The organism is Achromobacter sp. 413638 (assembly GCF_043119405.1).
In the GTDB taxonomy this organism is placed as follows: Bacteria; Pseudomonadota; Gammaproteobacteria; order Burkholderiales; family Burkholderiaceae_B; genus Achromobacter.
This window is the reverse complement of sequence record NZ_JBICCO010000010.1, coordinates 1-56,014: the sequence shown is the minus strand read 5'-3', so window position 1 is coordinate 56,014 and position 56,014 is coordinate 1. Positions and strand designations below refer to the sequence as shown.

Here is a 56,014-nt window from a genome sequence, read left to right as displayed (position 1 = left end):
CCACATCAAGGCCTAGCAGGATCGCGCAGCCATGCCGGCCGACCGGGACTGCCGGCCGGCCATCGAACGCAGGCATGCCTCAGGCAGGCTCGGCCTTCACCCGCCAGCCGGCCCCCAGCGGCGCCGCGCTGAACCTCACCGGCAGGAACTGCCCGATGACGCCGAAGTTGCTGCGGGCATGCGCGGTCAGCTCGGTGCAGGTGTACTGCGCCGGCTGGTCGCGCCGCCATACGGCCAGGGCCAGCGGCAGCGCCCACTGGTCCGCCAGGTACGGTCCCAGCGCCGCGTCGCTGTCCAGGTAGGCGCGCACGTCCCGCGCCAGTTCCTGGGCCACCGTTTCGGCAGTCAGGCCCTTGACGCCGAAGCGCGTGAATACCTCGCAGACCTGCTCGTGCTCCAAGGTCGCCAGCAGCGCGTTGCCCGGTCCTTCGTGCTGGCGCGTGGCGGCCACGCGCAACTGATCCGCGGTCCAGCCCAGCGCTTCGCCCAGATGTTCCAGCTCGCGCCGCGCGACGGCGCGCGGCAGCGCCGGCGCATGGCATTCGGCATAACTGGCGCCGGGCGCGCCGCGCGCGATCAGGTCGAACGGCTCCAGCTGGTCGGCGGCCGGCCAGATCCGCGCCTCGATCTCGCCGCCGCCGGCCGGGTAGAACCCCATCCTGAGCAGGTTCAGTTCCGCCTTGGCGCCCAATCGGGCCAGCAGGGGCGCGTAGCTGCGCGCCAGGAAATGGAACGGCGGCGCGGCGGGGTTGTGCGTGCCGCCGCCCAGCGACAGGCGGCTGGGCCCGTTGGCCATCATCAGCGCCGGCCACAGCGTCTGCAGCAACAGCCCGCAGCTGCCCGCCGTGCCCAGATGGAAACGGTAGTCGCCCGCGCGCGGCTTGCCGGGCGCGAAGCTCAGCGATTGCGAATTCAGTTCCGCGCCCTGCACCTGCGCGCCGCTGATCTCGGCCGCGGCGATGACGCAGCCCAGGTGCTGGCGCATCAGGCCGGGCTTGGCGCGCCCGGCGCGGATGCGGTTCATGGAAAAAGGCTGGCCCGTGCACATGGACAGCGCCAGCGAAGTACGCAGCAGTTGGCCGCCGCCCTCCCCGGCGGCCCCATCGATCTCGATCACTTTTGTATCCTTCAAATCATTATTTCAAGCGGGCGCGGCATCGAAATGCAGCACCGCCTCGCGCAGGTAGCGATCCAGCCGCGCCAGGTCCGGCCGGTCGCCGGCGACGGGGACATGCGCCTGCGCCGACTCCAGCTCGCGCAGGATGAAGTCGTGCAGGCCCGGCCAGCGCGGGCTGGTGGCGGCCTCGCCCGCCCGCATCTTCACCGCCAGCAAGGCGTTGAGCTCTTCCAGCAGCGCCGGGTCGGTCACCATCTCGCTCGCCAGCTCGGCGAAGCGCATGGGCGGCGCGCCGCGCCCTTCCCGGATCCAGCGCGCCGCCAGCAGCGGCCGCAGCACGTACAGGTATTTCTTGTAGCGCACGACCTCGCCCAGCAGGTGCTCGCGCAGGTTCTTGCGGGCCATGGACACGTAATGGTGATAGCCGCGCACCAGCGAGAACTCCTCCTCGGCCAGCGCGCGCAGGCGCGGCGCCCAGGGTTCGACCGCCCGATAGACGATGGGCGAGCGCAGCCATTCCAGCAGCGTGGGATTGGAATCGCGCAGCAGGCCCAGCGTCTTGCGCAGGTCCCAGCCGTTGATGTCCAGATCGCCGCTGATCGGTTGCTCGATGACGTCGCGCCCGGGCAGCACGGTCAGATACCAGGGCAGCCGGTGCACGTAAACGAAGCGCACGTCGTAATCGCTGTCGGGCGAGGCAAAGCCCCAGCCCCGGCTGCCCGACTCGCAGGCGTACAGCACCGTCACCTGGTGCTGGCGCTCGATGTCCGCGAGTTTCTCGGCGATGAGCGCCCGCATGTCGTCCGACACCGGATGCGCGCTCAGGACGCTTTCCTGCTTCATGTTCCTCTCCTTGTGGAACGGGGCGTCCGCCCCACTCCGTCAACCTTTCACGCACACCACCTGTTTCAGGGTGTGCACCACTTCCACCAGATCGCGCTGCGCCGCCATGACGGCGTCGATGTCCTTGTAGGCCATCGGGATCTCGTCGATGACGTTGGCGTCCTTGCGGCATTCCACGCCTTCCGTCGCGCGCACCTGGTCTTCCACCGAAAACAGCTTCTTGGCCTTGGTGCGGCTCATGACGCGGCCGGCGCCGTGGCTGCAGCTTTCGAAGCTTTCCGGGTTGCCCAGGCCGCGCACGATGTAGCTGCGCGCGCCCATGCTGCCCGGGATGATGCCCAGCTCGCCGCGCTTGGCGCTGACCGCGCCCTTGCGGGTCACGAACACGTCCTCGCCGAAGTGGCGCTCGCGCTGCACGTAGTTGTGGTGGCAGTTCACCGCCTCCACGTGCGACTCGAAGGGCTTGGCGATGACCTTGCGCACGGTCGCGATCAGGTTGGCCATCATCACCTCGCGGTTGCGCAGCGCGAACTTCTGCGCCCACGACACCGCGCGCACATAATGGCCGAAATACTGGGCGCCTTCCTCGAAATAGGCCAGGTTCTCGTCCGGCAGGTTGCTCTGGTGGCGCTGCGCGTCCTTCTTGGCCAGCTCGATGAAGTGCGTGCCGATGGCGTTGCCCACGCCGCGCGAGCCCGAGTGCAGCATGAACCAGACGAAACCCGCCTCATCCAGGCAGACCTCGATGAAGTGGTTGCCCGTGCCCAGCGTGCCCAGGTGCTTGCGGTTGTTGGTGTTGCGCAGGCGCGGATGCAGCTCGCACAGCGCGTCGAACTCGTCGGCCAGCGTGGCCCAGACCTGGTCCACGGACACGGGCGGGTTCTCCCAGCTGCCCGTGTCGCGACGGCCGCGCGGCGCCGAGCCGTGCGGCACGGCCTGCTCGATGGCCGAGCGCAGCGGGCCCAGGTTGTCGGGCAGATCCTCGGCGCGCAGCGTGGTCTTGGCCGCCATCATGCCGCAGCCGATGTCCACGCCCACCGCCGCCGGAATGATGGCCTTGAGGGTCGGGATCACCGAACCGACGGTCGCGCCGATGCCCAGGTGCACGTCCGGCATGGCCGCGATGTGCTTGAACACGATGGGCAGGCGGGCGGCATTGGCCAGCTGGAGCTTGGCGTCGTCTTCGACGGGCACGCCCTTGGTCCACATTTTCACCGGCACGCCGCCGGCGACTTCTTCGATGTTGTAGTTCTGGTTCGTCATGTTGATCTTCTTTTTGCTGCTGAACAATTTACCGGCTTTCCAGGGAAAACCGTCTGGATGAGGATGAGGCCTTGCATGCCGCGCCAGGCCCGGGAAAGCCCCGGACCGGCCCGGCTGGAAAAAATGCGCGACCAGAGTGGCAGGACGTAGCCAGCGCCGGTTTCCCGGCTGGGGATTCGAACCCCGCGGCGCACCGATGTAGTCCTGCCGGCATTCGCGCGTAATCGATACTGTCTGTTCCTTCACTTCCGTTGCCTGTGGCGAGCAAGGGACGACTAGTTCATGAACGAGACGGACAGTTGGAAGATGTAGTCCCGTTCGCATTCGTCCAACCCGCCCCGGAGGATCCGCCCCCGGAGCAAGACGGTGCGCGACCAGATTGGCAAGACGTAGCCTGCTCCGGTTTCCCGGCCTGGGGATTTGAACCCCGTGGCATCCGATGTAGTCCTGCCGGCATTCGCGCGTAATCGATACTGCTTGTTCCTTGGGATCCGCCGGGCGCGCTATTGCACGCCCAGCGTCACCGCTTCAATCTCGCCGACCCAGTGGCCGGCGCCCATGCGCCCCTCGGCGAAGTTGGCGATCATCTCGAACACGGCGTCGGAAAAACCGCCCACGTTCAGGATGTCCGCGCGTTCCGCCGCCTGCGTGGTCGCATGCGGCTGGATGTCGATGCACACCAGCCGCGCGCCCGGGTTGCGCTGCTTGAGCGTCTCCCATTCACGCATGGTCGCGGTGGCGCCACTGCGCCGCGCATCCATCCAGGACTCGTTGTCCGAGACCAGGATCACCAGGTCCACCTGCGCCCGCTCGCGGTTCAGGCGAGCCAGCGGCGCGCTGCAGCTGGTGCCGCCGCCGCCGATGCCGGCCAGCTTCTGCGCGTTGGTCATGACCGAATCACGCGGATTCATGCGCAGGTCGACCACGTCGAAGTCGAACGGCAGCACACGCGCCCGGCGATTCTTGCGTAGCACGGCGGCGGCCACCAGGGCGGCCACGTCGACGCAGCGCACGGTCGACGTCGCCGAACCGGCCCAGCCCGTGACCGAGGAACGCATGGACCCCGACACGTCGGGACACACGACCACCCGCCCGTGCAGGCTGGGCACGTTGCCGATCGCCAGTTCCATCGCGTCCTGCAGCGCGTCCTGCACCACCGCCGGCACCGCCTCGCCCGCCGCCTTGAAGGCCGACATCAGCTGGTAAGGCAGCACCCGCGCCCGGGCCACGGCCTGCGGATCGCGCAGCTTGGCGGCGATGGCCTTGGCCATGCCCGGCTGCTCGAACACGCCGTGCCGCGCGAAGGTGTTCAGGTTCTGGCGCACCATCTGCCAGGATCCGGCCCGTGCGACCTGCGCCCACTGCGCCGGCGTCATGCCGAGCGCAGTCAGCATCTGGAACGGCACGTCCGGCGGCTCGCCCGTGGCATCGCGCTTGAAGCGTTCGAACGCCCGCGTCGCGGGCGGCAGCGCGGCCTCGTCATGGGGCTTGCCGATCAGCCAGGCGAACCAGGCCGCGCACCAGGCCTCGGCGGGCTTGGGATGCACCATCTTGACCACGTCCGCCAGCGAAGGCGCATTGCCCACGGCCGCGTTCAGCAGCTGCTTTTCGGTGGCCTCCAGCAGCCAGCGCTGCACCAGCTTCTTGGGCCGCGTGCCCAGCGACTTGCGCCCCACGGCGCCGCTGCGCAGGATCTGCACGAAGTTGCGCAGCATCTTGCCGCTGTCGATCACGCGCGGAAACACCTGCGCCAGCAGCTCCAGGTCGCGCACCGCCAGGATCGCGGCCAGCAAGGCCGGCATGTCCTTCATATGGCCGGACTCGCGGGCGTACACCGCCGTCCTGGCCACGAAGGCCGGATCCACCTCGGCCGCCAGCGTCATCACGCGATCCAGTTGATCTTGCGCCTGGGCGTAGAACGTCTGACGCAGGCAGCCGGTGGCGGCGAGCTGGGCCAGCTGGTGGCGCGGGCTGAACGCATAGGCCGGCGCCAGTTCGTTATTGGTATCCAGGGCCGCCGGCAGCATCGCGCCGCGCTGGGACTGGAAGAGTTGCGTGTTGACCATGGAGCATTCTCCTTCTTGCATACGATTTGTCGTCTACGCCTCTCCTTATGCAAAGGGCGTGCCAGCTTTTAGGCCAGCGCTGGAAAAATCCTCCAAGCCATTGATTTTCAAAAGATTAAATATTTTTCGCAGCGATCAACAAAATCCAGGCTGATGCTTCACTTCTGATTTGTATAGAATATTAGCTAGTCATTTATCTAATCAGCTAGCCCGACCCATGCAAAAGAAGAACGTCGTCATCGGCTTCCTGGGCACCCAGCTGGATGCCGGCCAGGGCGCGGGCCGCTGGTCGAAATGGCGGCCCACGGTATCGCTGGTCCAGCACGAGGACACGCTGATCGACCGGCTGGAGCTGTTCTATCCAACGCGCCACCAGGCCCTGGCGCGGCTGGTGGAGCAGGACATCGCCAATCTGTCGCCCGACACCGTCGTGAATCTGATCCCGATGGACTTCGCCGATCCCTGGGACTTCGGCGAGATGTACGCGGCGCTGTACGACTGGACGCGCGGCTACCGCTTCGATCCCGAGCGCGAGCAGTATTGGGCGCACATCACCACCGGCACCCACGTCGCGCAGATCTGCATGTTCCTGATGGTGGAATCGCGCACCATTCCCGGCGTGCTGTTGCAGACATCCCCTCCCAGGAAGCAGGCGGGCGAGAGTCCCGGCAAGTACACGCTGATCGACCTGGACCTGTCGCGCTACGACGTGCTGGCCCGCCGCTTCAGCCAGGCGCGGGACGACGCGCTGGAATTCCTCAAGAGTGGCATTCCCACGCGCAACAGGGCCTTCAACAGGCTGATCGAAGAGATCGAACGAGTGGCGGTGCGCTCGCAGGCGCCCATCCTGCTGACCGGCCCCACCGGCGCGGGCAAGTCGCATCTGGCTCGGCGCATGTACGAACTGAAGAAATCCCGCCATCAGGTCCAGGGCGAGTTCGTCGAGGTCAATTGCGCCACGCTGCGCGGCGACGGCGCCGCCTCGACGCTGTTCGGCCACAAGAAAGGCGCCTTCACCGGCGCGGCCGCTGACCGGGCCGGCCTGCTGCGCACCGCCCACCAGGGCGTGCTGTTCCTGGACGAGATCGGCGAACTGGGCCTGGACGAACAGGCCATGCTGCTCAAGGCCGTTGAAGAAAAGCGCTTCCTGCCCATGGGCAGCGACCGCGAGACCAGCAGCGATTTCCAGCTGATCGCCGGCACCCACCGCGACCTGCGCGTGGATGTGGCGCAGGGGCGTTTCCGCGAAGACCTGTATGCGCGCATCAACCTCTGGTCCTATGCCCTGCCCGGCCTGGCGCAGCGACCCGAGGACATCGAGCCCAACGTCGATCACCTGCTGATGCGATCCGCCGAGGAAACCGGCGCCGTGGTCCGCTTCAATGCCGAGGCGCGGACGCGCTACCTGAAATTCGCCAAGTCGGCCGAGGCCAAATGGACCGGCAACTTCCGCGACCTGTCGGCCAGCGTGACACGGCTGGCGACGCTGGCCGACGGCGGACGCATTCCGGTTGAGCTGGTCGACGCCGAGATCCAGCGCCTGCACTGGCTGTGGCAGCGCGGCGCGCCCACGGGCAACGACGGCGGCAAGATCCGCCTGGACGCCGTGCTGCCCGACGGCGCGGCCGACGCGCTGGACCTGTTCGACCGCATGCAGCTGGAAGCCGTCATCGGCGTGTGCCGGGAATCGGACTCGCTATCCGAGGCGGGCCGCAAGCTCTATGACCGCTCGCGCACCCAGCGCACGGTGGTCAATGACGCCGACCGGCTGCGCAAGTACCTGCTGAAGTTCGGCTTGAACTGGGAAAGCGTTTCTGGCCGGGAAGGCTGAAGCCGGCCGGGTTCCACCAAATACAAGGCCCCGGGACAGCGCGCCGCCCCGGGGCCGGACCTGAATACGTCCGGACTCAGCCGGCCTGCTCTTCCTGCGGCCAGTCGCGCAGCACCGGCGCGTCCGGCGCGCCCGGGCCGACCTCGCGCAGATGGTCATGCTGCAACAGCGCCATGCGATAGGCATCGCGATAGGCGCCGTTGGAGAAGAACTCCTCCTTCAGCAGGCCCTCGATGCGAAAGCCGCAACGCTCATAGATATGGACGGCGGCGGCATTGTCCTTGTCCACCACCAGGTAGACCTTGTGCAGGTTCAACACGCGAAAGGCATAGCCCACCGCGATGCGCGTGGCCGCCTTGGCGTAGCCGCGCCCCTGGTAGCTGGGTGCGATGATGATCTGGAATTCCGCGCGGCGGTGGATATAGTCGATCTCGACCAGCTCGACCAGCCCGGCCGGCTCGCCGGTGTCGCGCTCGATGATGAAGCGCCGCTCGTTCTGGTCGTGCAGGTGGCGGTCGTACAGCGCGACCAGTTCGTCGTAAGCCTCGTAGGGCTCCTCGAACCAGTACCGCATGATGACGTCGTTGTTGTTGATCTTGTGCACGAAGTGCAGGTCGCCGCGCTCCAGCGGGCGGATCTTGATATCGGACATGACCGACATGATGAGTACCTCCGGGTGTGCCTGGATCTTATCCGAAGCGGGCAATATCTGCCTCGAAACGGCCTGATACCGCCATTTCCGCACCAGCATCAGCCATGGGTGGCGCTTTCCAGCGCATTGTTCCCGGAATGCCGCGTCATTGGCCGGTCTTGGCCTTGCCTCCCTTGCCCGCCCCGCCCTCGCTGAAGGCCGGCAGCCGCAGTTCGATGCGGCGCATCAGCTCGTTCGCCGCCGACGACAGCGGCCGGCCCAGCCGCAGCAGCGCCTGGCATTCCGGCGCGCTCAGGATCGGATGCGCGATGGGCAGGGCCACCAGCTCGCCGCTGGCCACTTCGTGATGCACGCCCAGGTTGGGCATCAGCGTCACGCCGGCGCCGCTCATCGCGTACTGCTTGAGCACGCGCAGCGAGTTGGTGGTCAGGCTGGGCGTCAGGTGGATGCGCTCGGTGAACTCCAACAGATCCACCGCCTGCCTCAAACCGTAGGGCGCGGACATCAGCGCGAAGGGATACGGCAGGATGTCGGCGATGGTCAGCGGCGCGCCATGGCGCGCCAGCGCATGGTCCGGACGGGTCAGCAGGCAGACCGGGTGCTTGCGGCTGGCGCGGCAGCGCAGGCGCGGATCCACCGGCGGGTTGTAGGCCAGGCCGATATGGGCGGCGTCCGAGGCCACGGCCTCCACCACCTCGTTGACCGAGCCGACGTTGACGCTGATATTGATGCGCGGATGCTCGATGCAGAACGGGCCGACCACATGCTCCATCAGGCTGTCGATGAAGCCCTCGCTGATCATCAGTTGCACGCTGCCGCGCTGCATGCCGCGCAGTTCCTGCAGCCGCGCGCCCAGATGCTCCTGCTGCGCGCGGCAGGCGCGGTAGTACTCCAGCAGCATGTCCGCCGCCTCGGTCGGCGTCAATCCGCGCGAGCGGCGCTCGAACAGCGCCACGCCCAGCTCCTTCTCCAGCAGCTGGATCTGGCGGCTGACCACCGAGGCCGCCGTGTCCAGCTTCTCGGCCGCGCCGCGCACCGAGCCGCAGGCGACCACCTCATGGAAGTAGCGCAAGCGGCCCTGGCTGATTTCCTGCATATCGATTCCTTTCCCAATCGTTGCCCTATCAGCAACGATAATTCATATTCCAGGTCATTGCTTCGAACACACTGCCCTTCCGATAATTGCGCCTCCACGGCCCCTCCGGCGCCGAGGCTACCTTTATCGACCGCGGGCGCAGACCCGCGCAGGAGACATGCAATGCCCCATCCCGCCACGCCGGGCGCCGACCCGCGCCTGGGACCGCTGTACCGCAAGATCACATGGCGTCTGCTGCCGTTCTTGTTGCTGTGCTACGTCTTTGCCTACCTGGACCGCATCAACATCGGCTTCGCCAAGCTGCAGATGCAGCAGGACATCGGCATCTCCGACGCCGTCTATGGACTGGGCGCCGGCATCTTCTTCCTGGGCTACGTGATGTTCGAGGTGCCCAGCAACCTGCTGCTGGCCCGCATCGGCGCGCGCCGCACCATCAGCCGCATCATGGTGCTGTGGGGCCTGACCTCGGCGTCCATGCTGTTCGTGCAGGGGGAATGGAGCTTCTACGTGCTGCGCTTCATGCTCGGCGTGTTCGAGGCCGGCTTCGCGCCCGGCATGATCTTCTACCTGACCTACTGGTATTCGCAGTCGCGCATGGCGGGCGTCATGGCGGTGGTGATGCTGGCCGGCCCCATCGGCGGCATCGTCGGCGGCCCGGTGTCGGCCTGGATCATGACGGCCTTCTCCGGCGCGCACGGCCTGGACGGCTGGCAATGGATGTTCCTGCTGGAAGGCCTGCCCTGTGTGCTGATCGGCATCGTCGCCTACCGCTACCTGGACGACAAGCCCGCCCAGGCCAAGTGGCTCAGCGCCGAGGAAAAGGCGCTGCTGGCCGCCGACCTGGACGCGCGCTCGGGCCAGCAGAAGCACGCCTTCCGCCAGGTGCTGCGCGACCCCGCCATCTACGGCATGGCGCTGACCTACTTCTGCCTGATCTGCGGCATCTATGCGGTCAGCTTCTGGTTGCCCACGCTGCTCAAGCTGGCCGGCGTGAAGGACACCATGGAAATCGGCCTGTACTCGGCCGTGCCCTATATCGCCGCGGCCGCCTTCATGCTGCTGTTCGCGCGCAGTTCCGACCGCATGCAGGAACGCCGCTGGCACACGCTGGTGCCCGCCCTGCTGGCCGGCGTCGCCCTGTGCGTGGCCACCACCGCGCCGACCCAGTTCGCGCTGTCGCTGGCCGCCATCACGCTGGCCACCGGCTTCATGTGGGCTTCCTACACGGTATTCTGGGCGATTCCGTCGCAGTACCTGAAGGGCGAGGCCGCCGCCGGCGGCATCGCGCTGATCAACAGCATCGGCCTGTTGGGAGGCTTCCTCAGCCCGTCCATCATCGGCTGGGTCAAGGAATCGACCGGCTCGCTGGCCGGCGGCCTGTACGCGATCTCCGCCCTGCTGGTAGCCGGCGCCCTGCTGCTGCTGGTCAACCGCCCGTCCCAATCCGCGCACGCGACCGCGCGCGCCTGAACGCCACGACAGGAAACCCATCATGCACATCCTGGTTGCCGGATTCCAGCACGAAACCAATACCTTCGCGCCGTCCAAGGCCGGCTACGACAACTTCGTCCGCGGCGAGGGCTTTCCCGCCATGGTGCGCGGCGAGGCCATGCTGGCGCTGCGGCAGGTGAACATCCCCGCCGGCGGCTTCATCAACGCCGTCGTGGCGCAGGGCCACACGGTGCGCACCGTGATCTGGGCCGGCGCCAGCCCGTCCGCCCACGTCACCACCGACGCCTATGAGCGCATCGCCGGCGAGATCGTCGAGGCGGCGCGCGAAGGCGGCTACGACGCCGTCTACCTGGACCTGCACGGCGCCATGGTCGCCGAGCACCTGGACGACGGCGAAGGCGAGCTGCTGGCGCGCGTGCGCCAGGCCGTCGGCCCGGCCGTGCCCGTCATCGCCAGCCTGGACCTGCACGCCAACGTCACCGCCCAGATGCTGGGCGAGGCCGACGGCCTGGCCGCCTTCCGCACCTATCCGCACGTGGACATGGCCGACACCGGCGAGCACGCCGCCCGCCTGCTGCTGGCCCGCCTCGAAGCCGGCGCCAACTGGCACCGCGCCGAGCGCCGCCTGCCCTTCCTGATCCCGATCAACGGCATGTGCACCCTGTTGCAGCCATCGCGCGGCGTCTACGAGGAACTGGCGCAGCTGGAACAGGCGCCGGGCGTGGTGTCGATCTCCTTCGCGCCGGGCTTCCCCGCCGCCGACTTCGACGAATGCGGCCCGGTGGTCTGGGCCTACGGCACCGACGCGGCCGCCGCCGAACAGGCCGCCGAGACGCTGTACCAGCGCGTGCTGGCGCTGGAACCGCAATGGTCGCCCGACTTCCTGGAACCCGCCGAGGCCGTGCGCCGCGCCCAGGCCCTGGCCGCCGGCGCCTCGCGCCCGGTGGTCATCGCCGACACGCAGGACAATCCCGGCGCGGGCGGCGACGCCAACACCACCGGCATGCTGCGCGCGCTGGTCGAGGCCGACGCGCAGAACGCCGCGCTGGGCCTGTTCTACGACCCCGAAGTGGTGGGACAGGCAGTGGCCGCCGGCGTCGGCGCCAGGCTGCGCCTGCGCCTGGGCGGGCAATCCGGCGTGGCCGGCGACGGCCCCTTCGAAGGCGAGTTCACGGTCGAGACGCTTTCGCCGGGCCGGCTGCGCTTTGACGGCCCCATGATGAACGGCATGGACGTGGACCTGGGCGCCGTGGCCACGCTGCGCATCGGCGGCGTGCGCGTGGTGGTCAGCGCCACCAAGACGCAGATGCTGGACCGCAACCTGTTCCGCGTCGGCGGCGTGCAGCCCGAAGAGATGTCCATCCTGGTGGTGAAAAGCTCGGTGCACTTCCGCGCCGACTTCCAGCCCATCGCGCACGAAGTGCTGGTGGCCAAGGCCCCCGGCCCCATGCAGGCCGACCCCGCCGACCTGCCTTGGACGCGTCTGCGTCCCGGCATCCGCGTCAAGCCGCTGGGCCGCGCCTTCGCCGGCTGAACGGCATGCGCCCGCGCCGGCACGAAGCCGGACGCGGGCGCATGATGTCTTGCGCGGACCCTGCCGCCCCCGGCCTCGTGTCGCGGGGCGGTTTGCTTTCAGGATCCGGCTTTAAGGGGCTGGCTTCAAGGTTCCAGCTTCAAGGGCCTGGCTTTAGAAGTCGTGCCTCAAGGGCTTTACTTCAGCTTGACCTGCTGCGGAGTCACGAAGTCCTCCAGCGACAGTCCCTTTTCCTTGAGGATCGCCTCCAGCAGCGGCTGGAGCTTGCCCAGGCTTTCCTGCACCGTCTCGCGCACGGTGTCCACCACCACCTGGGTGCCGCGCTCGATCTCGATGTTGACGGCGTCGCCGACCTGCTTGTCCTCGAACACCGTCATCCGGCGCGTCTCGGGAATCAGCCAGACCTCGAACCAGCCTTCGGCGCGGTTGACCTCGGACACGGTCAGGCTGGCGCCGTTGATGGCGATATAGCCCTTGGCGAATACGTACTTGCGGAAGTCCTCGGGAATGCTGAAGCGCATCAGCCGGTTCGTGTCCGACGACTTGACCATCACCACTTCAGACGTGAAGTCCACGTGCCCCGACAGCGGATGCCCGCCAATCTCGGCGCCGTCCTTGGCCGCGCGCTCGACGTTGGCGCGGTCGCCTTCCTGATAGGCGCCCAGCGTGGTGATGGCCAGGCTTTGCAACATGACATCAAAGGTGGCCTGGTCCGGGCCCGTCAGCTCGGTCACGGTCAGGCAGACCCCGTCGGTGGACACGCTGGCGCCCACCGCCAGATCGGTGCAGAAACCCGGCGGGAAATCGAGCGTGAAAGTGCGCAGGCCCTCGCGGTCGGCGATCTTGGCGATCTTCGCGGTGCCTTGGACTATGCCTGTGAACATACGAATCCTGATGCGGGGCGCGGCGCGCCCGTGAAACAAAACATCAACGTTAACCGATATTTGGCTTCAGGCCGGGTGATGTCCCTGGTGGCGGCGGGGACGGCGGCGAATGGGCATAAGCAGAGCAGCCCATCGGAACACTCATAGTCTTGACTGCCTATGCGGCAGCGAACTCGCGCAGCCATTCGACGCGCGCGGCCGTCTTTTTCTAAGCTGCCTATGCGGCAGCGAATCCCTGCGACAGTCCGCGTATCGCCTGCAGCTTTTTCTAAGCTGCCTATACGGCAGCGAACTTGGTCAGCGCCATGGCTGGGCTTTCGTCCTGTTTCTAAGCTGCCTATACGGCAGCGAACCTGCGCGCCGTCGGACACATCGTCTTTGCGAATTTCTAAGCTGCCTATACGGCAGCGAACCTGTGATCCTGGACCCGAAGGTCGGAGACATTTTTCTAAGCTGCCTATACGGCAGCGAACCTCGGGATCACAGACCCGGTCAAGCTTGATGATTTCTAAGCTGCCTATACGGCAGCGAACGGCTCGGGCTCGACGTGCGTGGCCGCGCGCCATTTCTAAGCTGCCTATACGGCAGCGAACACAAGCCGACCCGATGTGGGGCCTTTCTTGATTTTCTAAGCTGCCTATACGGCAGCGAACATAGCCGCATGCACCGCCGGGCATGTTGGACATTTCTAAGCTGCCTATACGGCAGCGAACCTCCCAATCGTTCCCGTCATTGCACCGGATCATTTCTAAGCTGCCTATACGGCAGCGAACCACGGAGGCGGACAGCTGGCAGCCATTCAACCATTTCTAAGCTGCCTATACGGCAGCGAACATGAGAGAGTTCCCGAATTCACGGGTTTCGCTTTTCTAAGCTGCCTATACGGCAGCGAACTATCGCTATCGCCCGCTCCACCGCTTTTTGTTTTTCTAAGCTGCCTATACGGCAGCGAACCCGTCGGGGACTGCTCCGAGCCTTGTGTCTACTTTCTAAGCTGCCTATACGGCAGCGAACCGTAAAAAAGCCCGCGCTCGGCGGGCTATTCATTTCTAAGCTGCCTATACGGCAGCGAACCCCCGAAACGCTCAATCGGGATCTCGGGCGATTTTCTAAGCTGCCTATACGGCAGCGAACGCGTAAGCGCATGCGCGACACCCTGGACGCCCTTTTCTAAGCTGCCTATACGGCAGCGAACTGTGCATCAAACTCCACAGCCGCTTGATTCTAAAGAAAAAACCACTCCCCGGGTTCCAAACACCCAAATTTTCACCTCTTCCGTAAGTCCTTGATTTTTATGGCGCCGTTAAATCCCACAAAAAAAGGGTTCGGCGCATGCAGTCCTTCCACATCAGGATCCACGCCCCTGCCCGGCAGTCTTCCGCAATACTGTGGAACATTCTCGCCCTCGCCAAAACCGCCTGGGTCGGCCCGCAGCCATGCCCGCATCCCGTCACAACAAATAGCGCACCCCTCTCCCGAAAAGACAGGACGCGTACAGGCCGATGAAGAGTCGGCGCACGTGTCTCCCCAAAACAAAAAAACCGAGGCCGCGCACCCGGCGCGGCCTCGGCCTTGCTACAAAAACCACGCCAACGCGTCAGTGCTTGATCGCGATCGTCTTCAAGGTCGTGAAGCCATACAGCGCCTCGAACCCCTTCTCGCGGCCATAACCCGACTGGCGCGAACCGCCGAACGGCAGTTCCACCCCACCGCCCGCGCCGTAGTTATTGACGAAGACCTGGCCGGCACGCAGCTGGCGGGCCAGGCGCAGCTGGCGGGCGCCGTCGCGCGTCCAGACGCCGGCGACCAGGCCGTAAAGCGTGCCATTGGCCAGCGCGACCGCTTCCTCTTCGGTGTCGAAGGCCATGGCGGCCAGCACCGGGCCGAACACTTCCTCCTGCGCCAGGCGGCTGTTCGGCGGCACGTCGCGGAACAGCACCGGCACCTGGTAGTAGCCGGACGCGGACGCGCCGTCCTTGAGCTTGCCGCGCGCCGCCACCTTCAGGCCCTCGGCCTCGGCTTCGGCGACGAAGCCGCGCACGCGGTCGTGCTGGCGGGCGCTGATCAGCGGGCCCACGTCCAGGTCCTGCGCCGCCGGGCCGGTCACGGTGGCGGCGAAGGCCTCGGACAGGCGCTTGAGCACGGTTTCGTACACGCCGCGCTGGATCAGCACGCGGCTGCCGGCCGAGCAGGTCTGGCCGGCGTTCTGGATGATGGCGGCCAGCAGCACCGGCATGGCGGCGTCCAGGTCGGCGTCGTCGAACACGATCTGCGGCGACTTGCCGCCCAGTTCCAGCGTGACGGGCACGTGGTTGTCGGCGGCGGCGTGCGCCACCATCTTGCCGGTCTGCGGCGAGCCGGTGAAGGAGATGTGATCGATGCCCGGATGGGCCGACAGCGCCGCGCCGGCCTCGTGGCCGTAGCCGGTGACGATGTTCAGCGCGCCGGCCGGCAGGCCGGCCTCGGCCGCGATCTCGGCCAGCTTGAGCAGGGACAGGCAGGCATCCTCGGCCGGCTTGACCACGCAGGCGTTGCCGGCGGCCAGCGCCGCGCCCACGCTGCGGCCGAAGATCTGCAGCGGATAGTTCCAGGGCACGATGTGGCCGGTCACGCCATGCGCCTCGCGCACGGTCAGCACGGTGAAGCCGGGGTTGTAGGGAATGGTCTGGCCGTGCAGCTTGTCGACCGCGCCGGCGTAGAACTCGAAGTAGCGGGCCACGGCGGCGGCGTCGGCGCGCGCCTGCTTGATGGGCTTGCCGGTGTCGGCCGATTCCAGTTGCGCCAGTTCTTCCTGGCGGTCGAGCAGCGCGAAGGCGATGCGCATCAGCAGACGGCTGCGGGCGGCCGGCGCCATCTGCCCCCACTCGCCCTCGAACGCCGCGCGCGCCGCGCCCACGGCGCGGTCCACGTCTTCCTGGCCCGAGCGCGCGATCGTCTCGAACTGCTGACCGTCGGACGGGTTCAGCACGGGAATGGTGTCACCGGTGGCGGCGGCCACCCATTGATTGGCGATGAAGTTCTTTTGGCTCACGATGTGCGCAGTAAAGTGGCGGCCGGACGGCCAGTTGCTGAAATGGCTGGCGGCTGCGCCGCCGAGTCTCCCGGGCGTCTCCGGCGGGAGCCGGAAACGCGGCCCGCGCGTCGATCGCACAGGCCTTGTGATTTGATGGAAAATTACGGGAGCGCCCGACAACTTGTCAATTGCATTGACAGCTTTTGTCCCAAGCTTCAGGAATTTTCTAGCCCGACTCGGGTTATCCCTAGGATTGCGCGCCCCCGCGCCGCGCCGGTCTTGTCAACGCGCATGACAAGCCGCAAGCCCAGACAGAAGGAGCGCAGCGATGAGCAACACGCGTGACCCGCAGCTCGATGCCCTGCTGCAGGCCGCCAGCCGGCCCAGGCCCGAACTGGATGCGCTGGCCGAGGTCGCGTCCGGCCTGGGCTATGTGCGCGCCGAGCGCTTCGCCGAACACGTCTACGAGAGCCTGTTCTACGCCATCGCCACCGGCAAGATCGCGCCGGGCAGCAAGCTGCCCGCCGAGCTGGAACTGGCCGCGCTGTTTGACGTGTCGCGCCCGGTCGTGCGCCAGGCGCTGGACCGGCTGCGCGAGGACCAGCTGGTGGACTCGCGGCGCGGCTCGGGCACCTATGTGCGCGCCAAGCCCGACCTGATGGGCGGCATGCCCGCGGTCGACCCGGCCCGGCGCGTCGGCCACATCCTGGAAGGGCTGGAGCTGCGCATGGTGATCGAGCCCGAGTGCGCCTATTTCGCGGCCCTGCGCCGCAGCGAACGCGATCTGCAGGAAATGGAACGCATGCTGGCCGGCTACGAGGATGCGGACGCGTCCGGCAACATCGCCCACCACCACGACTTCGGCTTTCATCGCGCCATCGCCGCCGCCACCGGCAACCAGCGCTTCGTGCAGGTGCTCAAGTCGCTGGAGTACGACGTCAGCCACGCGGTCAACGTGATGCGGCAGCTGGTCCATATCGAACCCTGGAAGCGCACCCGCGCCGCCATCGACGAACACCGCCAGATCTACCGCTTGATCCGCGAGCAGGACGCAGAGGGCGCGCGCAACATCATGCGCTCGCACATCGAGAAGGCCCGCAGCCGGATGCTCAACAGCGGGCCGGAACAGTAGGCGTCGCCGCGACGCACAGTGTTACGAAAAAACTGTGCGGATTCACATGCCCTGAAACGTCTATAGGTATGGACCGGGAAATCCCCCGGCCTCGCCGGCGGTTCGCGCACGCCGCCGGCCAGCCCAACGGACGGAGTGGCGCCTTGCAATCCTCGGACAAACCCAGCACCGGCACGATGGACGCCAACGGTCGTCGGCCCTGGCTCGGCGCTTCGGCGCCGGACTCGTCGCCCGCCGCCGCCCCGCCCAGCCTGCGCTGGCGCGGCCCGTGGCGGACCTGGCTGTTGCTGTCCTGGGCGATCTGCACGCTGGCCTCGCCCACCTTCGCCTTCGTCGTCGTTTTGCTCTGCATCGATGCCCGCAGCGACAACCCGTATTTCTGGTGGTCGCTGCCCCTCATCGTCGCCGCCGGCAATGCCGTCGCGATCCTGCGCACCCACTATCGTCATGGCCGCCGTGGCTATGCCGACCGCGCCGCGCTGGCGCGCCAGCATGCCGCCACCGCCCAGGCCACGGCCGGCGCCCTGTTCCTGGCGGCGGGCGCCGCCTCGGGGCTGCTGCCGGAACTGGCCGCAATGTTGCTGGGCACACGGGACGCCGGACCGGCCGCCCTGGGCGGGATCGCGCTCGCCATGGGATTCGGCGTGGCCTCGCATGTGCATGCCGGAGCGCTGCATGCCTGGCTGGCCTTTCGCGAACCGGCCGCCGCCATGGCGGCGCCGGCCAGCGCGCGCTGACGGCGGCTCGAAGCCGCCTGGGAACCGTCATCTAGCGCGCCTTGAGCGCGGGTCGACGTCACCATCAGTACAGCATCGCGCATCCGCGCCAGGCGCCGCCACGCCGGCGCACAAGCGCGCGTCAAGCCTGCGCCCGCGCGCCGCACTGTCCGCAGAAACTCGCGCCGGGCGCAAGCGTCGCCCGGCATTGCGCGCACGCGGCCGGCGTCAGCGATGCACCGCATTGCGCGCAGAACCGACCGCCCGCGGCCTGCGCCGCGCCGCAAGCGCCGCAGGCAAGCGCGGCCTGGCGGGGTTGAGGATTCAGGTTCGGATCACCGTAGGATCCGTTCTGGCCGTGCCGGTTGCCGTGTGAACCGTAGCCGTGACGGCTGCCATGGCCGCCTCCCAAGAGATGCTTCAGTATGCCCATGTCGGACTCCAAATCGCCTTGCGGCATTGACCTGGGCTTGATTGAAAAGCCTGAAGTTACTTTAGAGTCAAACATCACCGGCACATTGGGCAGGCGTCCGCAGGCCTCATCCTTACTTCCTGCAGATGAGCAAGGCCAGGCAAATCATGCCGATCAGGGTTCCTCCGATGGCGAAAGCGGCGCGCTCTGCACGCTCGGATTCAATCAGCAGCCCAAGGGCGCAGGCCGCCAACAACAAAGAAATCAAGAGTCCCAGAAGGAATGGACGCCAACTTCGACGCGCCGAATTCGAAGCCGCACGCCAAGCACACTTCAGCTTGTTCATGGAGATTTCGAGAAAATTAGTGCCGGATGATTGATGCTAGCAAATGTTTCACTGACGGAAAACAATTTTCCAGAAAAGCGGACAATCGCCGCGATATACGCATCATGACGAATGGCCGACGGCGACGGACCCGCCGTCGCGCAGACCCGACGCATGGAAACATCAGACGCGCAACTCCATGCACAAACATGCCTCGCGGACAACATCCCAAGACATGGCCACGCAGCCCCCGGCGATCCTTGCGGGCCAAGAAGAATCCGTCCTCGATTACCGGCATTTTGCGAGCGATCCGAATTGTGCTGCGTGCCGCCCGCAATCAAGATCGCAGATCCCCTGGACCACTCGGGCGCAGAGCCAGCAACGTCATCCTTCTCGCAGGCACAAGGACACAGGCTCCCGATAAAACTTATATATACGAATAAAACTTATTATTTACTTATAGTTTTGTACAATGAACGCGATCCTCTGGACTCAGAAAGCGGCGAAGCAATTACGCAAGTTGGACCACCAGCACCAGGTAACCATCCGGGATGGCGTAGAGACGCTGAAGGCCATGCCTGCCTGCCAGAACGTCAAGGCCCTCACAAATCATCGGCACGGCTACCGCCTACGGATTGGCAACTACCGCGTCCTGTTCAATTGGGATGGCGCCATCAAGGTTGTCGAGATTGAGGAAGTGAGAAAACGCGATGAACATGCCTACTAACATCCAGATCATCAACGGCCCCGGCGGCGAACCCGCTTTTGTCGTCATCCCCTATACAGACTATGTCGCGTCCCGCAACACCGAGAAGAGCATGATTCCTCATGATGTGATCAGCCGCAGCGTCGACGGCGCCACACCGGTCCGCGCCTGGCGAGAGCACCTCGGTTTGACCCAGGCCGACGTGGCCGAGCGGCTGGGCATCAGTCAATCCGCCTATGCGCAACAGGAAAGCAGCAGCCGGCTACGCAAGGCAAGCCGCGAGAAAATTGCCGCCGCGCTGGGCATTGAAGCGGCGCAACTGGACTTTTGAGGCGTCAAGAAAAGACGCTCAACCAAACCGATCCTGCGTCCCCCTGATGACCGGGGTAATGAATCTCCGCATACATGGTGTTCGCGTGGAACGAGAACTCCCGCTGATACCATGATGGGTATCCATCACGACAAGCATGCCCCGCTCACAGCGGTCCCACGCAGGTGCTCGCAGGAGCAGATCGAGCGCACAATCAGGCAGCGCATCCGTGTAAACACCTGAAGTCAAAAGAAAATTCGTATCCCATGAAACTAGCCACCTGGAACGTCAACTCCCTTAACGTGCGCCTGCCCCAGGTGCTGGACTGGCTGGCCGCCAATCCGGTCGACGCGCTGTGCCTGCAGGAACTGAAGCTCACCGACGACAAATTCCCGGAAGCCGCCTTCACCGAGGCCGGCTATCACGCCGTCTGGGCCGGCCAGAAGACCTACAACGGCGTCGCCATCCTGTCGCGCGCGCCCGGCGCCGGCATGGTGCGCAACATCCCCGGCTTCGAGGACCCGCAGCAGCGCGTGCTGGCGCTGACGCTGCCCAGCCCGGACGGCGACGTCCGCGTGGTCTGCGCCTATTGCCCCAACGGCCAGAGCGTGGGTTCCGACAAATACGAGTACAAGCTGGCCTGGTTCGAGGGCATGCGCAAGTGGCTGGCCGACGAGATCGGCCAATACCCGCGCCTGGCCGTGCTGGGCGACTACAACGTCGCGCCGGCCGACGAGGACGTGCACAACCCGGAAAAGTGGGAAGGCCAGGTGCTGGTGTCCGAACCCGAGCGCAACGCCTTCCGCGCCCTGCTCGACCTGGGCCTGACCGATTCCTTCCGCCTGTTCCCGCAGCCCGAGAAGTCCTTCAGCTGGTGGGATTACCGCCAGTTCGGCTTCCGCCGCAATGCCGGCCTGCGCATCGACCATGTGCTGCTGTCGGCGCCGCTGGTCAAGCGCTGCGTGGCCTGCGACATCGACAAGGAACCGCGCCGCAACGAACAGCCCTCGGACCACGCGCCGGTGATCGCCACGCTGTCCTTCGAATAAGAATTTCCAGCGTTTTTGCACAGCGCGGGAATTTTCCTGTATAGTTTCGGTCTTGCTTGATTTGGGGCGGTAGCTCAGCTGGGAGAGCGTCGCGTTCGCAATGCGAAGGTCGGGAGTTCGATCCTCCTCCGCTCCACCAAATTCCAGACAAAAAAGCCTTGGATACACACTGTGTTCCGAGGCTTTTTTGTATCTGCAAGCGCGTAATCTGCAAGCTCATCAATTCGCTCGACTGCACAGGCCAGGCGACCAGCATCTGGCGTCGCCCGCCTCTTTCCCCATGCGCCACGCCGACTTCGACCAACGTCTCGCCTCCCTTGATGCCCTGCCCGTGCATCGCGGCCGGCTCATGCGCGTCTGGCTGCAAGGCCAGCCGCTGGACCAGGGCACGCGGCGGCGCGACTCCCAGCACTTCCTGCCGCTGGCGCTGCGCAACGCCGTGCCCGCCCTGACGGCGGAGCTGGACGATCTGGCCCGCGTCCGATCCGAGCATGCCGGCAACGATGGCTCGCGCCTGCTGGTCGAATTGGCCGACGGGCAGATGGTGGAAAGCGTGCTGCTGCCGCGCGATGGGCTTTGCGTCTCGACGCAGGTCGGCTGCGCGGTGGGCTGTCGCTTCTGCATGACCGGCAAGAGCGGCCTGATCCGGCAGGTCAGCAGCATGGAGATCCTGGCCCAGGTGGTGCTGGCGCGGCGCATGCGCGCGGTGAAGAAGGTGGTCTTCATGGGCATGGGCGAGCCGGCGCACAATCTCGAGAACGTGCTCGAAGCCATCGATCTGCTCGGCACCGAGGGCGGCATCGGCCACAAGAACCTGGTGTTCTCGACGGTGGGCGACCCGCGCGTGTTCGAGGCGCTGCCCCGGCAGCGCATCAAGCCCGCGCTGGCGCTGTCGCTACACACGACCAAGGCGGAACTGCGCGCGCACCTGTTGCCGCGCGCGCCGAGAATCGCGCCCGAAGCGCTGGTCGAACTCGGCGAACAGTACGCCCGCGACACGGGCTATCCGATCCAGTATCAATGGACGCTGCTCAAGGGCGTCAACGACGGCGACGACGAGCTCGACGCCATCGTGCGCCTGCTCAAGGGCAAGTACGGCGTGCTCAACGTCATTCCCTTCAACAGCCTGGAAGGCGATGATTACGAGCGCCCCGATCCCGAGCGCATCCGCGAGATCGTCCGCAGCCTGCACAGCCGTGGCGTGCTGACCAAGATCCGCAACAGCGCCGGGCAGGACGTGGACGGCGGCTGCGGCCAGCTGCGCGCCCGCGCCGCCGGCGCGGAGCAGGTGGTGGCGCTGCGCCGCGCGCGCACGGCGAGGCCGGACGCATCGCAAGCCATCACGACCACCGCCGTCGACGCATCGAACTGAAGACTTGCGTCCCGCCCGGTCCTCGGGACGGCCTCACCGAACCAGCACAGCCCCGGCTTGCCACCTGCCCGCCGGCAAACCCAGGCTTGCACAAGACAAGACCAGGGCGGCCATGACGACCGCCCTGCTCCACATCAAGCGCTGAACATCACGCGCCAAGCGTCAGGGCATTGGTCAGATCGCCCATCGGCTGCTGCCCGCGCCCCTTCATCGCCTCGTCGCGCGCCTTCAATCCATCCAGCACCGGCAGGTCGAACAGCCGCGTGGCCAGGCGCAGGATCGAGCCAGTGTCGTAGATGGTGTGATCCACCGCGCCCTTCTTCGAGAACGGCGAGATCACCAGCGTCGGAACGCGCGAGCCCGGGCCCCAGCGGTCGCCCTTGGGCGGCGCGACGTGGTCCCACCAGCCGCCGTTCTCGTCCACGGTGATGACCACCACCATGTTCTTCCATTGCGGGCTGTTGCGCAGGCTGTCGACGATGTGGGCGATGTGGCGGTCGCCCGACTCCACGTCCGCGTAGCCGGCATGCATGTTGAGATTGCCCTGCGGCTTGTAGAAGGTCAGCGGCGGCAGCTTGCCGGCCTCGACGTCGGCCAGGAATTTGTTGGTCGCGGTGATGTCGCCCAGGCCGCCGTCGCGCAGATGCGCCGTGCGCGCCGGTGTGCCAGGCGCGGTGCTCTTGAAGTAGTTGAAGGGCTGGTGATGCGCCTGGAAGTTGGGCGAGGCCGGAAAGCCGGTGTTGGCGGTGGAATCGACGGCGGCCTGCCAGCCGCCGGCGTACCAGGCCCAATCCAGGCCCTTGGCCGTCATCAGGTCGCCGATGTTGGCGTGGCCTTGCGGCACCATGGTCATCGGGTTGGCGGGATCGGCCAGCGTCGGATCGGCGGCGCTGCGCGAGAACGCCGGCCAGTACGGCGGCCCCATGGTGTTCACGCCAAAGCCGTCGGGCGAGAGCGCGCTGGGGCCGAACTGCGGGCTGCCGGTAAGGGCGCTGGCCGGGGACGTGGGCTTGGGCTGCAGGCGCGTGTCGGTCGGATCCGCGCTTTGCAGCTGGGCGATCTGGACCTTGGCCACCGAGTTGGCCGCATCCGGATAGACCGGCGGCTGCGCGGCGACCAGGTATTGGTGGTTCAGGAACGAGCCGCCGAAGGCGCCCTGGAAGAAGTTGTCGCAGAGCGTGAATTCCTGGGCCAGCTTCCACAGCCGCAGGTTGTAGGCCGAGTCGCTGTAGTAGCCCATGACCAGGCCGCCCGAATCCGCCCAGGCGACGAAGCGGTCGTTCTTGCCGCCGTTGATCTGCATCTGGTTCTGATAGAACACGTGCCACAGATCGCGCGTGACCACGCCTTGCGGCAGCGGTTCGCCTTGAGGACCGCGCAGCGCAAACGGCGCGTTGGCCAGGTTGTTCATGTAGGGCGCTGCCTGGTCCACCTGATAAGTGATGTGGTTGGCCTGCTGCGATTGCGGCACCATGCCGCCCCACACCGGCGGCAGCGCGGGCAGCGCCGTGCCGTCGCGGTCGTACTGCGTGTAGTCGGCGGCGGTGAGCGCGGACAGCGGCTTTTCCACGCCGGGGAAATTGGCGAAGAGATTATTGAAGCTGCGGTTCTCGGCGTAGATCACGACCAAGGTCTTGACCTTGTCGCGCAGCAGCCTGGTGGTGTCGGGCGGTGTCGGCGGAGCCGGCGGCGGCGCGGGCTTGTCGTCGTCATTGTCATCGCTGGAGCAACCACCCAGCGCGCCCAGCGCGGTGGCGCTGGCGCCGAGCGCGGCGATGCCGGTCAGGAAGCCGCGGCGCGCGGGGCGGATCTGCTCCGGCGGATCGCCCTGGACGTCTTCGGGCGGCGTGGCGGCGGGGTGTTCTTTTTCAGACATGAGTGACCTTGCGTGGAACGCGGCGCACTGTCATTGCGTCGCAGGGCGCCGGATGACAGCCGGCATCGTTGACGGGCCACAGGCTAGAGACGCAATGTTCTCCGGGTGTGACCGGTTGCTGTCTGGGGGCTGTCAAGCCGCTTGCGCGCCCGGGCCGTGCGTGAGTGGCGCGGCATGGAGAACCCTCCGCAAGGGCAAGGGAAAACGATGAGGAAAAAGAAAAGCGCCGCGAGGCGCATCAAGGCTCTCGCGGCGCTGGAGCAGCGACGCTTCAGGAAGCTGTCAGCAGGCGGCGCGGCGTGATGCCGCCCTACTCGGCGCCCGCCTGCCGCAAGGCATGTCCGCCCGGATTCAAGCGCGCGCCGGCTTCCAATGCCGCGCCGCCAGCGCCAGCAGCGCCGCGTCCGCGCCGGCCGGCCCCACCAGTTGCAGGCCCACGGGCAGTCCGTCCACGAAGCCCGCGGGCAGGCTGATGGCCGGCAGGCCGAGCACGTTCCACGGATTGGTCAGGCCCAGCAGCGTTTCACGCACGCCGGCGCTGCCCGGACCATTGACGCTGCGCTGCTGCAAGACCGGCGCGGTGATCGCGACGGTGGGCAGCGCCAACGCGTCGACATGCTCGAAGATCCGCGCGAACGCGGTCTGCAGCCGCGCCCTTTCCTTCAGGCCGCGCACGTACTCCCAACCCTGCACCGGCCGCGAGGCGCGCAGCCGTTCCAGCACTTCGGGGTCGTACTTGCCGGGCTCGCGCTCGACGCGCTCGGCGTGCACCTCGTAGGCTTCGGAACGCTGGATCGCGCTCAATGCGGCCTGCAGCGCGCGCGCGTGCAAGGCGACCTCGCCGCCGTCCAGCAGCGCCGCGCCGGCCAGCCGCTCGGCCGCCGCGCGCGCGCAGGCGGTGACCGGCTCGTGATCGATGGCGAACGGCGCGTTGGCGAGCCAGGCGATGCGCGGCGCATCGCTCGCATCCCCGGCATCGGCGATGGCGCCTTCGCTCAGGATGCCGATGAACGCCCGCGCGTCCTCCACGCGCTGCGCCAGCACGCCCACGTCCTCGATCGAGGGCGACAGCGGAAACACGCCAGCATCGCTGACGCGACCATGCGAGGGCTTGAAGCCGACCAGGCCGCACAGCGCCGACGGCACGCGCACCGAGCCGCCGGTGTCCGTGCCCAGCGCCACCGGCACCATGCCCGCCGCCACCGCCGCCGCGCTGCCGGCGCTGGAACCGCCGGTGATGCGCGCCGGATCCCAGGGATTGCGCGCGGCGCCCTGGACGCTGCGGTCGCCGGTGGGGCCGTAGGCGAATTCATGCGTCAGCGTCTTGCCGATCACGATGGCGCCGGCTTCGCGCAGCAGCGCCACGCAGCGCGCGTCAGCCGCCGGACGATGGCCCAGGAAATGCGCGGCGCCCATGGTGGTGGGCATGTCGGCGGTGTCGACGTTGTCCTTGATGGCCACGGGAATGCCGTGCAGCGGACCGCGCACTCGCCCCGCCGCGCGCTCGGCGTCGAGCGCGCGCGCCTGCGCCAGCGCGGCGGGAATATCCGTGTGCACGAAGGCGTTGAGCTGCGGGTTGAGCCGTTCGATGGCCGCGCCGGCGTGGCGCACCAGATCCTCGGCGCTGAATGCCCCCTCGGCCATGCCTCGCGCCAGTTCAGCGAGGCCGCGACCCGCGAAGAAGCCCGGTTCGACCGCCAGGCGCGGCGTGTTGCTCGCGGGCCGGCTCATCGCGCGGCTCCGGTCTGCGCGGCGCCGGCGGGCAGGCGCGGCGCGACGCCGGGGCGCACCTGCAGCATGGCGATCATGCCGATGGCGGTGGCGATGGACGCCGCCACGAACATCACCGAATAGCCATGCCGCGCGGCCAGGTAGCCGGTCAGCGTGGGCGCGAGGATCGAGGCGATGTTGGCGAAGAAGTGCATCAGGCCGCTGAAGGTGCCGACGCGGCTGGCCGGCGCGGTGTCGATGACCACGGCCCAGTACACGGAGTTGGGCAGCGCGTTCAGCGCATTGGCCAGCGTCATCAGCGCGATCACGGCGAACACCGACTGCGCCTGCGACACCAGCATGAAGCACAGCGCGGTGGCCAGCAGGCAGCCGGCGGCGAACCAGCTGCGCGCGATCTTCAGGCTGCCGGTGCGCTTGAGCAGCAGGTCGGAGATGCGGCCGCCCAGCAGCACGGTGACGCAGGCGCCGGTCCAGGGAATCATGCCCATGTACCAGAGCGAGGACAGGCTGTAGCCGAAGTTGTCCTGCAGGTACTTGGGGGTCCAGGTCAACAGCAGGAAGTTCACGTACATGAACGAGAAATAGCCCAGCGTGTTGAGCATCAGCGTCTTGCTGCGGAAGAAGCTCCACCACGGCAGCGCGGGGCCGTCCACGGCCTGGCCGGCGGCGGCCTGCTGGCGGGCCGACTGGATCTCGCGCAGCTCGGCGGGCGACACGCGCGGATTGGTTTCCGGGCGGTCGGTGAAGATGCGCATGAAGAACACCAGCACGATCAGGCCGGCGCCGCCCAGGATGTAGAACATGGCGCGCCAGCTGCCGGTCAGGCTCAGCAGCCCCACCGCCACCGGCGCGGTCAGCAGCGCGCCCAGCGGCGTGCTGAGCAGGCCGAAGCCGACCACGAAGCCGCGTTCGCGCGGCGTGGCCCAGTTGGCGATGGTCTTGTTGATGATGGAGTACGCCGGCCCTTCGGCCGCGCCGAACAGGATGCGGATGGTGGCGAAGCCGGCCAGCGCCGAGCCGCCCAGGAAGGCCAGGCCGAAGTCACCGGCCCAGGCCGTGGCGATCTCGAATACCGACCAGGTCACGCCGGCCACGATCCAGACCTTGCGCGGGCCGTAGCGGTCGGCCAGCATGCCGCCGAACAGCGCGCCCACCATGTAGCCGTAGCCGAAATAGCCCAGCACCGAGCCCCAGTCGCCCCGGTCCAGCCCGTACTCGCCGGTGATGTGGGCGGCGGCATAGGACATGGCGCCACGGTCGATGTAATTGATCAGCGCCAGCAGCACCACCATTGTGAAGATCCGGTAGCGGAACCGGGAATTCTGCGTTTCAGTCGTCATTGCGATCGGTCCAGTCGATTTACCCAAACGTTTGGGTTGCGGAATGCTAGTGGTTTTGGGCGGGAAGCGACACCGGGAAAACCCTAGATGAATTTCAGCGGCGGGACGCCGGCAGGGACCACGCGGCGCCGGCGGCGCGCCTCATGGCGCGCGCCAGCGTGTATCCTCCAGCCCCATGAACAAATCCCGTCCCGTCACGCTGCAAAGCCTGGCGCGGCAGCTCGGCCTGAACGTGTCGACGGTGTCCCGGGTCCTGAACGGTTCCGAGGACGATGCGCGCGGCGCGGCCGCGCCCGGCACCGTCGAGCGCATCCGCGCGCTGGCGGCCGAGCTGCGCTACCAGGCCAATCCGCACGCCGCCAGCCTCAAGACCCGCCGCAGCCGCAGCATCGGCGTGCTGGTGCCGCGCCTGTCCGACATGGTGCTGGCCACGATCTACGAAGGCGTGGACGAGGCCGCCGCCGAACACGGCTACCTGACCTTCGTCTCCAACACCCAGGACCAGCCGGACAAGCAGCGCAAGCTGATCGACATGGCGCTGGCGCGGCGCGTGGATGGCCTGATCCTGGGCGATGCGCACAGCGGCCCGGACGCCAGCCCCAATCCGCTGCTGGCCGAACTGGCCGCGCGCGGCGTGCCCTTCGTGCTGGTCAGCCGCCATGCCGACGCGCATTGCGCGGTGACCTGCGACGACATCGAGGGCGGCCGCCTGGCTGCGCGCCATCTGCTGGACATGGGCCATCGCCGCATCGCGGTGATGACCGGCGAACCGTATGCCAGCACCGGTCGCGACCGCACGGCCGGCTTCCTGGAAATCTGCGCCGCGCGCGGCGTGGACGTGCCCGCGCGCTGGCGCATTCCCAGTCCCTTCGATACCGATGCCGGCCGCGGCGTCGGCGCCGGCCTGCTGGCCGGCCCGGATCGCCCCACCGCCATCTTCGCGGTCAACGACTTCCTGGCGGTGGGCGTGATGGGCGCGGCGCGCGAGCGCGGGCTGGAAGCCGGCCGCGACGTCGCCATCGTGGGCTATAACGACACGCCGCTGGCCGGCGCGCTGCCCATCGGCCTGAGCACCATCCATTCGCCGATGCACCAGATGGGCCGGCTGGGCCTGGAACTGCTATTGCAGAAACTGGCCGGCGGCGATCCGGGCAGCCTGCGCCTGGCGCCCTCGCTGGTGGTGCGCGGCAGCAGCGACCGGCCCGTGCCGGGCTGATCGCCGCGCGCGCGCTCAGACGGGCTTGACGGCCCGGGTGGCCAGGAAGGTCGGCAGGTAGCCGTCGATCACGAAACGCGGCCGGGGCTGGCGCGCTTCGTGAAAGCCCGCCAGCAGGAAGCCGGCATCGAGCTGGCCGCCGATCTGGTCCTGCAGCGTGTGGCCGAACACCAGCGCCTCGCCGCGCGCGCGCTTGGCCTCCAGCGTCGCGGGATCCAGATGCCGCGTGTCCGCGTAGGGCAGCGGGTGCGCCGGCCGGATCAGGCCCTGCTCCGCGTATCGCGGATCGCGGTCGCCCACGAACACCACCGGGTTGTAGAAGCTGGACAGCAGCCGGCCACCCGGCCGCAGCACGCGGAAGCACTCGCGCCACACGGGCCGCACGTCCGGCACGTACAGGTTGGAGATGGGGTGGAACACCACGTCGAAGGTCTGATCGTCGAAGGCCGACAGGTCGCGCATATCGCCTTGCACGGCGCTCAGCGCCAGCCCTTCGCGGCGCGCCACGGCGCGGTCCTGGTCCAGCTGCCCTTCGGACAGGTCGAACACCGTGACCTCGGCGCCGGCCGCGGCCAGCACCGGGGCCTGCTGGCCGCCGGCGCAAGCCAGGCACAGGATGCGCAGGCCACGGACCGCGTCCAGCCAGCCGCGCGGCAGCGGCTCCGGCGTCAGGCGCGCGGCGGACAGATCACCGCCGCGAGCAGCCGCGATGATCCCGGGGGTCACGGGCCGCGACCATTCGCAGTCCTGCGCGGCCTGCTGGTCCCAGGCTGCCTGATTGTGGGCCAGCAGATCCAGGCTGTCGTCCTGAGGGTTGGAGGATGCCGTCATGAAGAGAACTCCTTGATGCGCATCGCGCGCGCGCCACGGGCCCGGCCGGCGAACGCGCGTGGCTCCGCCCTGCCTGTGGCTTGCGACACACTTGAGATGCGTGAAACGGGTGCCCGGCGGGCGCGGACGCGCGGTCGCCGGAGGGACGCGCCATTCCGGCAAGGCCGCGATGGCTTGCCGGAAGTGGCGGAAGGTGCAGGTCAGGCCTGGATGATCATTTTGATGCGCTCCTTTGAGCAGCGGGTATTCTATTCCACCTTGCACGCAGGCAAGAACCGCCAGGCAGCCGGCCGCAACGCCGCAGCCGCGCCCTTGCCGGCAAGACGCTCCGGCGCCATCGCCGACCCACACGATCAGGATCCGAACCTCATGGACACCCCGCAGCACACTTTCCTCGACGTTGCCGGCCAGCGCCTCATGCGCCTGGCGGACAACGGCCCCCTGCTCGCCGGCGAGCAGGACGTCACCGACCTTCTGGGCCTGACCTGGGGCGAGGACGTGGACTGGATCGTGCTGCCCGTCCGCCGCCTGCCGGCGGACTTCTTCCGGCTGGAAACGCGCATCGCCGGCAACATGCTGCAGAAGCTCACCAACTACCGGATGAAGTGCGCCATCGTCGGCGACCTCTCTGCGCCGCTGGCCGCCAGCGGCGCGCTGCGCGACTTCGTGCGCGAGTCCAACCAGGGCCGCACCGTCTGGTTCGCCGACGACATGGACGCGCTGAGCCAGCGACTCGCGCAGGCCGACGCATCCGCCACCGCCGCCACGAGCGACATCTATGATTTCCAGCGCGGCAACGCGCCGCTGCTGATCTCCATCCCCCACCTGGGCAGCCAGCTGCCCGCCGCGCAGCGCGCGCGCATGACCGAGGCCGGCCTGCGCTCGGGCGACACCGACTGGCACTTGGACACGCTGTACGGCTGGGCCAGGGCGCTGGGCGCGTCGGTGCTGGGCGCGCGCTATTCGCGCTACGTGGTGGACCTGAACCGTCCGTCCGACGACGCCAGCCTGTATCCCGGCCAGACCAAGACCGGCCTGTGCCCGACGCACACATTCCGGGGCGAACCGATATACCAGGACGGCGCCGAGCCCGACGAGGCCGAGCGCGCGCGCAGGCTGGACGCGTACTGGCGGCCCTACCACGACAAGCTGCGCCTGGAGATCGAACGCATCCGCGCCGAGCATGGCGCCGTGCTGCTGTGGGAAGCGCACTCCATCGCCAGCGTGCTGCCGCGCCTGTTCGAGGGCAAGCTGCCCGACCTGAACATCGGCACGGCCGACGGCGCCAGCTGCGCGCCCGACGTGCTGGACGCGATCCGCCAGCGCCTGGAGGGCGCGGCGCCCTACACCTGGGCCGTCAACGGCCGCTTCAAGGGCGGCCACATCACGCGCCACTATGGCAGGCCCGGGGACGAGGTGCACGCGGTGCAGCTGGAGATGTGCCAGTCGACCTACATGGACGAGACCTATCCCTACGCCTACCGGCCGGAATTGGCGGCGCGGGTGACGCCCGTGGTCGAAGGCATGGTCGGCGCGGCGCTGGAACGGATCAGCGCTCGCGGACGTTGAAGGCAAACGTCCGCGACCCGGCGCAAGCCGGGCCGCGGACGCTGCGCAGGCGGGAAGTGAAGCAGACGCCGGCCGCCTGAATCAGGCCGCCAGCCGCCCCTCGATCTTGACCTTGGTGGCCGGCAGGTCTTCGGGCAGGCGCTGCGCCAGCTGGCCGAACAGCTCGCCGTGCAGGGCCAGCTCGGCGCGCCAGGCGCCCTCGTCCACCGACATGATCTGCTCGAACTTGTCCGGCGTGAACTCCAGCCCGGTCCAGTCGATGTCCTGGTAGCTGGGCGACACGCCGAACACCTGGTCCACGCCCTGGGCCTGGCCGTCGATGCGGCCCAGCATCCAGCGCAGCACGCGCATGTTCTCGCCAAAGCCCGGCCAGACGAACTTGCCATCCGGTCCTTTGCGGAACCAGTTCACGCAATAGATGCGCGGCAGCGTGGCCCCCGCCGCTTCCAGGCGCTTGCCCAGTTGCAGCCAGTGGTTGAAGTAGTCGCTCATGTTGTAGCCGCAGAACGGCAGCATGGCGAAGGGATCGCGCCGCACCACGCCCTGCTGGCCCACGGCGGCGGCGGTGGTTTCCGAGCCCATGGTGGCGGCCATGTACACGCCCTCGACCCAGTTGCGGGCCTCGGTCACCAGCGGCACGGTGGTGGACCGGCGGCCGCCGAAGATGAAGGCGTCGATCACCACGCCTTCGGGGTTTTCCCATTCCGGATCGATCGACGGGCATTGCGCGGCCGGCGCCGTGAAGCGCGCGTTCGGATGCGCGGCCTTGCGGCCGGTCTGCTGCGCGATGGCGGGCGTCCAGTCCTGGCCCTGCCAGTCGATCAGATGCTCGGGCGGCGTCTGGGTCATGCCTTCCCACCAGACGTCGCCGTCGTCGGTCAGCGCCACATTGGTGAAGATGACGTTGGCCTTGAGCGTGGCCATGGCGTTGTAGTTGGTCAGCTCGCTGGTGCCCGGCGCCACGCCAAAGTAGCCGGCCTCGGGGTTGATGGCGTGCAGGCGGCCGTCGGCGCCCGGCTTGATCCAGGCGATGTCGTCGCCGATGGTGCTGACCTTCCAGCCATCCATGCCCTGCGGCGGGATCAGCATGGCGAAGTTGGTCTTGCCGCAGGCCGACGGGAAGGCCGCCGCGACGTGATACTTGCGGCCCTTGGGCGAGGTCACGCCCAGGATCAGCATGTGCTCGGCCAGCCAGCCCTGGTCGCGGCCCATGGTGGACGCGATGCGCAGCGCGAAGCATTTCTTGCCCAGCAGCGCGTTGCCGCCGTAGCCCGAGCCGAAGCTCCAGATCTCGCGCGTCTTGGGGTAGTGGACGATGTACTTGGTGGGATTGCAGGGCCAGGCCACGTCGGCCTCGCCGTCCGCCAGCGGCTTGCCCACCGAATGGACGCAGGGCACGAAGTCGCCGTCGGCGCCCAGCACGTCATAGACCTGCTTGCCCATGCGCGTCATGATGCGCATGTTGACGACCACATAGGGGCTGTCGGACAGTTCGACGCCAATGTGCGCGATGTCCGAGCCCAGCGGGCCCATCGAGAACGGCACCACGTACAGCGTGCGGCCGCGCATGGCGCCGTCGAACAGGCCGTCGAGCGTGGCGCGCATCTCGGCGGGATCGGCCCAGTTGTTGGTGGGGCCGGCGTCCTCGGCGCGGTCGGAACAGATGAAGGTGCGGTCCTCGACGCGGGCCACGTCGGACGGGTCGGAACAGGCCAGGAACGAATTAGGCCGTTTGGCGGGGTTCAGGCGGCGCATGGTGCCGGACTGCACCATCTGCTCGCAGAGACGGTCGTATTCCTGTTGCGAGCCATCGCACCAGACCACCCGGTCGGGCTTGGCCAGCGCGACGACGCGGGCGACCCAGTCGATCAGTCCGCGGTGCTTCACATAGGCGGGCACGTTCAAGGCCGCCAGGCCCCCTTCCAAAGGCGTATTCATCGGGGTCTACTCCCTACTTGTATTGGTGATGCTGCCAAGTGATACGGCCCCGTTCGGATAGGGGCCGTATGCGTTTGCGCCATCATACTTGCAGCGCCGGGCAGCCCGTCAACCCGCCCACATGGAGGAGTTTGTCACCGATTGAGACGCCTCAAACACCAAGTCTGCGCGGCGCCTCGGGCAATGCGGCGGCGCCGCAAACCCGGACGGCGATTAAGATTCGGGGTCGCAATCAGGAAGAACCCGTATGGCCCCGCCCCAGCCCGCGCCGAACCGCCGCGCGTGGAAACCTGAAATCGTCGCCACGCTGATGCTCGCCCTGCCGCTGGTGCTGAGCAACCTGGCCCAGATCGCCATGACCGTCACCGACGTGATGTTCATCGGCCGCCTGGGCTCGCAGCAGCTGGCCGCCAGCGCGCTGGGCGCCAATCTGTATTCGGCCATCGCCTTCTTCGCGCTGGGCCTGGTCAGCGCCACCGCGCCCATGGCCGCGCGCGCGGAAGGCGCGCGGCGCAACGCCGTGCGCGACGTGCGGCTGACGGTGCGCCAGGGGTTGTGGACCGCCGTGCTGATTTCGCTGCCCGGCTGCCTGGCGCTTTGGCACGGCGAACAGATCCTGCTGCTGCTGCGCCAGCCGCCCGAGCTGGCGGCGCTGGCCGGCGAATACCTGCGCGCCCTGCTCTGGGCCATGCCGCCGTTCCTGGGATTCCTGGTGCTGCGCTCGTTCCTGGCGGCGCTGCAAAAACCGCGCTGGGCGTTCATCGTGGCGGTGGCCGGCATCGCGTTCAACGTGCTCGGCAACTGGGTGCTGGTGTTCGGCAACCTGGGCGCGCCCGCCCTGGGCCTGGTCGGCGCGGGCGTGGCCAGCGCGCTGGCCAGCCTGTGCCTGTTCCTGGGCCTGGCGCTGGTGGTGCTGCGCGACCGGCGCTTCCGCCGCTACCGGCTGTTCGGCAACCTGCTGCAACCGGACTGGCAACGGCTGGCCGCGTTCTGGAAGCTGGGTCTGCCCATCGGCGTGGCCACCGCTTTCGAGGTCACCATCTTCAACGCCGCCGCCTTCCTGATCGGCTGGCTGGGCGAGGCGGAGCTGGCCGCGCACGCCATCGCCATCCAGATCGCCAGCGTGACCTTCATGATTCCCTACGGCGTGGCGCAAGCCGCGACGGTGCGCGTGAGCCATGCGCAGGGCGCCGGCGACGCGGCCGGCGTGGCGCGCGCGGGCTGGACCGCCTTCGGACTGGGCATCGGCTCCATGGCGATCGCCGCGCTTTTCATGGTCACGGTGCCCTATCTGCTGGTGTCGGCGTTCATGGACGTGCGCGACCCGGCCAACGCCCGCGTGCTAGGCTTCGCGGTCGGCTATCTGGCCGTGGCCGCGATATTCCAGATCGTCGACGGCGCGCAGGTGCTGGGCGCGGGCATGCTGCGCGGCCTGCACGACACGCGCGTGCCCATGGTCTACGCCGCGATCGGCTACTGGGGCGTGGGCCTGCCCAGCGGCGCCTGGCTGGCCTTCGAGGCCGGCTGGCGCGGCGTGGGCATCTGGAGCGGGCTGGCGATCGGCCTGACCGTGGTGGCGGTGCTGATGGTGCAGCGCTGGACGCGGCGCGAGCGCCTGGGGCTGGTGGCGCGCGCGGCCTGACGTCCACGCATCGGCCCATGCGCGAAAGCGCGCGCGGCCGCCGCAGACCTGCGTGCCATAATCGGCCGAGCGTCATCTGGAAGCCTCATGCCCGCCACCCCTACCCCCGCCTTTCCGCCGCTGAACGCCGAGCGTCTGTGGTCCCGCGTCGAAACCCTGTCCCGCTACACCCTGCCCGGCCAGCCCTGGACGCGGCGCGCCTTCTCGCCGCTGTTCGATGAAGCGCGCGCCTGGCTGCGCCAGGAGTTCCAGGCCGCCGGCCTTGCCACGCGGCTGGATGCCGGCGGCAACCTGGTCGGCGCGCGCGCCGGCAGCGACCCCGCGCGCAAGCCCATCGTCACCGGCTCGCACTGCGACACCGTGCTGAGCGGCGGCCGCTACGACGGCATCATCGGCGTGCTGGCGGGCATCGAGGTCGCGCACACGCTGCACGAGCACGGCGTCGCGCTCAAGCATCCCTTCGAGGTCATCGACTTCCTGTCCGAGGAGCCGAGCGACTACGGCATTTCCTGCGTCGGCAGCCGCGCGCTCAGCGGCAAGCTCGACGCCGCCATGCTGGCCGCCCGCAATCCCGAAGGCGAAACCCTGGCGCAGGCCATTGCGCGCATCGGCGGCGACCCGGCCGCGCTGACGGCGCCGCTGCGCCCGGCCGGCGGCACCGCCGCCTTCGTCGAACTGCACATCGAACAGGGCCCGGTGCTGGAAGCGCGCGGCCTGCCCATCGGCGTGGTCACCAACATCGTCGGCATCCGCCGCGTGCAGATCACGGTCGAAGGCCAGCCCGACCACGCCGGCACCACCCCCATGGACATCCGCCGCGACGCGCTGGTCGGCGCGGCCCGCATCATCGACGGCGCGCACCGCCAGGCCAGCGCGGCCAGCGGCAGGCCCCATTACGTGGTCGCCACGGTGGGTCGGCTGTCCCTGACGCCGAACGCCGCCAACGCCGTGCCCGGCCGCGTCGAGCTGACGCTGGAGATGCGCAGCGACAGCGACGCGGTGCTGGACGCGTTCCCCGAGACCTTGATGGCCGGCGTGGCCGAGGATCTCAAGGCGCTGCGCCTGAGCGCGAGCGTCATCGAACTCAGCCGCGCCCGGCCCACCGACTGCGCGCCGCTGGTGATGGACGCGGTGCAGGCCGCCGCCGGCCGGCTCGGCTACGACACGATGCGCCTGCCCAGCGGCGCGGGCCACGACGCCATGTACATGGCGCCCACCGGCCCGGCGGGCATGATCTTCATCCCCTGCCTGAACGGCCGCAGCCATTGTCCGGACGAGCGGATCGAGCCGTCGCAACTGCTGGACGGCACGCGCGTGCTGTATGAAACGGTGCTGGAGCTGGACCGGGTGCTGTCCTCGCGCTGAACACGCTGGCGCTCAGGCGCGCCGGACCGTTGGAACGCCGGAGTGCAATGTAGCGCCACGCGCGGCGCCAATGCGGCCGCGACGCGCGCGGGCCTGAGCCCCCGGCCGCGTCCGGGTTATGCGCAAGGCCGCGCCGCCGCGCTGCCATAATGTGCGGCATCGCGCCCTCGCCGCGCCTGCCTCTTGCGACCATGGACCAGATCGAACTGAACGACGGCAACGCCGACCGCTATCTGCTGGACACGCCCGGCCTGTCCCTGCTGGTGTTCCACAGCCGCACCTGTGGCACCTGCCGCATCGCGCGCCAGGAACTGCCCTGGCTGGAACTGCCGCCGGTGCAGCGCGTGTGCTGGATCGACGCCGGCGAGAACGGCGGCCTGGTCGAGCGCTATGAAGTCTTCCACCTGCCGTCCATGTTCCTGGTGCGTGACGGCGCTTTCTACGGTCCGGTGCAGGCCAGCCTGGCCGAATGGGACCTGCGCCAGCAGATCAGCCTGGCCCTGGACAGCTATCCGGCGGAACTGCCGTGACCGCCCCCGCCCCGCGCCGTCCGCTGGACGCGCTGGCCACGGGATCCATGCTGCTGCTGTGCCTGTGCTGGGGCTTCCAGCAGATCGCCATCAAGCTGGTGGCGGCCGATGTGGCGCCCATCATGCAGATCGGCCTGCGCTCGGCCTTCGCGGCGCTGGTGCTGGGCGTCGTGATGTGGCGACAGGCGGGATGGCGCACGCTGACCGATGGCGCCGCGCCGGCGGGGCTGATGGCTGGCCTGCTGTTCGGCGTGGAGTTCCTGCTGGTGGCGCAGGGCCTGGTGTACTCCACGGCCTCCCACATCTCGGTCTTTCTCTACACCGCGCCGGTGTTCGCCGCGCTGGGCCTGCACTGGCTGCTGCCGGAAGAGCGGCTGACGCCGCTGCAATGGCTCGGAGTGGCCATCGCGTTCGCCGGCATCGCCGTGGCCTTCCTTGGCAAGGGCGACCCGCAGGCCGCCAGCAACATGCTGCTCGGCGACGCGATGGGACTGACGGCGGGGCTGCTGTGGGGCGCGACCACCGTGCTGATCCGCAAGACCCGGTTGTCGGAAGCGCCCGCGTCCCAGACCCTGTTCTATCAGATGGTGGTGGCCGCCGTGCTGCTGCTGGCCTATGCGATCGCCACCGGCCAGGCCGGTTTCCGCTACAGCGCCGCCGCGGTGCTGAGCGTGTCGTTCCAGGCCGTGGCCGTGGCGCTGACCAGCTACCTGGCCTGGTTCTGGCTGCTGCGCCGCTATCTGGCCTCGCGCCTGTCCATTCTGTCGTTCATGACGCCGCTGTTCGGTGTGTCGTTCGGCGTGCTGTTCCTGGATGAACCGCTGGACGCCGCCTTCGTGCTGGGCGCGCTGCTGGTGCTGGGCGGCATCCTGCTGGTCAGCGGCTCGGCGCTGCTGCGCGAGAAACTGCGCGGCCGGGCGCGCTGACGCCGGCCCGCGCGGACGGCATCAGCGCCCGCGCGCCCGGCCGGCTCAGGCGCGGCGCGCCGCCGCGCCGACCGATCCCAGCACCGTCAGCGCCGCGCCCGCCAGCACCAGCGCGAAACCCCACCAGTCCTGGGCGGCCGGCCGGTCGCCCACCAACGCCATCGCGCCCAGCACGCCCACCACCGGCACCGCCAGCGTGGTCAGCGAAGCCGTGGTCGCGCTGATGCGCTCGCTCAGCACGAACCACAGCCAGTACGCCGCCGCCGTGCCCAGCACGATATGAAAAGTCAGCGCCCCCGCGACCCGGACGCTCCAGCCTTGCAGCGGAAATGACTCGCCCGCCAGCAGCATGCCGGCCAGCGCGCACAGCGCCCCAATCGACAATTGCCAGGCCGTGACCACGACGCGGTCGCCCGGCGCGGGCCAGCGCTTCAGGCAGACCGTGCCGGCGGCCCAGCCGAAGGCGGCGGTCAAGGGGAGCACCAGTCCGCGCAGCGCGGACGGATCCGCGCCGGACGCCGCCGCCCGCAACGCCGGCCAGGCCAGCACCGCCACGCCCAGCCCACCCAGGAGCAGCGCCAGCGCGCGGCGGCCATCCAGCCGCTCGCCCAGCACGAAGCGGGCCAGCAACGCCGACATCATCGGCATGGTGAAAGTCAGCACCGCCGCGCGGGCGGTGCTGGTGCTGAGCTGGGCCCAGGCCACGGCCAGGTTGAAGACCGCGATCGACAACAGGCCGCCGGCCACGATGCCGGGCCAGGCGGCGCGCGCGGGCAGGATGTCGGCGCGCCGCAGCCGCGCCAGCAGGAACAGCAGCAGCGCGCCGCTGCCCAGGCCCAGCAGCCGCAGCGTGAACGGCGGCAGCAGCGACAGGCTTATCTTCACCGCCGGCCAGTTCAACCCCCAGAACAGGGCCAGCGCAACAGGGATCAGGCGCAAGCGGCGCGCTCCCGCGCGATCAGCTCGGCCAGGCCGACGCGCTGCCCGCCCTCAGCGTCGAAGTTATCCGGGCTCAGCCAGCGCTCGTAGGCTGCGCGCAGCGCCGGCCATTCGCTGTCGATGATGGAGAACCAGGCCGTGTCGCGGCTGCGGCCCTTGTAGACCACGGCCTGGCGGAACACGCCCTCGAACTCGAAGCCCAGCCGCGCGGCGGCGCTGCGCGACGGCGCGTTCAGGCTGTCGCACTTCCATTCATAGCGCCTGTAGCCCAACTCGTCGAACACGCGCCGCATCAAGAGGAACTGCGCCTCGGTGGCGATGCGCGTGCGCTTGAGCAGCGGCGAGAAGCTGACGAAGCCCACCTCGATCACGCCATTGGCCGGATCGATGCGCATCAGCGACAGCGTGCCCACGGCCTTGCCGCTGGCCAGGTCGATGACGGCGTGGTGCAAGGGGTCCTGCCCCGCCTCGGCGCGCTCGGCGAAGGCGCGGTACTCGGCCTCGCTGGCAAAGGGGCCGACCGACATGTAGGTCCAGTCGCGGCCGTCCGGCGCTTGGCTGAAGGCCTGGTACAGCTCGGCGGCGTGGCGCGCCGCCGACAGCGGCTCCAGCCGGCAGTAGCGGCCCTCGGCCGGCGCCAGCGGCGGGCGCGGACGCGCCGTCCAGCCGGCCACGTCGGGGCCGATGGGTTGTTGGAAAGCATTGACTCGGGCTTGCATCGCGTGGCGCCTCTTCCGGTTTGGCCCGCGCCGCCGCCGGTGGCGGACGCGTTCGGCATATGCGCAAGATAAAGGAATCGTGGCATCATAAAAAGCGCCACGATCATTGAATTCGATAGAGCCATGAATCTACCCCACGCCCTGCTTTCCAGCCCGCTGGCGCGCGGCCATGGCGCCGCGCCGCGCCAGCGCCAGCTGATCCAGCGGCTCAAGCAGGCCATCCTGGCGGGCCAGCTGCCGGCCGGCGGCAAGCTGCCGTCCTCGCGCACGCTGGCCGACGAGCTGGATATCTCACGCAACACGGTGCTGATCGCCTACGAGCAGCTCACGGCCGAAGGCTATGTGGTGGCCGACCGCCAGGGCACGCGCGTGGCGCCCCTGTCGGCCGCCGCGACCAGCGCCGCCCGCCAGGCCGAACCGCCGCAACCGGCGCCCTTCACCGCCGCGCGGCTGGGCCGCATCGCCTCCACCCGCGTGCCCAACGACGGCGCCCTGCCGCTGACGCCGGGCACGCCGGCGCTGAACCAATTCCCCGTCAACGCCTGGCGTCGCGCGCAGGACCGCGCGCTGCAGGCCGCGCCGTCCGCCACGCTGGGCTACGGCCATCCGATGGGCGAGCCGGCGCTGCGCGCCGCCATCGCCCAATACCTGCGCGTCTCGCGCGGGGTGCGCTGCGACGCCTCGCATGTGGTCATCACCGAGGGCGCCCAGGGCGCGCTGGCGCTGTGCGTGCAGCTGCTGACCAATCCCGGCGACACCGCCTGGCTGGAGGAACCCGGCTACCGAGGCGCCAAGTCCGCCTTCCATGCCGGCGACCTGGACGTGGTGCCGATGCGCGTGGACGCCGACGGCCTGGTCATCCCCGAGGATGCCTGGCGCAAGCCGCCGCGCCTGATCCAGGCCACGCCCACGCACCAGTATCCGACCGGCGCGGTGCTGTCGGTGGCGCGCCGGTTGGACCTGCTGGAACGGGCGCGCCGCGTCGGCGCCTGGATCATCGAGGACGACTACGACAGCGAATTCCGCCACCAGGGCGAGCCCATCGCCGCCATGCAGGGGCTGCTGCCGGACGCCCCCGTGCTGTACGTAGGCACCTTCAGCAAGACCATGTTCCCGGCCCTGCGGCTGGGCTTCCTGGTGCTGCCGCCGGCGCTGGCGGCCAGCGCCACGCCGTCCATCATCGAAATGCTGCGCGGCGGCCACCGGCTGGAGCAGCTGACCATGGCGGCCTTCATCGAGAACGGCCAGTTCTCGCGCCACCTGGGACGCATGCGGCGCCTGTACCGCGAACGGCAGGCGGCGCTGCGCGACGCGCTCGCGGCGCACATGGACGTGGAACATGACGTGCTGGGCGGCCACAGCGGCCTGCACCTGACGGTGCGCCTGCCGCCCTGCTTTCCGGATACGCGGATCGCGGAACAGGCGCGCGCCGCGGGCATGAGCCCCAACGCGCTGTCGTCCTTCGCCGTCTCGCCGCTGCCCGAGGACAACGGACTGGTGATCGGTTACGGCAACACCGGCGCCGAGCGCTTTCCGGCGCTGGTCAAGCGCCTGGCCAGGCTGGCGCGGGAAACACGGCTGGAGCGGGACGCGCCGCGCCAGCGGCCGGGCGGCAAGGACGCCAGGGCGTAGCGAGGCGCCAAGATGGCGAAAGAGCAGGCGCGCGCCCTCAGCCGGCGCGCGCCGTCATGCGCGGAAAGCGCGCCAGCACGGCGTCCAGCGTCAGGCCGGCCAGGCTGTCGACGTGCGCCAGCGCGCCGCCGCGCTCATGACCCTGCGCCAGTTCGCGCAGATCCGGCCCGACCGCCAGAACATGGCAGCCCGCCGCCAACGCAGAAGCCACGCCGGCGGGCGAATCCTCGATGGCAAGCGCCGCGTCGGCGGCGATATCCAGCCGCTCCAGCGCCAGCCGGTAGGGCTGCGGATCTGGCTTGGGCCGCTCCACGTCTTCGCGCGTGACCCAGGACTGGAACGGCGCATACGCCAGCTGCTCCAGCGCCGTGCGCACGATGGCCGCGTAGGACGATGTCACCAGGGCCGACCGCAAGCCGCGCTGATGCTGCTCGCGCAACAGGCCGCGCACGCCGGGCATCCACGGCACATGCCGCGACAGCGCATCGCGCACGGCGTCGCCCAGGCCGCGCCGCAACTCATCGACCGAGAACCGGACGCCAGTCACCTCGGCCATCACATGGGCCGCCAGCTCCAGGTTGCCGCCCAACAGCCGCCTGCTGGCCGCATCGTTCCAGGGCAGCTTGCGGGCATTGAGGAAGGTGTACTCGCTGCGCCGCCACAACTCGCCGGAATCAACCAGCGTGCCGTCGAAGTCCCACAGCAGCGCGTAGCCGACGGCGCTCATGTGTTCCAGCTCAGCATGACGGGACGCTCGCGTTCCCAACCCAGATGCGCGATGCCCAGCGTGCCCAGCCGGAACAGGGCCGCCTGCGCCGGCTCCAGTCCCAGCCAGCGCGCGGCCACCAACCGGATCAGATGGGCGTGCGCCACGGCCAGCACCCGGCGGTCCGCCGACTGGCGCACGTCGCGGATGAAGCTGTCGACCCGGTGGGTCATGGCGGCCAGCGTCTCGCCATTGGGCACGGGATCGGTCCAGACATGCCAGTGCGGCGCGTCGGCGCGGATCTCGGCGGTGGTCTTGCCTTCGTAGTCGCCGTAGTCGCGCTCGACCAGCCGCAGGTCCAGCGTCACCTCGCCCAGGGCCAGCAGCTCGGCCGTGCTGCGGGCGCGCTGCAAGGGGCTGGACACGATGCGGTCGTAGTTGCCCTGTGCCAGCCGGGGTCCCAACGCGCGGGCGGATGCCTGGCCGTCGGCGGTCAGGGCCAGGTCGGTCAGACCGGCATAGCGGCCAAGGCGGCTCCATTCGGTTTCACCGTGACGCAGCAGCACCAGCTCAACCTGGCGCGGACCGGGTGATGTTGAATTAGGGCCTGAGGGATGCCTCATGGGGAATGCCGCCTCGATCTGACGTGGTCGCAGGCGCGGGACGCGCCTGCAATGGGACGATCGTAGCAACGGCCGCCCACGTCCGGGTCGACATTTTTTGCGAATCATTGGTGAGCTTTCATCACCACTGACACACGCACCGCGAGCGCGCCGGGCGCGCGCCGCGACATGGATCAGCGCCGCGACTCCAGCGCCATCCGCACGGCCAGGCCGGCCAGCACGGTGCCCATCAGCCAGCGCTGCGCCACCATCCACAGCGGCCGGCCGGCGAGAAAGCCGGCGATGGAGCCCGCCATCAGCGCGATCAGCGCGTTCACCGACAGGCTGACCGCGACCTGGGTCATGCCCAACGCCAGCGACTGCGTCAGCACGCTGCCGTGATCGGGCTGGATGAACTGCGGCAGCAGCGACACGTACATGACGGCGATCTTGGGGTTGAGCAGATTGGTCACCAGCCCCATGGTGAACAACGTGCGCGGCGAGCTGCGCGGCAGCTCGCGCACCTGGAACGGCGAACGGCCGCCAGGCCTGACGGCCTGCCAGGCCATGTAGAGCAGGTACAGCGCGCCGGCGTAGCGCAGCGCGTCGTAGGCATAAGGCACCGCCATCAGCAACGCCGTGATGCCGAAGGCCGCGCAGCCCACGTAAAAGATGAAGCCCACGGCCACGCCCGCCAGGGAGATCAACCCGGCCTTGGGGCCCTGGGAGATCGAACGCGACACCAGATAGATCATGTTGGGGCCGGGCGTGAGCACCATGCCCAGCGCCACCAGGGCGAAGGTCAGGAGGTTGGAGGAATCGGGCATGGCGGATGGCGGCGGGCGCGTGAGATCAGGAAGCGCCGACGATATCGGAAATCTGTATCGGAACAGGCGTTTTTTCTGGCCTGCCCGGGCTCGCCTGGCGGCCAGCCCGTCGGCCTTGTCACCCGCCGTTGGCTGGCCCGATTCCGCTACGCCACCGCCGTGCGCATCGTCACGAATTCCTCGGCAGCGGTCGGATGGATGCCGATGGTGTCGTCGAACACCTGCTTGGTCGCCCCGGCCTTGAGCGCCACGGCCATGCCCTGCACGATCTCGCCGGCATCGGGCCCGACCATGTGCACGCCCAGCACGCGATCCGTCTTCGCGTCCACCACCAGCTTCATCAGCGTCTTTTCCTGCGACTCGGTCAACGTCAGCTTCATCGGCCGGAAGCGGCTTTCATACAGCTTGACCTCGTGGCCGGCCTCGCCGGCCTGCTCGGTGGTCAGGCCGACCGTGCCGATGTTGGGCAGGCTGAACACCGCCGTCGGGATCAGCGCATAGTCGACCTTGCGGTACTCGGCGGGACGGAACAGGCGGCGCGCCACGGCCATGCCCTCGGCCAGCGCCACCGGCGTGAGCGGCACGCGGCCGATCACGTCGCCGATGGCCAGGATGGACGGCTCGGCCGTGCGGAATTCGTCGTCCACTTCGATGAAGCCGTTCTTGCCGATCTTGACCGCCGTGTTCTCCAGGCCCAGCTTGTCCAGCATGGCGCGCCGGCCGGTGGCGAAGAACACGCAGTCGGTCTCGACCACCGAGCCGTCTTCCAGCGTGGCGGCCAGCGTGCCGTCGGCGCGCTTGTCGATGCGGGCGACATTGGCGTTGAAGCGCAGGTCGATGCCCTTCTTGGTCAGCTCGTCGCGCAGGTGCTCGCGCACGCCCTGATCGAAGCCGCGCAGGAACATGGGGCCGCGATAGATCTGCGTGGTCCGCGCGCCCATGCCGTTGAAGATGGAGGCGAATTCCACGGCGATGTAGCCGCCGCCCACCACCAGCACGCGGCGCGGCAGCGCTTCCAGGAAAAAAGCCTCGTTGGACGTGATGGCGTGTTCCTTGCCGGGGATGTCCGGCACCTGCGGCCAGCCGCCGGTCGCCACCAGGATGTGCTCGGCCGTGTGCGTCTGGCCGTTGATCTCGACGGTGTGCGGATCCGTGATGCGCGCATGGCCCTCCAGCAACGTCACGCCGCTGTTGACCAGCAGGTTGCGATAGATGCCGTTCAGGCGCTCGATCTCGCGGTTCTTGTTGGCGATCAGCGCGGGCCAGTCGAAGGACGGCTCGCCCGTGGTCCAGCCAAAGCCGCCGGCCTGCTCGAAGTCTTCGCTGTAGTGGGCGCCGTAGACCAGCAGCTTCTTGGGCACGCAGCCCACGTTGACGCAGGTGCCGCCCAGGTAGCGGCTTTCCGCCACCGCCACGCGCGCGCCGAAGCCGGCCGCGAAACGGGCCGCGCGCACGCCGCCGGAACCGGCGCCAATCACAAACAGGTCGAAATCGAATGCCATGGTGTCCTCTGCGCGGCCCCCGCGAGGGCCGCTGTCACTGTCAGGGAAAAGCCGTATTTTGCACCAGTCGCCATCCGGCCCCTCCGAAACGGCGCGAACGTCCTCCTGGTGGTGAAAAACACCGTTCCAGGGTAATCCGAACCCATGTCGGCCAGGGTAAGAATCACCCTTCCCTCCACAAGCCCCTGATTTTCCGCGTTCTTTTTTCTGGCACGGAATTCGCGTCTGTCCCTGCACCCATCAACTGCAACATCTGGAGGGTGTACCCGAAATGGGCCCATACCGAAAACTATGGTTCACGCTGATCGCCGTGCTGGCGGTCACTTTCTCGCTGCTCGGCTTCTACGGCGGCGAGGTCTACCGACAGGCGCCGCCCATCCCGCAGGCCGTGGTCGCGGCCGACGGGCAACGCCTGTTCGGCCGCGACGACATCCTGGACGGGCAGACCGCCTGGCAGTCGGTGGGCGGCATGCAGCTGGGCTCGGTCTGGGGCCACGGCGCCTACCAGGCGCCGGACTGGACGGCCGACTGGCTGCACCGCGAGCTGGGCGCCTGGCTGGACCTGGCGGCGCGCGAGGCGCACGGCCAGCCCTACGCCGAACTGCCCGCGCCGGCCCAGGCGGCGCTGCGCGAAACCCTCAAGGCCGAGTACCGTGGCAACCGCGTCAACGCGGACGAGGTGCTGACGGTCAGCGCGCGCCGCGCGCGGGCCATCGCCCAGACCGCCGCTTACTATGACCAGCTGTTTTCCGATGCGCCGGCGCTGCACACAAGCCGCGAGCATTTCGCGATGAAGGAAAACACCCTGCCCGACGCCGGCCGCCGCGAGCAGCTGACGCGCTTCTTCTTCTGGACCGCCTGGGCCGCCGCCACCGAGCGCGAGGGCGCCAAGGTCACCTACACCAACAATTGGCCGCACGAGCCGCTGATCGGCAACGTGCCCAGCAGCGAGAACGTGATGTGGTCCATCATCAGCGTGGTGGTGCTACTGGCCGGCATCGGCCTGCTCATCTGGGCCTGGGCCTTCCTGCGCGGCAAGGAGGAAGACGAGCCCGAGGCGCCCAGGCAGGATCCGCTGAGCACCTTCGCGCTGACCCCGTCGCAGCGCGCGCTGGGCAAGTACCTGTTCCTGGTGGTGGCGCTGTTCGGCCTGCAAGTGCTGCTGGGCGCCTTCACCGCGCACTACACGGTGGAGGGCCAGAAGTTCTACGGCCTGGACCTGTCGCAGTGGTTCCCGTATTCGCTGGTGCGCACCTGGCACATCCAGAGCGCGCTGTTCTGGATCGCCACGGGCTTCCTGGCCGCCGGCCTGTTCCTGGCGCCGCTGATCAACGGCGGGCGCGATCCCAAGTTCCAGAAGATCGGGGTGGACATCCTGTTCTGGGCGCTGGTGGTCGTGGTGGTCGGCTCGTTCACCGGCAACTATCTGGCGATCGCGCAGATCATGCCGCCCGAGCTGAATTTCTGGCTGGGCCACCAGGGCTATGAATACGTGGACCTGGGCCGGCTGTGGCAGATCGGCAAGTTCACCGGCATCTGCTTCTGGCTGGTGCTGATGCTGCGCGGCATCGTGCCCGCGCTGCGCCAGCCCGGCGGCGACAAGAACCTGCTGGCGCTCCTGACCGCCTCGGTCGGCGCCATCGGCCTGTTCTACGGCGCCGGCTTCTTCTACGGCGAACGCACCCACCTGACCGTGATGGAGTACTGGCGCTGGTGGATCGTGCACCTGTGGGTGGAAGGCTTCTTCGAGGTCTTCGCCACCACCGCGCTGGCCTTCATCTTCTCGACGCTGGGACTGGTGTCGCGGCGCATGGCCACCACGGCCAGCCTGGCCTCGGCCTCGCTATTCATGCTGGGCGGCATCCCCGGCACCTTCCACCACCAGTACTTCGCCGGCACCACCACGCCGGTCATGGCCATCGGCGCCAGCTTCTCGGCGCTGGAAGTGGTGCCGCTGATCGTGCTGGGCCACGAGGCCTGGGAGAACTGGCGCCTGAAGACCCGCGCGCCCTGGATGGCCGACCTGAAGTGGCCGCTGATGTGCTTCGTGGCGGTGGCCTTCTGGAACATGCTGGGCGCGGGCGTGTTCGGCTTCATGATCAACCCGCCGATCTCGCTGTACTACATCCAGGGCCTGAACACCACGCCGGTCCACGCGCACGCGGCCCTGTTCGGCGTGTACGGTTTCCTGGCGCTGGGCTTCACGCTGCTGGTGCTGCGCTACATCCGACCGCAATACGCGCTGAATCCCGGCCTGATGAAACTGGGCTTCTGGGGCCTGAACATCGGCCTGGCGCTGATGATCTTCACCAGCCTGCTGCCGGCCGGACTGATCCAGTTCCACGCCAGCGTCAGCGAAGGCATGTGGTACGCGCGCAGCGAAGCCTTCATGCAGCAGGACATCCTGAAAGCCCTGCGCTGGGGCCGCACCTTCGGCGACGTGGTGTTCCTGCTGGGCGCGCTGGCGCTGGTGGCGCAGGTGATCCTGGGCCTGGCCAGCGGCAAGCCGGCCGCGCCCAAGCCCGGCCTGCAGACCCGTCCGGCGCGCGGCTGACGCCGGAACCGGCGGCGACACGCAAGCCGCCGACCCCGCCGAGGACATGGTCCCCGGCGGGGCCTTTGCGTTTCCGGCGCGGGCGTTGCCCTGCCTGCGCCAACTTGCGCCAGCGCAAAGAGGCCGGACCCGCCACCGGGTCCAATATCCGCATGCGCCGGAGCCTGCCGGCTCCGGGCGTCGAGGAGCTTACGCATGCACGCCCGCCCGCTGGTCCTGGCCTTGCTGTTGTCGCTGTCCGCCTGCGGCGGCGACCGGTCCCGCGCCCCCCTGCCCCCGATGAGCCGGCTGCCGCCGGGCGAGGTCTCGTACACGCCGCCCGGCGAGGCGCTGCGCAAGGGCTATCCGGTGGCGCCCGCGCCGCTGACGGCGCGCTTTCCGAACGGCCTTGCCATCATGACGCGCCAGGTCAGCCAGGCCGAGTACGCGGCCTGCGTGCGCGCCGGCGGCTGCAGGACGCCCGACCCCGCGCAGCGCGGCGCCACGGCGCCGGACATGCCGGCCGCCGGGATCAGCTGGAGCGACGCCTCCGCCTATGCCGCCTGGCTCTCGGCCGCCACCGGCCGCCAGCTGCGGTTGCCGACCTATGCGGAATGGGTCTACGCGGCCGGCCCGGCGTTCATCGATGATGCGCTCGCCCCGTCAGCCGACGACGGCGATCCGGCGCAGCGCTGGCTGGCCGAATACGACCAGCAGGCGCGGCGCGCGCAGGCGGGTGAGTCCGTCGAGCTGCGACCCTTCGGCGGCCACGGCGCCAATCCGGCCGGATTGCAGGACATGGCCGGCAGCGTGTGGGACTGGACCAGCGACTGCCACACGCGCCGCGTGCTGGACGCGGCGCCCGGCGAGGCCGGACAGGAGGCGGGCAACTGCGGCATCCGCGTGGCCGCCGGCCGGCATATCGCCTATCTGCCGGACTTCATCCGCGACCCCAAGAGCGGAGCCTGCTCGGTGGGCCTGCCGCCCGCCAACCTGGGCCTGCGGCTGGTGCTGGCGGACTAGGGCTGGCGCATGCCGGACAGCAACTGCCGGTACAACCTCGCATCCTCGTCGTCGTAGCAACAGAACACCACGCGGCGCAGCGACGATCCCTCGCTTTCCTGCATGGCCTGCCGGACCGCGGCCACCGCGATGGCCGCGGCCTCTTTCCTGGGGTAGCCATATACGCCCGTGCTGATGGCGGGAAACGCGATCGAGCCCAGGCCCTTTTTCACGGCCAGGCGTATGGACTCGCGGTAGCAGGAAGCCAGCTTCGCCGCCTCGTTGTTCCCGCCGCCCTGCCACACCGGCCCCACCGTATGGATCACGTGACGAGCCGGCAGCCGGTGGCCGGCGGTGATCTTGGCCCGGCCGACCTCGCAGCCGCCCAGCTTGGCGCACTCGGCCAGCAAACCCGGCCCCGCCGCCTGGTGTATCGCGCCGTCCACGCCGCCCCCGCCCAGCAACGAAGGCTTGGCGGCATTGACGATCGCATCGACGTTCATCCTGGTGATGTCGCCGGTGACATGCTCCATCACCGGCGCGGGCAGGCCCGGACGGGAAGCGGCGTCCAGCGGGACGCCGGACGGCGGCATGACGGACCCGCCATCCTGCGGCGACGCGGATCGCGCGCCGCCGGCGGGCCTGCCGCCAGCGGCCGCGCCGGCTGGAACCGGCCGCGACACCTGATCGTTCAACAAGCCCAGCCAACTCTGTTGCTGCCGAGGCAGCGGCTCCCTGAGCACGCGCGCGATTCCCGCGGCCACGGCGCTGCGGTCCCAGGACTGGAACTCCGAAATCAACCGGACCATGGCTGCTTCCTTCATCGCCGGCGTTGCGCCCGTGCGTTCCAGCCTGGCCCAGGCGTTGCGCAGCTGCCGGCGATAGTCCTCGCCCCGCTTGTCCTTCAGCGCGCAGCCGGTCAGGCATCCCAGCAGGTTCGCCATGTGGCGGTCGACAGCGCAGCGCTGCCCCTGGTCGCGCAACGCCACCCGACGCGCGGGGCTCATCGACAGCCGGCACGTCAACGCCGTCAACGCCGCCCTGACGGAACACAGGAACTTGCGCATGCCGCTCAACCTGGGGCCCGCGGCGGTCGCATCGGGTGGGGCGTACTGCACATTGCCGAACTTGCCGAGCGGCGCGGCTCGCGGGCTCAGGACGCGCTCGGCCTTCCACTTCTGCTTTTGCAGCGCTGAGTCATATAGGGAAATCATGCCGTCTCCACGGGGTGGTTTTCATCCACGCCATGAGTAACCGGCCGGCCGGCGCGGGTTCCTGGCCCGCGCGCCCTCACTCCCCGCCGCCGCCCGGTCCCGCGAGGCGGAAGCAACGGCGAATCAGCCCGACAGCGCGTGCGCCCCGACCCTCTGCGCACCGTCCGCCGGCGGTCCATCGATACAGGACAGGCAGCCCGCGCAGTCGCGCAGCCCGGCCGGCGCCGCCGACGACAGCCGCGCCAGCGCCGCCGGCGAGCGCAGCACCACGCGCTTGCGGCCGCAGTCGACGATGCCGCGCTGCTTCCAGTCGTTGAGCAGCCGGCTGACCGTGTGCAGCGTGGTGCCGGTCAGCTCGGCGATGTCCTGCCGCGTGATCGGAAAGCCGATGCCGATGCCGTCGGCCACCGGCTGGCCCGACTGCTCGAACAGGCGCAGCATGGCGCGCGCCACGCGCTGCTCGACTTCGTCGGTCGACAGTTCCTGGATGCGCAGATGCGCGTCCTGCAGCCGCCGGCCCATGGTCTGCAGCGCGGCGGCGTTGAGCCGGGGATGGCTGGCGGCGAATTCATCCCAGGCCGCCGCCGGCCAGGCCAGGCAGACGCTTTCCTGCACCGCCACCACCGACGCCGGATAACAGGCCTGGCGCATGGCCCGCGCCAGCCCGAACAGATCGCCCGGATTGACGTAGCGCACCAGCACCTGTTCGCCGTCCGGCGTGACCTGCGTCACCTTCAGGCAGCCGTGCAGCAGCACGAAGAAATGCGCGGCCGGCTCGCCCTGATGGAACGCCGCCGTCCCCGCGTCCAGCCGGCAAGGCTGGGCGCCGAGCAAGGCGGCCTGCAATTCCGCATCGGACAAGGGCCGGAACAGGTCCAGGTTGCGCAGGAGGGCATGGCACAAGGGCGTGGGCATCGCGGTCCGTCCGGGTCGAGGTGGGCACGGTTCCATGGTGGCATCGCCCCCCTGCGCTGGCAATGCGCGCCCGGGCGCGTCCTGCCCCGCAGTTTGCGCTACAGCAAAGAAGGGGCGGCCCGCGTGGCCTTCAATGAAAGCGCCGGCTCGAACGGCTGTTGAGGAAACCGAAAACAGGAGTTGCACATGAAAGTCTTCCGCCCCACTTTGCTTGCCGCGGCCCTGATCGTCACGCTGCCCGCCAGCCTGGCGCATGCCCAGAACGCCGACCAGCTGCCCCGCGCCAAGGTCGCCCTGGTCGCCCCGCCGCAAGTCCACCCGCATGAGCAGGTGGCCAAAGGCGGCCCCAAGGTGGTCGAGTTCACCATGACCATCGAGGAAAAGAAGATGGTGATCGACGACAAGGGCACCACGCTGCAGGCCATGACCTTCGACGGCTCCATGCCCGGCCCCACGCTGGTGGTGCACGAGGGCGACTATGTGGAACTGACCCTGGTCAACCCCGCCACCAACGCCATGCCGCACAACGTCGACTTCCACGCCGCCACCGGCGCGCTGGGCGGCGCCAAGCTGACCAACGTCAACCCCGGCGAACAGGCCACGCTGCGCTTCAAGGCCGATCGCAGCGGCACCTTCGTCTACCACTGCGCGCCCGAGGGCATGGTGCCCTGGCACGTCGTGTCCGGCATGAGCGGCACGCTGATGGTGCTGCCCCGCGACGGCCTGAAGGATCCCGACGGCAAGCCGCTGCGCTACGACCGCGTCTACACCATCGGCGAGTTCGACCTCTACATCCCCAAGGACGAAAAGGGCAAATACAAGGACTACAAGACCCTGGCCGAAAGCTATGGCGACACGGTGGAAGTCATGCGCAAGCTGACACCGTCCCACATCGTCTTCAACGGCAAGGTCGGCGCGCTGACCGGCGCCAACGCGCTCACGGCCAAGGTCGGCGAGACCGTGCTGCTGATCCATTCGCAGGCCAACCGCGACACGCGCCCGCATCTGATCGGCGGCCACGGCGACTGGGTCTGGGAAACCGGCAAGTTCGGCAACCCGCCGCAAAAGAACCTGGAAACCTGGTTCATCCGCGGCGGCTCGGCGGGCGCGGCGCTCTATACCTTCAAGCAGCCGGGCGTGTACGCCTACCTGAACCACAACCTGATCGAGGCCTTCGAGCTGGGCGCGGCCGGGCACATCAAGGTCGAGGGCAAGTGGAACGACGATCTGATGAAGCAGATCAAGGCGCCCGGCCCGATCCCGCGCTGAGCCGCGCCCGCCCCGCAACCGCCCTTCGAGGACCGATGCCATGACCCAAGCAGCAAGACTCGTCCTGTTGGCCGTGCTGGCCGCCCTGCCCGTGGCGTCGGCCCGGGCGGACGCCACTGCACAGACCGTCAACCCCGCCGGTGAAAAACTCTACAAGTCCGCTTGTGTGGTGTGCCACGCGTCCGGCGTGGCCAATGCGCCCAAGCTGGGAGACCGCCAGGTCTGGGCGCCCTACGCCGCCCGGGGCGCCGACGCGCTGCTGGCCACGGTGCTCACGGGCAAGGGCGCCATGCCGCCGCGCGGCGGCTCCTCGGCGGACGAGGCGACCCTGCGCGCGGCCGTGGAGTACATGCTAAGCTCGGCGCGCTGATCCCGCACAGGCGCGGACGCCCAGGCGGCGGCCTTTCCCGGCGGGGCCTGAACCGCGTTGCGGGCCTGCGCCCGCCGCCCTGACCACGAACCCTCGCGGTCGCCTTCCCGGAGTCCCCGTCATGCCTCTCGAAACCTGGCTGGCCTTCCTGGGCGCCTCGGCCCTGCTGCTGGTGCTGCCCGGCCCCACCATTCTCACCGTCATCAGCTATTCCATCACGCACGGCCGGCGCGCCCGCCTGCCGCTGGTGCTGGCCGTGGCGCTGGGCGATTCCACCGCGCTGCTTTTGTCTCTGGTCGGCCTGGGCGCGCTGCTGTCGGCCTCGGCGTTCTGGTTCACCGTGGTCAAGACCGTGGGCGGTCTGTACCTGCTGTACCTGGGCTTCAAGCTGCTGCGCGCCGGCGTGGCGCCGGCCACGCTGCCCCAGGCGGGCGAGGCGGGATCGCGCTGGAAGCTCTTTGCCAACACCTATCTGGTGACGGCGCTGAATCCCAAGGGCATCATCTTCTTCGTCGCCTTCCTGCCGCAGTTCATCGACCCGGCCGGCGACACGGTGCGCCAGATGTGGATCCTGTCGGCCACCTTCGTGACCTGCGCCGGCCTGAACGCCGCCGCCTACGCGCTGTTCGCCGGCCAGGCGCGCCGCCTGCTGGCCTCGCCGCGCGCGCAGCGCGGCTTCAACCTGGGCGGCGGCGCGCTGCTATCGGCCGCCGGCGTCTGGGCGCTGCTGGCGCGGCGGGCCTGAGGCCCGCCGTACCCGTCAGGGCAAGGCCGCCGACACGGCCTCGGGATCGATGCCGTAGCGCTGGATGGCGTCCGCCGCCAGCTCCCTCGGCACCACGCCGTCGTCGGCCAGCGCCTTCAGGGCCGCCAACGCGATGTGGTGGCGGTCCACCTCGAAGAACGCACGCAGCGCCTGGCGCGTGTCCGAGCGGCCGAAGCCGTCGGTGCCCAGCGTGACGTAGCGCCGCCCCGCCGTGAAGGGGCGGATCTGCTCGGCCACCGTCTTCATATAGTCGGTCGCCGCCACCACCGGTCCCTGGGTCGCGGCCAGGCAGGTTTCGGCATGGCCGCGCCGCGCGTCCTGCAACGGATGCAGGCGGCTCCAGCGTTCGCATTCCTGGCCCTCGCGCCGCAGCTCGGTGTAGCTGGTGACGCTCCAGACATCGGCCTGCACGCCGAAGTCCTGCGCCAGCAGGTCGGCCGCCGCCATCGCCTCGCGCAGGATCGCGCCGCTGCCCAGCAGCTGCACCCGCGTCTCGCCCGACCCGCCCTCGCGCACACGATGCATGCCCTTCAGGATGCCTTCCTCGGCGCCTTCTGGCATGGCCGGGTGCTCGGTCTTTTCGTTGATCAGGGTCAGGTAGTAGAAGACGTCTTCCTGTTCCTGGTACATGCGCCGCATGCCGTCCTGCACGATCACCGCGATCTCGTAGGCATAGGCCGGATCGTAGGCGCGACACGACGGGATCACCGAGGCCAGCACGTGGCTGTGGCCGTCGTCGTGCTGCAGGCCCTCGCCTTCCAGCGTGGTGCGGCCCGAGGTCGCGCCCAGGAGGAAACCGCGCGCGCGGATGTCGCCGGCGGCCCAGGCCAGATCGCCCACGCGCTGGAAGCCGAACATCGAATAGAAGATATAGAACGGGATCGTCGCCAGCCCATGCGTGCTGTGCGCCGTGGCGGCCGCGATCCAGGATGCCATGGCGCCGGACTCGTTGATGCCTTCCTGCAGGATCTGCCCCTGGCGGTCCTCGCGGTAGACATTGAGCTGGTCGGCGTCCTGCGGCGTGTACAGCTGGCCCACGTGCGAATAGATGCCGACCTGGCGGAACATGGCGTCCATGCCGAAGGTGCGCGATTCGTCGGGCACGATGGGCACCACGCGCTTGCCGATGCCGGGATCCTTCAGCAGCTGGCCCAGCAGCCGCACGAAGGCCAGCGTGGTCGAGAACTCGCGGCCCTCGCTGCTCTTGAGCAACGAGGCGAAGGCCTCCAGCGGCGGCGTGGCCAGCGGGCCGGGGCCGGCCGGACGGCGCGGCAGATGGCCGCCCGCGCGCTGGATGGCCGCGTCGAAATAGGCCTGCTCGGCGCTGCCCGGCGCCGGCTTGATGTACGGAATCTGCTCCAGCTGATCGTCGGGCACCGGGATGGAGAAGCGGTCGCGGAACGCGCGCACGGCCGGATCCGCCATCTTCTTCTGCTGGTGGTTGGTGTTGGCCGCCTCGCCGGCCGCGCCCATGCCGTAGCCCTTGACCGTCTTGGCCAGGATGACGGTGGGCCTGCCGGTATGGCGCAGCGCGGCTGCATAGGCCGCGTATACCTTGGCCGGATCGTGGCCGCCGCGATGCAGCGCGCCGATCTGCTCGTCGCTCAGGTGCGCCACGCGCTCCAGCAGCACCGGATCCGCGCCGAAGAAATGCTCGCGCACATAGGCGCCGCCGCGCGCCTTGAACACCTGGTACTCGCCGTCCACGCACTCCATCATGCGGCGGCGCAGACGGCCGTCATGGTCCTGGGCCAGCAGCGCGTCCCAGTCGCCGCCCCAGACCACCTTGATCACGTTCCAGCCGGCGCCGCGATACACGCTTTCCAGCTCCTGCATGATCTTGGCGTTGCCGCGCACCGGACCGTCCAGGCGCTGCAGGTTGCAATTGACCACGAAGATCAGGTTGTCGAGCTTCTCGCGGCCGGCCATGGCCACGGCGGCCAGCGTCTCGGGCTGGTCCTGCTCGCCGTCGCCCAGGAATCCCCAGACCTTGCGGCCCTGCGCGGGAATCAGCTCGCGGTCTTCCAGGTAGCGCATGTAGCGCGCCTGGTAGGCGGCCATCAACGGGCCCAGGCCCATCGACACGGTCGGGAACTGCCAGAAGCCCGGCATGGTGCGCGGGTGCGGATACGAGGCCAGCCCGCCGCCGCCGATCTCGCGGCGGAAGCGGTCCAGCTCGTCTTCCGACAAGCGGCCTTCCAGGTAGGCGCGCGCGTAGATGCCGGGCGCCGAATGGCCCTGGATGTACAGCATGTCGCCCAGGAACTCGGGCGTGGCGGCGCGGAAGAAATGGCGGTAGCCGGTTTCATACAGCGTGGTCGCCGACGCATAGGTGGCGATGTGCCCGCCCACGCCCGAGGTCTTGCCGGCGCGCAGCACCATGGCCATGGCGTTCCAGCGCAGATAGGCGTCCAGCCGCAGCTCCAGGCTGGTGTCGCCGGGGAAGGCATCCTGGGCCGAGACCGGAATCGTGTTGATGTAGGGCGTGGTGTTGGGCGCGGCGTAGCGGCCCGCGCCAGCGCGGTCCTGGTCGATCAGCTGATCCAGCAGGTAGTGCGCGCGCGGCCGGCCTTCGTGCGCGACCACGGCCTGCATCGCGTCCAGCCATTCGCGGGTTTCCTGGGGATCGAGGTCCGTGGGTTCCAGCGGCATGTCCATGTGTGTCCTCCATGTCGGGCGCGAGCAAGGCGCCGGACCGGGGTCCGTCATCGCCATTTCGCATTGTGAATTGCAATTGCATTATGTGCAATTGCAATCGTAGGAGGACTTCTAAACAATTGCAAGTGCAATTATTTGACGATTCGAATCCGACGCGCGGGCGCGCGCTGCCCTATACGCGCGATGCGCGCATGCGAATGCGGCGCCAATGCATCGCCGCCTTTACAATCCGGGCTGCACATTCCCACCGATGAATCAAGGAGCCGACCGCATGGCCACAGGCAAGCCCGATGCCTGGAGCCTCTTCCTGACTGCGCATGCGCTGGTGGTGGAAGAGATAGAAAAGCGACTGTCCGCCGCGGACCTGCCGCCGCTGGCCTGGTACGACGCGCTGTGGGCGCTGGAACGCGCGCCGGAAGGCACGGCGCGCATGTACGAAATGGCCGAGCGCATGGTGATCGCGCGCTACAACCTGACGCGCCTGATGGACCGCATCGAAGCCGCCGGCCTGGTCGAGCGCTTCCGCTCGGAAGAAGACCGCCGCGCCACCTACGCGCGGCTCACGCCCAAGGGCCGCGCGCTGCGCCGCGAGATGTGGAAGGTATACGGACCGGCCATCGACGAGCTGTTCCTGTCGCAGTTGCCCGAAGCGCAGCAGGACGCCATGGCCGAGCAATTCCGCCATATCGCGCGCCATGTGCGCGCGCTGTCACGTTCAAAGGCCGGCTGAGCGCCGGCGCCCTGCTCCGGCCTCCTCCTACAACTGATCCAGCCCGTAGCGCCGCAGCCGGTCCAGGTCCAGCACCTTGATCTGGTTGTAGGCCAGCGCCAGCACGCCCTGGTCGGTCAGCGCCTGCAATGCCTGGTTCACGCGCTGGCGCGACAGGCCGGTCAGATAGCCCAGCTCTTCCTGCGAGATCGTCAGCGTCAGATCGGTGGACGGATACAGCTGCGGATTGAACAGCTGCGCCAGCGACTGCGCCACGCGCGCGTCGGCGTCCAGCAGCCGGTGGTTCTGGATCGACGCGATGAATTCGCCCATGCGGTCGTTCAGCTGGCTGATGACGAAGTGCGAGAACGGCAGGCTGGCCGCCAGCAGCGCGTGAAACGTGGCGGCCGGCACCAGCATGACCAGCGAAGGCTGGATCGCCACCACGTCGTACTTGCGCAGCTCGCGCTTGATCACGCTGCCCTCCCCGAACCAGCCGCCGCGCGGCACGCCGGAGAACGTGCAGCTGCGGCCCGACTCGTTATAGATGGCGAGCTTCAACAGCCCGCTGTGCACGCCCAGCCAGTGATCCGACGGCGCGTTGCGCCGCGCGATCCAGGCGCCGCCCTGCACATGCTCGGCGCGCGACGTGGCCAGCACCAGCTGCTGGTGCGCGGGGTCGAGCGCGCCGAACCAGGCGCAATTCCCGAAGAGCCTTGCAAGTTCTTCAGGGGAAACAATGTTTGAAACATCGGACATGGGAAGAACCGTGTAAAACTGGAGGTTTCCGCGCCGGCGGGCAGTCTGTCATGCAGGCGACAGACGCCATTTTCCGGCGGCCGATAAGCTAGGGCCTGTTGACACTGAAAATGGCCTCGCACAGGCGGGAAATCGGGAGTCAGGCTAGGCGCGGC

Annotated in this window: 48 protein-coding genes, 1 tRNA gene, 1 pseudogene and 1 CRISPR repeat array (1 of these 51 cut by a window edge); of the genes and pseudogenes, 26 read left to right on the top strand and 24 right to left on the bottom strand. The window is 68.6% G+C overall.

The window, feature by feature from the left end:
* Window positions 1-16, top strand: the 3' end of a protein-coding gene (locus tag ACEU5R_RS06455) for an MFS transporter (RefSeq protein ID WP_392409545.1). The gene continues 1,364 nt to the left of window position 1, outside the view; the window shows 16 of its 1,380 coding nt (coding positions 1,365-1,380); its start codon lies off the left edge, out of view; it ends in the stop codon at window positions 14-16.
* A 63-nt stretch (window positions 17-79) separates the two neighbouring features.
* Here ACEU5R_RS06455 and rtcA read toward each other — a convergent pair whose 3' ends face one another.
* From rtcA to ACEU5R_RS06435, 4 genes are all read right to left on the bottom strand, one after another.
* Window positions 80-1,117 (bottom strand): RNA 3'-terminal phosphate cyclase, encoded by a 1,038-nt coding sequence (gene rtcA / locus ACEU5R_RS06450; RefSeq protein WP_392409544.1) that lies wholly within the window; start codon window positions 1,115-1,117, stop codon window positions 80-82.
* A 24-nt stretch (window positions 1,118-1,141) separates the two neighbouring features.
* Window positions 1,142-1,960 (bottom strand): nucleotidyltransferase domain-containing protein, encoded by an 819-nt coding sequence (locus ACEU5R_RS06445; RefSeq protein WP_103273917.1) that lies wholly within the window; start codon window positions 1,958-1,960, stop codon window positions 1,142-1,144.
* 39 nt (window positions 1,961-1,999) lie between these two features.
* The gene (locus ACEU5R_RS06440; RefSeq protein WP_212317735.1) at window positions 2,000-3,223 is read right to left on the bottom strand and encodes an RtcB family protein; all 1,224 of its coding nucleotides are present in this window, start codon (window positions 3,221-3,223) and stop codon (window positions 2,000-2,002) included.
* Window positions 3,224-3,726: 503 nt separating this feature from the next.
* On the bottom strand, window positions 3,727-5,289 hold the full coding sequence (locus ACEU5R_RS06435; RefSeq protein WP_392409543.1) for an RNA-binding protein: 1,563 nt from the start codon (window positions 5,287-5,289) through the stop codon (window positions 3,727-3,729).
* A gap of 217 nt (window positions 5,290-5,506) precedes the next feature.
* Between ACEU5R_RS06435 and rtcR the strand changes: the two genes are divergently transcribed.
* Window positions 5,507-7,120, top strand: a complete 1,614-nt coding sequence (gene rtcR, locus ACEU5R_RS06430; RefSeq protein WP_392409542.1) for an RNA repair transcriptional activator RtcR — start codon at window positions 5,507-5,509, stop codon at window positions 7,118-7,120.
* 76 nt (window positions 7,121-7,196) lie between these two features.
* Here the strand turns inward: rtcR and speG are convergent, their stop codons facing one another.
* Complete coding sequence (gene speG, locus ACEU5R_RS06425) at window positions 7,197-7,781, bottom strand: spermidine N1-acetyltransferase (protein ID WP_103273914.1); 585 nt, start codon at window positions 7,779-7,781, stop codon at window positions 7,197-7,199.
* A 136-nt stretch (window positions 7,782-7,917) separates the two neighbouring features.
* Window positions 7,918-8,868, bottom strand: a complete 951-nt coding sequence (locus ACEU5R_RS06420) for a LysR family transcriptional regulator (RefSeq protein ID WP_392409541.1) — start codon at window positions 8,866-8,868, stop codon at window positions 7,918-7,920.
* Between the two features lie 162 nt (window positions 8,869-9,030).
* Between ACEU5R_RS06420 and ACEU5R_RS06415 the strand changes: the two genes are divergently transcribed.
* On the top strand, window positions 9,031-10,338 hold the full coding sequence (locus ACEU5R_RS06415) for an MFS transporter (RefSeq protein ID WP_392409540.1): 1,308 nt from the start codon (window positions 9,031-9,033) through the stop codon (window positions 10,336-10,338).
* A 22-nt stretch (window positions 10,339-10,360) separates the two neighbouring features.
* Window positions 10,361-11,854 carry a M81 family metallopeptidase gene (locus tag ACEU5R_RS06410; protein WP_103273911.1) on the top strand — a complete coding sequence of 498 codons (1,494 nt, stop codon included), beginning with the start codon at window positions 10,361-10,363 and terminating at the stop codon, window positions 11,852-11,854.
* A gap of 176 nt (window positions 11,855-12,030) precedes the next feature.
* On the opposite strand, the gene ACEU5R_RS06405 is transcribed toward ACEU5R_RS06410, so the two are convergent.
* On the bottom strand, window positions 12,031-12,738 hold the full coding sequence (locus ACEU5R_RS06405) for a riboflavin synthase subunit alpha (RefSeq protein ID WP_103273910.1): 708 nt from the start codon (window positions 12,736-12,738) through the stop codon (window positions 12,031-12,033).
* A gap of 145 nt (window positions 12,739-12,883) precedes the next feature.
* Window positions 12,884-13,933: direct repeats of the CRISPR family, unit length 28 nt; unit sequence TTTCTAAGCTGCCTATACGGCAGCGAAC.
* Window positions 13,934-14,335: 402 nt separating this feature from the next.
* The gene (locus ACEU5R_RS06400) at window positions 14,336-15,769 is read right to left on the bottom strand and encodes an aldehyde dehydrogenase family protein (RefSeq protein WP_103273909.1); all 1,434 of its coding nucleotides are present in this window, start codon (window positions 15,767-15,769) and stop codon (window positions 14,336-14,338) included.
* A gap of 310 nt (window positions 15,770-16,079) precedes the next feature.
* Here ACEU5R_RS06400 and ACEU5R_RS06395 point away from each other — a divergent pair, with 310 nt between their 5' ends.
* Entirely contained in the window at window positions 16,080-16,883 is an 804-nt protein-coding gene (locus ACEU5R_RS06395) for a FadR/GntR family transcriptional regulator (RefSeq protein WP_392409539.1), read from the top strand.
* A 143-nt stretch (window positions 16,884-17,026) separates the two neighbouring features.
* On the top strand, window positions 17,027-17,620 hold the full coding sequence (locus ACEU5R_RS06390; protein ID WP_392409538.1) for a hypothetical protein: 594 nt from the start codon (window positions 17,027-17,029) through the stop codon (window positions 17,618-17,620).
* Window positions 17,621-17,741: 121 nt separating this feature from the next.
* Here the strand turns inward: ACEU5R_RS06390 and ACEU5R_RS06385 are convergent, their stop codons facing one another.
* Window positions 17,742-18,032, bottom strand: a complete 291-nt coding sequence (locus ACEU5R_RS06385; RefSeq protein WP_103273906.1) for a zinc ribbon domain-containing protein — start codon at window positions 18,030-18,032, stop codon at window positions 17,742-17,744.
* Here ACEU5R_RS06385 and ACEU5R_RS06380 point away from each other — a divergent pair.
* The 6 genes from ACEU5R_RS06380 to ACEU5R_RS06355 all read left to right on the top strand — a co-directional run bounded on the left by ACEU5R_RS06380 (window position 18,031) and on the right by ACEU5R_RS06355 (window position 21,773).
* Window positions 18,031-18,387: a hypothetical protein gene (locus ACEU5R_RS06380; protein WP_392409537.1), complete on the top strand. Its 357-nt coding sequence runs from the start codon at window positions 18,031-18,033 to the stop codon at window positions 18,385-18,387. The genes ACEU5R_RS06385 and ACEU5R_RS06380 overlap by 2 nt on opposite strands.
* A gap of 421 nt (window positions 18,388-18,808) precedes the next feature.
* Window positions 18,809-19,063, top strand: a complete 255-nt coding sequence (locus ACEU5R_RS06375) for a type II toxin-antitoxin system RelE/ParE family toxin (protein ID WP_103273905.1) — start codon at window positions 18,809-18,811, stop codon at window positions 19,061-19,063.
* Complete coding sequence (locus tag ACEU5R_RS06370; protein ID WP_392409535.1) at window positions 19,047-19,373, top strand: helix-turn-helix domain-containing protein; 327 nt, start codon at window positions 19,047-19,049, stop codon at window positions 19,371-19,373. Before ACEU5R_RS06375 ends, ACEU5R_RS06370 begins: the two co-directional genes overlap by 17 nt.
* 245 nt (window positions 19,374-19,618) lie before the next feature.
* Window positions 19,619-20,401: an exodeoxyribonuclease III gene (gene xth, locus ACEU5R_RS06365; protein WP_392409533.1), complete on the top strand. Its 783-nt coding sequence runs from the start codon at window positions 19,619-19,621 to the stop codon at window positions 20,399-20,401.
* Window positions 20,402-20,464: 63 nt separating this feature from the next.
* Window positions 20,465-20,540 (top strand) — tRNA-Ala (locus tag ACEU5R_RS06360).
* A 141-nt stretch (window positions 20,541-20,681) separates the two neighbouring features.
* A complete protein-coding gene (locus tag ACEU5R_RS06355; protein ID WP_392409532.1) occupies window positions 20,682-21,773 on the top strand; it encodes an RNA methyltransferase in 1,092 nt (363 codons plus the stop codon).
* A 148-nt stretch (window positions 21,774-21,921) separates the two neighbouring features.
* On the opposite strand, the gene acpA is transcribed toward ACEU5R_RS06355, so the two are convergent.
* From acpA to ACEU5R_RS06340, 3 genes are all read right to left on the bottom strand, one after another.
* A complete protein-coding gene (acpA, locus tag ACEU5R_RS06350; protein ID WP_392409531.1) occupies window positions 21,922-23,649 on the bottom strand; it encodes an acid phosphatase in 1,728 nt (575 codons plus the stop codon).
* Window positions 23,650-24,000: 351 nt separating this feature from the next.
* On the bottom strand, window positions 24,001-25,380 hold the full coding sequence (locus tag ACEU5R_RS06345; protein ID WP_392409530.1) for an amidase: 1,380 nt from the start codon (window positions 25,378-25,380) through the stop codon (window positions 24,001-24,003).
* The gene (locus ACEU5R_RS06340; RefSeq protein ID WP_103273899.1) at window positions 25,377-26,720 is read right to left on the bottom strand and encodes an MFS transporter; all 1,344 of its coding nucleotides are present in this window, start codon (window positions 26,718-26,720) and stop codon (window positions 25,377-25,379) included. The genes ACEU5R_RS06345 and ACEU5R_RS06340 overlap by 4 nt, the downstream gene beginning before the upstream one ends.
* Window positions 26,721-26,895: 175 nt before the next feature.
* Here ACEU5R_RS06340 and ACEU5R_RS06335 point away from each other — a divergent pair, with 175 nt between their 5' ends.
* Window positions 26,896-27,936 carry a LacI family DNA-binding transcriptional regulator gene (locus ACEU5R_RS06335; RefSeq protein ID WP_392409529.1) on the top strand — a complete coding sequence of 347 codons (1,041 nt, stop codon included), beginning with the start codon at window positions 26,896-26,898 and terminating at the stop codon, window positions 27,934-27,936.
* 15 nt (window positions 27,937-27,951) lie between these two features.
* Here the strand turns inward: ACEU5R_RS06335 and ACEU5R_RS06330 are convergent, their stop codons facing one another.
* The gene (locus tag ACEU5R_RS06330) at window positions 27,952-28,767 is read right to left on the bottom strand and encodes a class I SAM-dependent methyltransferase (protein WP_392409528.1); all 816 of its coding nucleotides are present in this window, start codon (window positions 28,765-28,767) and stop codon (window positions 27,952-27,954) included.
* Between the two features lie 15 nt (window positions 28,768-28,782).
* Here ACEU5R_RS06330 and ACEU5R_RS06325 point away from each other — a divergent pair.
* Together ACEU5R_RS06325 and hutG are read left to right on the top strand one after the other, a co-directional pair.
* A pseudogene (locus tag ACEU5R_RS06325) lies at window positions 28,783-29,490 on the top strand (DUF4180 domain-containing protein); the annotation flags it as partial.
* Entirely contained in the window at window positions 29,479-30,336 is an 858-nt protein-coding gene (gene hutG, locus ACEU5R_RS06320; RefSeq protein WP_392409576.1) for an N-formylglutamate deformylase, read from the top strand. The pseudogene ACEU5R_RS06325 and the gene hutG, both read left to right, overlap by 12 nt.
* Before the next feature lie 81 nt (window positions 30,337-30,417).
* Here hutG and ACEU5R_RS06315 read toward each other — a convergent pair whose 3' ends face one another.
* Window positions 30,418-32,274, bottom strand: coding sequence for a phosphoenolpyruvate carboxykinase (GTP) (locus ACEU5R_RS06315; protein ID WP_392409527.1), 1,857 nt, complete (start codon window positions 32,272-32,274; stop codon window positions 30,418-30,420).
* 247 nt (window positions 32,275-32,521) lie between these two features.
* On the opposite strand from ACEU5R_RS06315, the gene ACEU5R_RS06310 reads away from it, so the two are divergent.
* The 4 genes from ACEU5R_RS06310 to ACEU5R_RS06295 all read left to right on the top strand — a co-directional run bounded on the left by ACEU5R_RS06310 (window position 32,522) and on the right by ACEU5R_RS06295 (window position 36,737).
* Entirely contained in the window at window positions 32,522-33,916 is a 1,395-nt protein-coding gene (locus tag ACEU5R_RS06310) for an MATE family efflux transporter (RefSeq protein ID WP_392409526.1), read from the top strand.
* Between the two features lie 87 nt (window positions 33,917-34,003).
* Window positions 34,004-35,281, top strand: a complete 1,278-nt coding sequence (locus ACEU5R_RS06305) for a Zn-dependent hydrolase (RefSeq protein ID WP_392409525.1) — start codon at window positions 34,004-34,006, stop codon at window positions 35,279-35,281.
* Between the two features lie 191 nt (window positions 35,282-35,472).
* A complete protein-coding gene (locus ACEU5R_RS06300) occupies window positions 35,473-35,811 on the top strand; it encodes a co-chaperone YbbN (RefSeq protein ID WP_103276425.1) in 339 nt (112 codons plus the stop codon).
* A complete protein-coding gene (locus ACEU5R_RS06295; protein ID WP_392409524.1) occupies window positions 35,808-36,737 on the top strand; it encodes a DMT family transporter in 930 nt (309 codons plus the stop codon). Before ACEU5R_RS06300 ends, ACEU5R_RS06295 begins: the two co-directional genes overlap by 4 nt.
* A 45-nt stretch (window positions 36,738-36,782) precedes the next feature.
* On the opposite strand, the gene ACEU5R_RS06290 is transcribed toward ACEU5R_RS06295, so the two are convergent.
* Window positions 36,783-37,676: a DMT family transporter gene (locus ACEU5R_RS06290; RefSeq protein ID WP_392409523.1), complete on the bottom strand. Its 894-nt coding sequence runs from the start codon at window positions 37,674-37,676 to the stop codon at window positions 36,783-36,785.
* Window positions 37,667-38,395, bottom strand: a complete 729-nt coding sequence (locus ACEU5R_RS06285; RefSeq protein ID WP_392409522.1) for a GNAT family N-acetyltransferase — start codon at window positions 38,393-38,395, stop codon at window positions 37,667-37,669. Before ACEU5R_RS06285 ends, ACEU5R_RS06290 begins: the two co-directional genes overlap by 10 nt.
* A gap of 123 nt (window positions 38,396-38,518) precedes the next feature.
* Here ACEU5R_RS06285 and ACEU5R_RS06280 point away from each other — a divergent pair, with 123 nt between their 5' ends.
* Window positions 38,519-40,027, top strand: coding sequence for a PLP-dependent aminotransferase family protein (locus ACEU5R_RS06280; protein ID WP_392409521.1), 1,509 nt, complete (start codon window positions 38,519-38,521; stop codon window positions 40,025-40,027).
* Window positions 40,028-40,064: 37 nt separating this feature from the next.
* Here the strand turns inward: ACEU5R_RS06280 and ACEU5R_RS06275 are convergent, their stop codons facing one another.
* The 4 genes from ACEU5R_RS06275 to gorA form a co-directional block, all read right to left on the bottom strand.
* Window positions 40,065-40,754 carry an HAD family hydrolase gene (locus ACEU5R_RS06275; RefSeq protein ID WP_392409520.1) on the bottom strand — a complete coding sequence of 230 codons (690 nt, stop codon included), beginning with the start codon at window positions 40,752-40,754 and terminating at the stop codon, window positions 40,065-40,067.
* Window positions 40,751-41,356, bottom strand: coding sequence for a histidine phosphatase family protein (locus ACEU5R_RS06270; RefSeq protein WP_103273888.1), 606 nt, complete (start codon window positions 41,354-41,356; stop codon window positions 40,751-40,753). Before ACEU5R_RS06270 ends, ACEU5R_RS06275 begins: the two co-directional genes overlap by 4 nt.
* 173 nt (window positions 41,357-41,529) lie before the next feature.
* Window positions 41,530-42,162 carry a LysE family translocator gene (locus ACEU5R_RS06265; RefSeq protein ID WP_103273887.1) on the bottom strand — a complete coding sequence of 211 codons (633 nt, stop codon included), beginning with the start codon at window positions 42,160-42,162 and terminating at the stop codon, window positions 41,530-41,532.
* Window positions 42,163-42,308: 146 nt separating this feature from the next.
* Window positions 42,309-43,664 (bottom strand): glutathione-disulfide reductase, encoded by a 1,356-nt coding sequence (gene gorA / locus ACEU5R_RS06260; protein WP_392409519.1) that lies wholly within the window; start codon window positions 43,662-43,664, stop codon window positions 42,309-42,311.
* Between the two features lie 271 nt (window positions 43,665-43,935).
* Here gorA and ACEU5R_RS06255 point away from each other — a divergent pair, with 271 nt between their 5' ends.
* Complete coding sequence (locus ACEU5R_RS06255; RefSeq protein WP_392409517.1) at window positions 43,936-46,218, top strand: nitric-oxide reductase large subunit; 2,283 nt, start codon at window positions 43,936-43,938, stop codon at window positions 46,216-46,218.
* A gap of 195 nt (window positions 46,219-46,413) precedes the next feature.
* A complete protein-coding gene (locus tag ACEU5R_RS06250) occupies window positions 46,414-47,220 on the top strand; it encodes an SUMF1/EgtB/PvdO family nonheme iron enzyme (RefSeq protein ID WP_392409516.1) in 807 nt (268 codons plus the stop codon).
* Here the strand turns inward: ACEU5R_RS06250 and ACEU5R_RS06245 are convergent.
* Both ACEU5R_RS06245 and ACEU5R_RS06240 read right to left on the bottom strand, forming a co-directional pair.
* The gene (locus ACEU5R_RS06245) at window positions 47,217-47,732 is read right to left on the bottom strand and encodes an O-acetyl-ADP-ribose deacetylase (protein ID WP_392409575.1); all 516 of its coding nucleotides are present in this window, start codon (window positions 47,730-47,732) and stop codon (window positions 47,217-47,219) included. The two genes, ACEU5R_RS06250 and ACEU5R_RS06245, sit on opposite strands and share 4 nt — an antisense overlap.
* Before the next feature lie 804 nt (window positions 47,733-48,536).
* A complete protein-coding gene (locus tag ACEU5R_RS06240; protein ID WP_392409515.1) occupies window positions 48,537-49,328 on the bottom strand; it encodes a Crp/Fnr family transcriptional regulator in 792 nt (263 codons plus the stop codon).
* 186 nt (window positions 49,329-49,514) lie between these two features.
* On the opposite strand from ACEU5R_RS06240, the gene nirK reads away from it, so the two are divergent.
* The 3 genes from nirK to ACEU5R_RS06225 all read left to right on the top strand — a co-directional run bounded on the left by nirK (window position 49,515) and on the right by ACEU5R_RS06225 (window position 51,712).
* Entirely contained in the window at window positions 49,515-50,597 is a 1,083-nt protein-coding gene (gene nirK / locus ACEU5R_RS06235) for a copper-containing nitrite reductase (protein WP_103273882.1), read from the top strand.
* Between the two features lie 40 nt (window positions 50,598-50,637).
* Entirely contained in the window at window positions 50,638-50,967 is a 330-nt protein-coding gene (locus tag ACEU5R_RS06230) for a cytochrome c5 family protein (RefSeq protein ID WP_103273881.1), read from the top strand.
* A 121-nt stretch (window positions 50,968-51,088) separates the two neighbouring features.
* Window positions 51,089-51,712, top strand: coding sequence for a LysE family translocator (locus tag ACEU5R_RS06225; RefSeq protein WP_103273880.1), 624 nt, complete (start codon window positions 51,089-51,091; stop codon window positions 51,710-51,712).
* A gap of 15 nt (window positions 51,713-51,727) precedes the next feature.
* Here ACEU5R_RS06225 and aceE read toward each other — a convergent pair whose 3' ends face one another.
* Entirely contained in the window at window positions 51,728-54,391 is a 2,664-nt protein-coding gene (gene aceE / locus ACEU5R_RS06220) for a pyruvate dehydrogenase (acetyl-transferring), homodimeric type (RefSeq protein WP_103273879.1), read from the bottom strand.
* Window positions 54,392-54,662: 271 nt separating this feature from the next.
* On the opposite strand from aceE, the gene ACEU5R_RS06215 reads away from it, so the two are divergent.
* A complete protein-coding gene (locus ACEU5R_RS06215) occupies window positions 54,663-55,121 on the top strand; it encodes a MarR family winged helix-turn-helix transcriptional regulator (RefSeq protein ID WP_103273878.1) in 459 nt (152 codons plus the stop codon).
* Window positions 55,122-55,148: 27 nt separating this feature from the next.
* Here the strand turns inward: ACEU5R_RS06215 and ACEU5R_RS06210 are convergent, their stop codons facing one another.
* On the bottom strand, window positions 55,149-55,859 hold the full coding sequence (locus tag ACEU5R_RS06210) for a Crp/Fnr family transcriptional regulator (protein ID WP_392409514.1): 711 nt from the start codon (window positions 55,857-55,859) through the stop codon (window positions 55,149-55,151).
* Between the last annotated feature and the right edge of the window lie 155 nt (window positions 55,860-56,014).

Excerpts from the sequence above, each read along its gene's own strand:
- ACEU5R_RS06445 (WP_103273917.1), bottom strand. The coding sequence starts at position 1,960 with ATGAAGCAGGAAAGCGTCCTGAGCGCGCATCCGGTGTCGGACGACATG.
- ACEU5R_RS06440 (WP_212317735.1), bottom strand. The coding sequence starts at position 3,223 with ATGACGAACCAGAACTACAACATCGAAGAAGTCGCCGGCGGCGTGCCG.
- ACEU5R_RS06435 (WP_392409543.1), bottom strand. The coding sequence starts at position 5,289 with ATGGTCAACACGCAACTCTTCCAGTCCCAGCGCGGCGCGATGCTGCCG.
- rtcR (WP_392409542.1), top strand. The coding sequence starts at position 5,507 with ATGCAAAAGAAGAACGTCGTCATCGGCTTCCTGGGCACCCAGCTGGAT.
- speG (WP_103273914.1), bottom strand. The coding sequence starts at position 7,781 with ATGTCGGTCATGTCCGATATCAAGATCCGCCCGCTGGAGCGCGGCGAC.
- ACEU5R_RS06420 (WP_392409541.1), bottom strand. The coding sequence starts at position 8,868 with ATGCAGGAAATCAGCCAGGGCCGCTTGCGCTACTTCCATGAGGTGGTC.
- ACEU5R_RS06415 (WP_392409540.1), top strand. The coding sequence starts at position 9,031 with ATGCCCCATCCCGCCACGCCGGGCGCCGACCCGCGCCTGGGACCGCTG.
- ACEU5R_RS06410 (WP_103273911.1), top strand. The coding sequence starts at position 10,361 with ATGCACATCCTGGTTGCCGGATTCCAGCACGAAACCAATACCTTCGCG.
- ACEU5R_RS06405 (WP_103273910.1), bottom strand. The coding sequence starts at position 12,738 with ATGTTCACAGGCATAGTCCAAGGCACCGCGAAGATCGCCAAGATCGCC.
- ACEU5R_RS06395 (WP_392409539.1), top strand. The coding sequence starts at position 16,080 with ATGAGCAACACGCGTGACCCGCAGCTCGATGCCCTGCTGCAGGCCGCC.
- ACEU5R_RS06380 (WP_392409537.1), top strand. The coding sequence starts at position 18,031 with ATGTCGGACTCCAAATCGCCTTGCGGCATTGACCTGGGCTTGATTGAA.
- ACEU5R_RS06385 (WP_103273906.1), bottom strand. The coding sequence starts at position 18,032 with ATGGGCATACTGAAGCATCTCTTGGGAGGCGGCCATGGCAGCCGTCAC.
- ACEU5R_RS06375 (WP_103273905.1), top strand. The coding sequence starts at position 18,809 with ATGAACGCGATCCTCTGGACTCAGAAAGCGGCGAAGCAATTACGCAAG.
- ACEU5R_RS06370 (WP_392409535.1), top strand. The coding sequence starts at position 19,047 with ATGAACATGCCTACTAACATCCAGATCATCAACGGCCCCGGCGGCGAA.
- xth (WP_392409533.1), top strand. The coding sequence starts at position 19,619 with ATGAAACTAGCCACCTGGAACGTCAACTCCCTTAACGTGCGCCTGCCC.
- ACEU5R_RS06355 (WP_392409532.1), top strand. The coding sequence starts at position 20,682 with ATGCGCCACGCCGACTTCGACCAACGTCTCGCCTCCCTTGATGCCCTG.
- acpA (WP_392409531.1), bottom strand. The coding sequence starts at position 23,649 with ATGTCTGAAAAAGAACACCCCGCCGCCACGCCGCCCGAAGACGTCCAG.
- ACEU5R_RS06345 (WP_392409530.1), bottom strand. The coding sequence starts at position 25,380 with ATGAGCCGGCCCGCGAGCAACACGCCGCGCCTGGCGGTCGAACCGGGC.
- ACEU5R_RS06340 (WP_103273899.1), bottom strand. The coding sequence starts at position 26,720 with ATGACGACTGAAACGCAGAATTCCCGGTTCCGCTACCGGATCTTCACA.
- ACEU5R_RS06335 (WP_392409529.1), top strand. The coding sequence starts at position 26,896 with ATGAACAAATCCCGTCCCGTCACGCTGCAAAGCCTGGCGCGGCAGCTC.
- ACEU5R_RS06330 (WP_392409528.1), bottom strand. The coding sequence starts at position 28,767 with ATGACGGCATCCTCCAACCCTCAGGACGACAGCCTGGATCTGCTGGCC.
- hutG (WP_392409576.1), top strand. The coding sequence starts at position 29,479 with ATGGACGCGCTGAGCCAGCGACTCGCGCAGGCCGACGCATCCGCCACC.
- ACEU5R_RS06315 (WP_392409527.1), bottom strand. The coding sequence starts at position 32,274 with ATGAATACGCCTTTGGAAGGGGGCCTGGCGGCCTTGAACGTGCCCGCC.
- ACEU5R_RS06310 (WP_392409526.1), top strand. The coding sequence starts at position 32,522 with ATGGCCCCGCCCCAGCCCGCGCCGAACCGCCGCGCGTGGAAACCTGAA.
- ACEU5R_RS06305 (WP_392409525.1), top strand. The coding sequence starts at position 34,004 with ATGCCCGCCACCCCTACCCCCGCCTTTCCGCCGCTGAACGCCGAGCGT.
- ACEU5R_RS06300 (WP_103276425.1), top strand. The coding sequence starts at position 35,473 with ATGGACCAGATCGAACTGAACGACGGCAACGCCGACCGCTATCTGCTG.
- ACEU5R_RS06285 (WP_392409522.1), bottom strand. The coding sequence starts at position 38,395 with ATGCAAGCCCGAGTCAATGCTTTCCAACAACCCATCGGCCCCGACGTG.
- ACEU5R_RS06280 (WP_392409521.1), top strand. The coding sequence starts at position 38,519 with ATGAATCTACCCCACGCCCTGCTTTCCAGCCCGCTGGCGCGCGGCCAT.
- ACEU5R_RS06275 (WP_392409520.1), bottom strand. The coding sequence starts at position 40,754 with ATGAGCGCCGTCGGCTACGCGCTGCTGTGGGACTTCGACGGCACGCTG.
- ACEU5R_RS06270 (WP_103273888.1), bottom strand. The coding sequence starts at position 41,356 with ATGAGGCATCCCTCAGGCCCTAATTCAACATCACCCGGTCCGCGCCAG.
- ACEU5R_RS06265 (WP_103273887.1), bottom strand. The coding sequence starts at position 42,162 with ATGCCCGATTCCTCCAACCTCCTGACCTTCGCCCTGGTGGCGCTGGGC.
- gorA (WP_392409519.1), bottom strand. The coding sequence starts at position 43,664 with ATGGCATTCGATTTCGACCTGTTTGTGATTGGCGCCGGTTCCGGCGGC.
- ACEU5R_RS06255 (WP_392409517.1), top strand. The coding sequence starts at position 43,936 with ATGGGCCCATACCGAAAACTATGGTTCACGCTGATCGCCGTGCTGGCG.
- ACEU5R_RS06250 (WP_392409516.1), top strand. The coding sequence starts at position 46,414 with ATGCACGCCCGCCCGCTGGTCCTGGCCTTGCTGTTGTCGCTGTCCGCC.
- ACEU5R_RS06245 (WP_392409575.1), bottom strand. The coding sequence starts at position 47,732 with ATGGAGCATGTCACCGGCGACATCACCAGGATGAACGTCGATGCGATC.
- ACEU5R_RS06240 (WP_392409515.1), bottom strand. The coding sequence starts at position 49,328 with ATGCCCACGCCCTTGTGCCATGCCCTCCTGCGCAACCTGGACCTGTTC.
- nirK (WP_103273882.1), top strand. The coding sequence starts at position 49,515 with ATGAAAGTCTTCCGCCCCACTTTGCTTGCCGCGGCCCTGATCGTCACG.
- ACEU5R_RS06230 (WP_103273881.1), top strand. The coding sequence starts at position 50,638 with ATGACCCAAGCAGCAAGACTCGTCCTGTTGGCCGTGCTGGCCGCCCTG.
- ACEU5R_RS06225 (WP_103273880.1), top strand. The coding sequence starts at position 51,089 with ATGCCTCTCGAAACCTGGCTGGCCTTCCTGGGCGCCTCGGCCCTGCTG.
- aceE (WP_103273879.1), bottom strand. The coding sequence starts at position 54,391 with ATGGACATGCCGCTGGAACCCACGGACCTCGATCCCCAGGAAACCCGC.
- ACEU5R_RS06215 (WP_103273878.1), top strand. The coding sequence starts at position 54,663 with ATGGCCACAGGCAAGCCCGATGCCTGGAGCCTCTTCCTGACTGCGCAT.
- ACEU5R_RS06210 (WP_392409514.1), bottom strand. The coding sequence starts at position 55,859 with ATGTCCGATGTTTCAAACATTGTTTCCCCTGAAGAACTTGCAAGGCTC.